The organism is Limnobacter sp., assembly GCF_964228395.1.
Taxonomy (GTDB): domain Bacteria; phylum Pseudomonadota; class Gammaproteobacteria; order Burkholderiales; family Burkholderiaceae_B; genus Limnobacter.
In genome coordinates, this window is record NZ_CAXQZX010000129.1 from 57,672 (window position 1) to 101,495 (window position 43,824).

At 56.0% G+C, this 43,824-nt stretch carries 41 protein-coding genes (1 of these 41 cut by a window edge); 19 read left to right on the forward strand and 22 right to left on the reverse strand.

Annotated features, from left to right (window positions below):
• From sctJ to ACEQU8_RS11160, 8 genes are all read right to left on the reverse strand, one after another.
• Positions 1–742 carry the 5' portion of a type III secretion system inner membrane ring lipoprotein SctJ gene (sctJ, locus tag ACEQU8_RS11125; protein WP_370263617.1) on the reverse strand. The gene continues 17 nt to the left of window position 1, outside the view, so 742 of the gene's 759 nt are visible here — the first part of the coding sequence; the start codon lies at positions 740–742; its stop codon lies off the left edge, out of view.
• 36 nt (positions 743–778) lie between these two features.
• Positions 779–1,204: a hypothetical protein gene (locus ACEQU8_RS11130; protein ID WP_370263619.1), complete on the reverse strand. Its 426-nt coding sequence runs from the start codon at positions 1,202–1,204 to the stop codon at positions 779–781.
• Positions 1,205–1,262: 58 nt separating this feature from the next.
• Positions 1,263–2,048 carry a flagellar motor protein MotB gene (locus ACEQU8_RS11135; RefSeq protein WP_370263621.1) on the reverse strand — a complete coding sequence of 262 codons (786 nt, stop codon included), beginning with the start codon at positions 2,046–2,048 and terminating at the stop codon, positions 1,263–1,265.
• A 2-nt stretch (positions 2,049–2,050) separates the two neighbouring features.
• Positions 2,051–3,058 (reverse strand): hypothetical protein, encoded by a 1,008-nt coding sequence (locus tag ACEQU8_RS11140; RefSeq protein WP_370263623.1) that lies wholly within the window; start codon positions 3,056–3,058, stop codon positions 2,051–2,053.
• Positions 3,059–3,242: 184 nt separating this feature from the next.
• Positions 3,243–4,703 (reverse strand): hypothetical protein, encoded by a 1,461-nt coding sequence (locus ACEQU8_RS11145; protein ID WP_370263625.1) that lies wholly within the window; start codon positions 4,701–4,703, stop codon positions 3,243–3,245.
• A 266-nt stretch (positions 4,704–4,969) separates the two neighbouring features.
• Positions 4,970–6,100, reverse strand: coding sequence for an acyl-CoA dehydrogenase family protein (locus ACEQU8_RS11150; protein ID WP_370263627.1), 1,131 nt, complete (start codon positions 6,098–6,100; stop codon positions 4,970–4,972).
• A gap of 78 nt (positions 6,101–6,178) precedes the next feature.
• Positions 6,179–8,203, reverse strand: coding sequence for a biotin carboxylase N-terminal domain-containing protein (locus ACEQU8_RS11155; protein WP_370263629.1), 2,025 nt, complete (start codon positions 8,201–8,203; stop codon positions 6,179–6,181).
• Positions 8,204–8,215: 12 nt separating this feature from the next.
• Positions 8,216–9,379 (reverse strand): acyl-CoA dehydrogenase family protein, encoded by a 1,164-nt coding sequence (locus ACEQU8_RS11160; protein WP_370263631.1) that lies wholly within the window; start codon positions 9,377–9,379, stop codon positions 8,216–8,218.
• A gap of 121 nt (positions 9,380–9,500) precedes the next feature.
• Between ACEQU8_RS11160 and ACEQU8_RS11165 the strand changes: the two genes are divergently transcribed.
• Positions 9,501–11,009 (forward strand): hypothetical protein, encoded by a 1,509-nt coding sequence (locus ACEQU8_RS11165; protein WP_370263633.1) that lies wholly within the window; start codon positions 9,501–9,503, stop codon positions 11,007–11,009.
• A 27-nt stretch (positions 11,010–11,036) separates the two neighbouring features.
• Here ACEQU8_RS11165 and ACEQU8_RS11170 read toward each other — a convergent pair whose 3' ends face one another.
• The gene (locus ACEQU8_RS11170) at positions 11,037–12,665 is read right to left on the reverse strand and encodes an acyl-CoA carboxylase subunit beta (protein ID WP_370263635.1); all 1,629 of its coding nucleotides are present in this window, start codon (positions 12,663–12,665) and stop codon (positions 11,037–11,039) included.
• An 8-nt stretch (positions 12,666–12,673) separates the two neighbouring features.
• A complete protein-coding gene (locus tag ACEQU8_RS11175) occupies positions 12,674–13,582 on the reverse strand; it encodes an SDR family oxidoreductase (protein WP_370263637.1) in 909 nt (302 codons plus the stop codon).
• Positions 13,583–13,674: 92 nt separating this feature from the next.
• Here ACEQU8_RS11175 and ACEQU8_RS11180 point away from each other — a divergent pair, with 92 nt between their 5' ends.
• On the forward strand, positions 13,675–15,474 hold the full coding sequence (locus ACEQU8_RS11180; RefSeq protein WP_370263639.1) for an acyclic terpene utilization AtuA family protein: 1,800 nt from the start codon (positions 13,675–13,677) through the stop codon (positions 15,472–15,474).
• A 139-nt stretch (positions 15,475–15,613) separates the two neighbouring features.
• On the forward strand, positions 15,614–16,363 hold the full coding sequence (locus ACEQU8_RS11185; RefSeq protein ID WP_370263641.1) for a hypothetical protein: 750 nt from the start codon (positions 15,614–15,616) through the stop codon (positions 16,361–16,363).
• Positions 16,364–16,420: 57 nt separating this feature from the next.
• Here ACEQU8_RS11185 and ACEQU8_RS11190 read toward each other — a convergent pair whose 3' ends face one another.
• From ACEQU8_RS11190 to ACEQU8_RS11210, 5 genes are all read right to left on the reverse strand, one after another.
• On the reverse strand, positions 16,421–17,011 hold the full coding sequence (locus ACEQU8_RS11190) for a TetR/AcrR family transcriptional regulator (RefSeq protein ID WP_370263643.1): 591 nt from the start codon (positions 17,009–17,011) through the stop codon (positions 16,421–16,423).
• A gap of 13 nt (positions 17,012–17,024) precedes the next feature.
• Positions 17,025–17,492: a GNAT family N-acetyltransferase gene (locus ACEQU8_RS11195; RefSeq protein WP_370263645.1), complete on the reverse strand. Its 468-nt coding sequence runs from the start codon at positions 17,490–17,492 to the stop codon at positions 17,025–17,027.
• Positions 17,458–17,670 carry a hypothetical protein gene (locus tag ACEQU8_RS11200; RefSeq protein ID WP_370263647.1) on the reverse strand — a complete coding sequence of 71 codons (213 nt, stop codon included), beginning with the start codon at positions 17,668–17,670 and terminating at the stop codon, positions 17,458–17,460. Before ACEQU8_RS11200 ends, ACEQU8_RS11195 begins: the two co-directional genes overlap by 35 nt.
• A 108-nt stretch (positions 17,671–17,778) precedes the next feature.
• The gene (locus tag ACEQU8_RS11205; protein ID WP_370263649.1) at positions 17,779–18,555 is read right to left on the reverse strand and encodes a hypothetical protein; all 777 of its coding nucleotides are present in this window, start codon (positions 18,553–18,555) and stop codon (positions 17,779–17,781) included.
• A 79-nt stretch (positions 18,556–18,634) separates the two neighbouring features.
• Entirely contained in the window at positions 18,635–19,102 is a 468-nt protein-coding gene (locus tag ACEQU8_RS11210) for a Spy/CpxP family protein refolding chaperone (RefSeq protein WP_370263651.1), read from the reverse strand.
• A 207-nt stretch (positions 19,103–19,309) separates the two neighbouring features.
• Here ACEQU8_RS11210 and ACEQU8_RS11215 point away from each other — a divergent pair, with 207 nt between their 5' ends.
• Positions 19,310–19,993, forward strand: a complete 684-nt coding sequence (locus ACEQU8_RS11215) for a response regulator transcription factor (protein WP_370263653.1) — start codon at positions 19,310–19,312, stop codon at positions 19,991–19,993.
• 31 nt (positions 19,994–20,024) lie between these two features.
• Entirely contained in the window at positions 20,025–21,452 is a 1,428-nt protein-coding gene (locus tag ACEQU8_RS11220; RefSeq protein WP_370263656.1) for an ATP-binding protein, read from the forward strand.
• On the opposite strand, the gene ACEQU8_RS11225 is transcribed toward ACEQU8_RS11220, so the two are convergent.
• Entirely contained in the window at positions 21,449–22,081 is a 633-nt protein-coding gene (locus ACEQU8_RS11225) for a hypothetical protein (RefSeq protein ID WP_370263658.1), read from the reverse strand. The genes ACEQU8_RS11220 and ACEQU8_RS11225 overlap by 4 nt on opposite strands.
• Positions 22,082–22,230: 149 nt before the next feature.
• Between ACEQU8_RS11225 and ACEQU8_RS11230 the strand changes: the two genes are divergently transcribed.
• A complete protein-coding gene (locus ACEQU8_RS11230; RefSeq protein ID WP_370263659.1) occupies positions 22,231–22,920 on the forward strand; it encodes an SDR family NAD(P)-dependent oxidoreductase in 690 nt (229 codons plus the stop codon).
• Here ACEQU8_RS11230 and ACEQU8_RS11235 read toward each other — a convergent pair.
• A complete protein-coding gene (locus tag ACEQU8_RS11235; protein WP_370263660.1) occupies positions 22,917–23,519 on the reverse strand; it encodes a TetR family transcriptional regulator in 603 nt (200 codons plus the stop codon). The two genes, ACEQU8_RS11230 and ACEQU8_RS11235, sit on opposite strands and share 4 nt — an antisense overlap.
• A 149-nt stretch (positions 23,520–23,668) precedes the next feature.
• Here ACEQU8_RS11235 and ACEQU8_RS11240 point away from each other — a divergent pair, with 149 nt between their 5' ends.
• The 3 genes from ACEQU8_RS11240 to ACEQU8_RS11250 are packed head-to-tail and all read left to right on the forward strand — an operon-like array spanning position 23,669 to position 29,534.
• On the forward strand, positions 23,669–24,919 hold the full coding sequence (locus ACEQU8_RS11240; protein ID WP_370263662.1) for an efflux RND transporter periplasmic adaptor subunit: 1,251 nt from the start codon (positions 23,669–23,671) through the stop codon (positions 24,917–24,919).
• A 12-nt stretch (positions 24,920–24,931) separates the two neighbouring features.
• Entirely contained in the window at positions 24,932–28,072 is a 3,141-nt protein-coding gene (locus ACEQU8_RS11245) for an efflux RND transporter permease subunit (protein ID WP_370263663.1), read from the forward strand.
• A gap of 10 nt (positions 28,073–28,082) precedes the next feature.
• On the forward strand, positions 28,083–29,534 hold the full coding sequence (locus ACEQU8_RS11250) for an efflux transporter outer membrane subunit (protein ID WP_370263665.1): 1,452 nt from the start codon (positions 28,083–28,085) through the stop codon (positions 29,532–29,534).
• A 53-nt stretch (positions 29,535–29,587) separates the two neighbouring features.
• Here the strand turns inward: ACEQU8_RS11250 and ACEQU8_RS11255 are convergent, their stop codons facing one another.
• Positions 29,588–31,093, reverse strand: coding sequence for a hypothetical protein (locus ACEQU8_RS11255; RefSeq protein ID WP_370263667.1), 1,506 nt, complete (start codon positions 31,091–31,093; stop codon positions 29,588–29,590).
• Positions 31,094–31,154: 61 nt separating this feature from the next.
• Here ACEQU8_RS11255 and ACEQU8_RS11260 point away from each other — a divergent pair, with 61 nt between their 5' ends.
• From ACEQU8_RS11260 to ACEQU8_RS11290, 7 genes are all read left to right on the forward strand, one after another.
• Positions 31,155–32,108 carry a metal-dependent hydrolase gene (locus ACEQU8_RS11260; protein ID WP_370263668.1) on the forward strand — a complete coding sequence of 318 codons (954 nt, stop codon included), beginning with the start codon at positions 31,155–31,157 and terminating at the stop codon, positions 32,106–32,108.
• Between the two features lie 119 nt (positions 32,109–32,227).
• Positions 32,228–32,593 (forward strand): hypothetical protein, encoded by a 366-nt coding sequence (locus ACEQU8_RS11265; protein ID WP_370263669.1) that lies wholly within the window; start codon positions 32,228–32,230, stop codon positions 32,591–32,593.
• 72 nt (positions 32,594–32,665) lie between these two features.
• Positions 32,666–32,965, forward strand: coding sequence for a hypothetical protein (locus ACEQU8_RS11270; protein WP_370263670.1), 300 nt, complete (start codon positions 32,666–32,668; stop codon positions 32,963–32,965).
• The gene (locus tag ACEQU8_RS11275) at positions 32,962–34,386 is read left to right on the forward strand and encodes a TolC family protein (RefSeq protein ID WP_370263672.1); all 1,425 of its coding nucleotides are present in this window, start codon (positions 32,962–32,964) and stop codon (positions 34,384–34,386) included. Before ACEQU8_RS11270 ends, ACEQU8_RS11275 begins: the two co-directional genes overlap by 4 nt.
• Positions 34,387–34,415: 29 nt before the next feature.
• Positions 34,416–35,828, forward strand: a complete 1,413-nt coding sequence (locus ACEQU8_RS11280) for a multicopper oxidase family protein (RefSeq protein WP_370263673.1) — start codon at positions 34,416–34,418, stop codon at positions 35,826–35,828.
• Positions 35,829–35,845: 17 nt separating this feature from the next.
• Positions 35,846–36,376, forward strand: a complete 531-nt coding sequence (locus ACEQU8_RS11285) for a plastocyanin/azurin family copper-binding protein (protein WP_370263674.1) — start codon at positions 35,846–35,848, stop codon at positions 36,374–36,376.
• Between the two features lie 20 nt (positions 36,377–36,396).
• Positions 36,397–36,762 carry a copper-binding protein gene (locus tag ACEQU8_RS11290; RefSeq protein ID WP_370263676.1) on the forward strand — a complete coding sequence of 122 codons (366 nt, stop codon included), beginning with the start codon at positions 36,397–36,399 and terminating at the stop codon, positions 36,760–36,762.
• Between the two features lie 12 nt (positions 36,763–36,774).
• On the opposite strand, the gene ACEQU8_RS11295 is transcribed toward ACEQU8_RS11290, so the two are convergent.
• Genes ACEQU8_RS11295 through ACEQU8_RS11305 form a run of 3 tightly spaced genes read right to left on the reverse strand, consistent with a single transcriptional unit; the run spans position 36,775 to position 39,845 of the window.
• Positions 36,775–37,539: a histidine phosphatase family protein gene (locus ACEQU8_RS11295; RefSeq protein WP_370263677.1), complete on the reverse strand. Its 765-nt coding sequence runs from the start codon at positions 37,537–37,539 to the stop codon at positions 36,775–36,777.
• A gap of 3 nt (positions 37,540–37,542) precedes the next feature.
• Positions 37,543–38,619: a phosphotransferase family protein gene (locus tag ACEQU8_RS11300; protein ID WP_370263680.1), complete on the reverse strand. Its 1,077-nt coding sequence runs from the start codon at positions 38,617–38,619 to the stop codon at positions 37,543–37,545.
• Complete coding sequence (locus ACEQU8_RS11305) at positions 38,616–39,845, reverse strand: acyl-CoA dehydrogenase family protein (RefSeq protein ID WP_370263681.1); 1,230 nt, start codon at positions 39,843–39,845, stop codon at positions 38,616–38,618. The genes ACEQU8_RS11300 and ACEQU8_RS11305 overlap by 4 nt, the downstream gene beginning before the upstream one ends.
• 82 nt (positions 39,846–39,927) lie before the next feature.
• On the opposite strand from ACEQU8_RS11305, the gene ACEQU8_RS11310 reads away from it, so the two are divergent.
• The 3 genes from ACEQU8_RS11310 to ACEQU8_RS11320 all read left to right on the forward strand — a co-directional run bounded on the left by ACEQU8_RS11310 (position 39,928) and on the right by ACEQU8_RS11320 (position 42,383).
• Positions 39,928–41,046: an SMP-30/gluconolactonase/LRE family protein gene (locus ACEQU8_RS11310; protein WP_370263682.1), complete on the forward strand. Its 1,119-nt coding sequence runs from the start codon at positions 39,928–39,930 to the stop codon at positions 41,044–41,046.
• A gap of 69 nt (positions 41,047–41,115) precedes the next feature.
• Positions 41,116–41,664 carry a sigma-70 family RNA polymerase sigma factor gene (locus tag ACEQU8_RS11315; protein WP_370263683.1) on the forward strand — a complete coding sequence of 183 codons (549 nt, stop codon included), beginning with the start codon at positions 41,116–41,118 and terminating at the stop codon, positions 41,662–41,664.
• Complete coding sequence (locus ACEQU8_RS11320) at positions 41,661–42,383, forward strand: anti-sigma factor domain-containing protein (protein ID WP_370263684.1); 723 nt, start codon at positions 41,661–41,663, stop codon at positions 42,381–42,383. The genes ACEQU8_RS11315 and ACEQU8_RS11320 overlap by 4 nt, the downstream gene beginning before the upstream one ends.
• A gap of 43 nt (positions 42,384–42,426) precedes the next feature.
• On the opposite strand, the gene ACEQU8_RS11325 is transcribed toward ACEQU8_RS11320, so the two are convergent.
• On the reverse strand, positions 42,427–43,824 hold a 1,398-nt coding region (locus tag ACEQU8_RS11325; RefSeq protein ID WP_370263685.1), incomplete at its 5' end, for a DUF4394 domain-containing protein.

Sequence of the window (43,824 nt, forward strand, 5' to 3'; positions counted from 1 at the left end):
TCGCATGTAGTTTCTTCAGCGTTTCGGGCCAGTCTTTGACGTCCCTGGCTTGCAACCAAACCATGGTGATCGACAGGCACCACAATCCAATGATCAGGTACATCACGGTTAAAAACACCCACCTGTCAGAGGGGTGTATGGCCACTGGGCCATACCAAAGCAAAGCGATGCAATTTTCTTGCAGGTTTTCTGCTGGAACCGCCGCCACAGAGACGGCGGTGTGTGCATCGCCTGAGAGCCCTGGAATGCTGTTGAACACAAGCTCACGAACACGAGGAATGTAAGCCTGAAACGACGTGCGCTGGTCGTATTTGACAAACACAGCGGCCGATGAGGGTGTGAGTGGTTCACCTGGGTTAGTACGCTCGGGTAGCACAATGTGCACTCGGGACGATATGACACCATCCATCCGCATCAGGGTTCTTTCTAATTCCTGGGACAGGGCATACAAGTAACGCGCGCGCTCTTCGAGTGGGGAGCTGATCATGCTCTCTTTTCGGAATACCTCGCCCATCGATGACTTTTTGTCCCTGGGAAGCCCCTTGGATTGCAGAATCTTCAGGGCCTCGGAGGACATGCTTCTTGGAACGGTAACTGTGACGCCTGTTTTGGTGGTCTCGCGTTCAGCCGGGATGCCAACCTCCAGAAGGGTGGAGTAAATTTGATTGGCTTCATCCTGCTCCAGCGCGCTAAAAAGGACAGTGTTGCTGCTGCAGGCATGCAGAAGGATCGCCAGGAGCATCCACCGAATAGATTTACAGGTTTTGCACATCGCGGTTCAGCCCCGTTTTTTGGTGATGGCTTGCACTTCTTCGCTGAGGCTGGAGAATCCACTTTCTGTACGCATCAAATTGGTGAAATATGCAGTGCTGGCATATTTCATGTGCATGATTTGCCCAGGCAAAAGGCCACTCATGGGCATGGCTTTGCCAAGCTGCTGGCCAGCTTTACGAATTTCCCAGCTGAGCTCTTCAAGCGCAATATCGGCTTTGTGAAGCCTGTTGCTGGTGTCTTCAAGTAAATTGCCTTGGGGCAGTGCCTCGGGTTTTTGCTGTTGAGATAAAACCGGGCTACTGTTTTGCAAAGAGTTTGTCATGCTGGTCAGCAAGGTACGAAACTGCTCAACCGACTCTGCCGGCGCATGGATGTGGGCTGGTTTTGTTGTGATGGCTGCAGTATTTACAGCAGGGTTTTGTACATTCATGCCAACCTCCGTTGAACTACTCAGGTGTGGTGACCGGTTGAGGGTTAAAGTTCCATTTCTAGGGCCGAAGCATGCAGCGCTCGCCAGACGAATCGTTGAACTTGGAGGCGTAGAACGGGTTTGGGGGTGGGGTTTCTCCAATCCCGTAAAACTGCAGTCGAAGTTCCACGCGTCGACTGGCGTCTTTTGAGTCACGAATATTGTTGAAAGAGACCCCTCCCGCCAAAAACAGTTGTTTGATCTGTTTGCGTTCCTCCGCAGTGAGGTCGATGGGATTTTTGCCGGCATGGCCAAGAATGAGGCACATGACCCATTCTGAGCGCTTCAAGCTGAGGTTCAGGTTGTAGAGATACGACCCGTCGGTGTCCGTGAAGCCTTCGACCACAACTTGTTTTAGCCATTTTTTTCCAAGGGGCGAGTTGGCTGTGGCCAATAACAATTCGAGTGTGTCTTGTAGGGCCTGCTGACCGATATCGCTTAAAGTATATTCATCGGTTTTGAAACGGCCCGCCTCTCCAAAGCTGATGCGTTGAAGTGAGCAATCAACTATCACATTGGGGTTGGTGGCGGCTGTTTGTTGGGATAGCTCTGAGCAAATGCCACCAATCTCCTGTTCGCGAATTGATATGTCAGTGGTCACTGGGCTAATGCTCTTCGGTGTTGTTTCTCGCTCGATGGGGGGAGAGATGAGTTCTTCCTGTGTTCGCGCCATTTGGCTTAAAGAAGTGACCATAACGACCAGAAACAGCACCATGAGTGCAGTCATTAAGTCTGCGTAGGAAATCCAGAAAGGGCGCTCCCCTTCGTCGCGATTGTTGCGTTGGGGTAAGTGTTGACCAAACATGATCAGGCCTCGCTGACGTTAGGCAGATGAATGTCGTTTTGCCTCGCCCTAATCACCTTGACAGCCATATCGTGGGCGTTGCCTGCCGAGGGCGAGCGTTCGTTCAGCTTTGACACCATCTCTTCAAGGGGGGTACGGATTTGGCGTAAAAGGGCTGTTTCGATTTGGGAGGCCAGTTTCCGGTTGGATTCGTTGAGGCTGTTTTCCAAGGCCTGGGTAAGCCCTGTGATCTGTTGGGTCTGAATGGATTCCAGTTGCCGGACCACGGGAACCATGGCCTGTATTAGCTCGTCTTTCATCAGACGAGCTTGGTTGCTTGTGGTGGTGGAATGCTCCACCAGCGTGGCGAGATACTCTTCGCCAACAGCGCCCTCAAAAAGCCCGTTGAGGCAGTCAACCAAGTGATCCAGTGCGGTGATGCAGCGCCCATAGAGCATCTTTTCCCAGTGGGTAATCACCATGGCCGCTGTGATGGCCGCAGCAGAGGCGTAGAAAGCATCTCGCACGCCAGCGAGCAGCACAGAAATGCTTTTGCTAATTGTTTCCGTGTTGGTGGCATCAAAATTGGATAGGCCGAATAACAAACCCGCAAATGTGCCAATGATGCCTATGCCAGTGAGTATTCCTGGCAGGTGTTTAAAGTACTCGACACTCAGTTGGCGGTCGACCACGGACGAGACAGAGAAAAAATGTGACGCGGGTACTGTGATTCTGCATTTGGTTCGCTTGAGTTGACCCTGGACATAGCTGGTTTGAGTGTGGAGCGTTTTGGCAAACTCCCGCCAAAGGGGATCAAATGGGGAATCTTGAAACACCCTTGCGACGCCGCTTTTGCGCATGCTTTCATCGCCGTCGCTCATCGAGCGTATTGTGGTTCCAATTTTTTCCAGGTTGCTACATAAACTTCGAGCGGGCACCACGTAGCGGGAGTAAAAAAAGTAGCAGGCGATCAACAAGATGATCGCAACCATGGTGGGCGGGATGAGCTGGAGAATACTGACTGCGGACATGGCTGCAAGCTCCCTTTTTTGATTGTGTGAATGCAATCGAGGTGCTTGCCCCGATGGAGAAAGGAAAATTCCCTACGGTCACTTGGTGGCTTGCAGGATTGAATGGTTCCAAAAGCAAAAAGGCACCCCGAAGGGTGCCTTTTTGCTTTGCTTGGGGGTCGGAGCCCCAAGCAATACAACAAAATTACACTGGAAGGTTGTCGGTTGGCAGTGCGCCAGTTACAGCATCCAGTGGGCTGCCGCTTGAAGAGATGGGCAGTGCAGAGAGGTCCAGCATGGAGGTCACTTGGTCCAGCGGCGTGCCTGTTTCGGGGAAACCTGGCAGGCCGGCGCTGCCGCCGCCACCACCGCTAACAGCGGCTTCCAGTGGGCCAAGCACCGCATCCAAAGGTGTGCCCGTTGGGCCTTCGGATCCACCACCGCTGTCACCGCCGGGCATTGGCAATTGGCCGAGCACCGCATCCAAAGGTGTGCCAGTTGGGCCTTCGGAGCCACCGCCGCTGTCACCGCCATCGCTTCCACCGCCTTCCAGGCCAGCGACGAGTTGGCTGGTCACTGGGGAGAGCGCATCAAACAGCTGGTCCATGCCGCCAGCCAGGGGTTCGCTGATTTGACGCAGTTGTGCCGTGCCAGAAATCAAACCGTCAAATACAGGAGCTGCACCGTCGGCCACTTGGGTGAGGCCGCCGTTGAGTGGGGTCAAAATGGGATCCAGCCCAGACACCACTTGGCTCAAGCCATCAGCAATTTGTGGGGTGGCCATGCTTAAGCCACCACCGAGCTGCTCACCCACCACGCGCAGGTTCACGGGCAGTGTGTCTGCAGCCGCGGTCACTTGGCCGTCTTCGTTACCGGCGATCACATCCACCAAGGGAGAAATGGCGGTTTCTACACCCTCGGTGATGGGGGTGACGTTGTTGTCCAGGGAGTCTGTCACCGGGCTCAGGCCGTCCAGTGCGCCGGTGCCCACGCCATTTACAGGGGTGAGTACGGGTTCAGCAGCGTCGGTCACCGGAGCGGTTTCATCGACCACGGGGGTGAGTGATTCTGTGACGGGGGCGAGTGCACCCACTGGGGCGTCCACTACGGTTGTTACGGGGCTCAAAGCGTCCACTGCGCCGTCAGCCGTGGGGGACGCGGGGCCAGCCACGCTGGTCACGGGTTGCAATGTGCCGGCGGCTGCTTCGCCAGATCCACCGTTGCCGCCGCCCGTGCTGCCGCTACCGTCATCGTCGCTGCTGCCCAGCACAAACGCTGCGCCTGCAACTGCGGCCAAGGGACCCGCCATACCACCTGCTGCAAGGCCCGCACCAAACAGACCAAACATGCCTCCAGAACCTGTGACGGCAACAGATTGGTTTTCGCCTTCAGACAACAGCTCGAAGTCGCCTTGAGCCACTTCAAACTCGGCGCCGGTTTCGCCGGTTTTGAGGGTGGCCACCGAATTGGCCTTCAAGATGCCTTCGGTTGGTGTTTTGCCCTCAGCGGCGGGGAATTCAATGTAGGCCGAGCCTTCGGCGCTGGTGGTGATGGTGTCGCCAGCCCCAATGATGTCGCCTTCTTTGAGTTGAACTTGTTCGCCGTCAGCGCGGGTCACGGTGACCTCGCCCAACACGCTTTTGATGATTCCAGTGATATCAGCCACAGTACATTCTCCGACAATGGTGTGTTCGTTTAAGAGATGGCAAAAAACTCGCCTTTGTGTGAGTTTTACTGAGAAGACCTGGAAAATGGATGCGAATTTTGACTAATATTTAACAATAGTTCACGTTATTTGTACGTGTAATGCTTACAAAATTCACCAAATCTCATCAGCACTTGCTGTTGGCGTATTGTGCTCGCCATTTGTGCAATAACTCCAGCGTCTAAGTGTAACTCTTTCGAGGGGTGTTATAGGGTGTTCGGGGTCAATCACCACGCCAGTTGTCGTATGGCCAGTTCTTTCATGATTTCTTCAGCCCCTCCGCCAATGCACATCACCTTCACTTCCCGGTAAATGCGCTCGGTGGATGAGCCGCGCATAAACCCCATGCCGCCCAGAATTTGCACAGCTTCATTGGCACAGTGCTGTAGGGTCTGGGTGGATTGGTTTTTAAGCAGGCAGATGTCGGCCACCAACTCTTGGTCGATGTTCCCCTGATCAATTTGCTCGATGGTGTTGTTGAACCACACCTCTGTGGCCCGTATTTTCGTACGCATATCAACCAGTTTGTGGGCAATCACTTGGTGCTCTATAAGCCGTTTGCCAAAGGTTTGGCGGTTTTGGGCCCAGTCGAGCGCTTCTTGCAAACACACCTTAGAAAACCCCACGCACGCCCCGGCCAGCATCAGCCTCTCGGTGTTGAAATTTTCCATGATGATGCGAAAGCCTTTGCCTTCTTTGCCAACCAGGTAATCGGCGGGCACCTCCACGTTGTCAAAGTGGATGCTGGCGGTGTCGCTCATCCACCAGCCGGTTTTTTTCAAGGGGGTGCGGGTGAGGCCTTTTGAATTCCCGGGCACCATGATCACAGAAATGCCACGCGCCCCGGGCTCGCCTGTGCGCACAGCCACGGTGAGCCAGTCAGCGCGAACCCCGCTGGTGATAAAGACTTTCTCGCCGTTGATTCGGTAATAGGCTTTGCCGTCTTTTTGAATAAGATCAGCCCGTGTTTTGAGGTTGGCCACATCTGAGCCGCCGCTGGGCTCGGTGATGGCCAGTGCGCTGATGGCTTCGCCCTTGAGCACTGCGGGCGCAATTAATTTGCACAGGTCTTCGCTGCCGTGGTTGAGCAAAGGGGGCAGGCCGATGTTGTGGCTAAAAAGCCCCGCCAACAATCCCCCCGAGCCAGCGGAGCAAACCAGGTTCGATAGCTTGAGGCGATCGGCCAGTGAACATTCAAAGCCGCCATATTCTTCGGGGTAGCCCAGACCGAGCAAGCCCAGTTCTCCGGCTTGTTGGTACAAGGCACGGGGAAACTCACCTGCTTCGTCCCATTCATTGATGTGGGGTTTGATTTGTTGGTTTACAAAACGCTCAACCGAGCGAAAAAAGTCGTCCATGGGTATGTCTCCTGCTCGCCCGTGTTTTAACCAGTGGTCCAGATCAATGGACTGTATCCATGTATTTGATCGATGCGCTTAGACCGTCGTTTGGCTACTTTCTGTTGTTGATGGCGCTGTGGCTTCTTTGAGAGTCAGCATCAACTGGTTTACATTCATTTGCTCGCCCACTTGAACCAGCACCTCTTCTACTTGTGCAGCATGCTTGACGGTGATGCGGTGTTCCATCTTCATGGCCTCAAGACACAGCAGCACAGTGCCCGGCTGTACCACGTCGCCGGGCTGAACCAGCACCTGGGTCACCTTGCCACTCATGGGGCTTTTTACTTTGGGCTGGAATGCGTTGTCTTGCCCGGCAGCGGCGCTTTGCAGACTTAGGTTGCTTGCACAAAGTGCTTGTGGGCTGGTGTTCAGCAAAAGCCATTGGTGCATGTCTTGTTGCCAATGTTGAAAGCGCACAGCTTGACCGTTGACCAAGGCTGATTGTGCAGGCGAGCCAGGCAGTTCAACCGCCACAGGCCCGTCAGGCAGGCCCTCCACCTGGTGGCGCTGGGGTGACAGGCTTTTAACCCGCAGCGCGTATTTTTTGTCCCCGTGCCCCAGCAGCACGGGGCGTTCCAGGGCCCCTGTGCTTGAAAATCCACTCATCCAGGCGGGCCACGCCCTGTGGCCGCTGGGAGGGCGTACAGCCAGCAACACAGCCAACATCGCTAAATGGGGCGTGGTGTTTTGTGGGGCCAGCAAAGCATCGGCATGTTGGGCCAAAAAACTGGTGCCAAAGTTGCCAGACTGAAAGACCGGGTGTTGTGCGATGCGCTGCAAATACAAGCCATTGTGCTCAAAGCCCACCAAGGTGGTGCGCCCCAGGGCATCGGCCAATTGTTGGCAGGCATCCAGACGATTTTTACCATGCACAATCACTTTGGCCAGCAGGCTGTCGTACCAGGGGCTAACCTCGCCGCCAACTTGCAACGCGTGGTCGGTGCGGGCGTTGGAAGCGGCTTGCCAGGCCAATACGGGGCCGGTTTGGGGCATGAAATCGCGGGCTGGGTCCTCGGCGCACAAACGGCCTTGTATGGCATGGCCAGTGAGGGCGATGTCTTTTTGTGCAAGAGAGAGAGGCTCCCCGGAGGCGATGCGCAGTTGCCATTGCACCAGGTCGATGCCGGTGATGGCCTCGGTCACCCCATGCTCCACCTGCAGGCGGGTGTTCATCTCGATGAAGTAAAAGTCACCGTTGGAGTCCAGCAAAAATTCGACCGTGCCCGCGCCCACATAGCCGGTGGCATGCACCAATTTAAGTGCGGCCTCGCCCATGCGGGCTCGAAGCGAATTGTCTACCGCCGGGCTGGGCGCCTCTTCCACAATTTTTTGGTGGCGACGCTGCACCGAGCAATCACGCTCGCCCAAATGGACGGCATGCCCGTGTGTGTCGGCGAGTACCTGAATTTCGATGTGACGGGGGTTGATGATGGCTTTCTCGAGCATCACCCGGTCATCGTTGAAGGCGCTTTTGGCTTCGAGCTGGGCGGAGTGCAGTTGCGATGCAAACTCGGATTCACTCATCACCAAGCGCATGCCACGCCCACCACCGCCTGCAAGGGCTTTGATCATCACGGGGTAACCAATGCGCTGCGCGGCGGCAAGCAGGTCGGCTGTGGTGGCTCCAGCCTCGCTGTAACCGGGTATGCAAGGCAAGCCAGCCTGCTGCGCGATTTGTTTGGCCCGTGCCTTGTCGGCCATGTCGGCGATGGCTTGCGGGCTGGGCCCCACCAGGGTGATGCCCGCATCCACGCAGGCTTGAGCAAAGGCCGGGTTTTCTGACACAAAACCATAGCCAGGGTGAATGGCGTCGGCCCCCGCTTCAAGCGCGGTTTCAATCAGTTTGTCAATTCGCAAATACGACTCAAGCGACGGGGCAGGGCCAATGCAATAAGCCTCATCGGCCTGCTGCACATGCAGGGCATGGGCGTCGGCCTCGGAGTATACGGCCACGGTTTGGATGCCCAAGGTGCGCGCAGCACGTTGAATTCGGCAGGCGATTTCGTTGCGGTTGGCGATGAGTAACTTGCGGATGCGTTGGGCATGTGCGGAGGCGTTCATGGGCACAATCGCTTAATTTGTTTTCTTCTTGCCAGGCAAAATGCCCATGAACTTGCAAATGATGCCCAGCATCACCTCGTCTGCGCCGCCACCAATTGAAATCAATCGACCGTCACGGTAAAGCTGTGAGGCGGGGTTTTCCCATGTAAAGCCCATGCCGCCCCAGAATTGCAGGCATTTGTCCGACACCTCTCGAACCAGGCGTCCACTTTTGAGCTTGCACATGCTCGCCAGTTCGGTCACGTCTTGCCCGTCAATGTAGGTTTCAGTGGCCTGCCACACCAAGGCGCGCAGGGCTTCAATTTCGGTTTTTAACTCAGCCAGCGTGTAGTGCACCACTTGTTGGTCGAGCACGGTGCTACCAAACAGTTGGCGTTGGCGGGTGTAGTCGATGGTTTCGTTCAGCACATGCATCATGCCTTCAATGCTGTTGGCCGCACCCCACAAGCGTTCCTCTTGGAACTGGATCATTTGATACATGAACCCGGCGCCTTCCATGCCAATCAGGTTGCGTTGCGGCACACGCACGTTGTCAAAGTGAATAAGACCGGTGTCGGATGCCCACATACCGATTTTATGGATTTTTTTCTCGATCGTGATGCCGGGCGTTTTCATCGGGACGATGATCAGTGATTTATTCTGGTGGGGCTTGCCTTCGCTGGTGTTGGCCAGCAGGCACATCCAGTCTGCCTGCAGGCTGTTGGTGATCCACATTTTGCTGCCATTGATCACATAGTCGCTGCCGTCTTTGCGGGCGGTGGTTTTTACGCCAGCTACGTCAGAACCCGCTCCGGGTTCTGATACGCCCACGCAAGCCACCATGTCGCCAGCAATGGCTGGGGCCAGAAATTCTTTGCGAAGCTCATCTGAGCCAAATTTGGCCAGGGCGGGTGTGGCCATGTCGGTTTGTACCCCAATGGCCATGGGTACACCGCCGCAGTGGATTTTCCCCAAAGCCTGAGCGGCCACCATCGAGTAGCTGTAGTCCAGCCCTGCGCCGCCGTACTCCTCGGGTTTGGTCAAGCCCAAGAGGCCCAAGTCGCCCATTTTTTTAAACACCTCGTGGGCTGGGAACATTTGCTCGCGCTCCCAAGTGGCCACATGGGGATTGATTTCTTTGTCGACAAAGCGCTCGATGGTGCGCTGCAGTTCTTTGTGTTCTTGGGTGAGCTTCACATCGCCTCCGGGTAATAAACCAAACGTTTGTTTGAAATAGTATCACTCAGTGAGCTAAATCGGAACCTTTAAATACATGGATTGAACTTAGTCTTACAGTGATCACTCGGTGAGTTTTTCTATGCCCATTCAAGTTAATTCAAGTACAGCGCAGTCCGCAGGTGCTGAAGGCGCATCTCTGTTCACCAAGGCAAGCCGAATGGTCGGTGAGAAGGTGGGTTCATTGTCGACTGCTGCCTCAAAGCTTGCAGGGCAATTAAAGCTTTGTATGCCCAACATCTTTCACAAACTGGTGGCTTGTGGATCGAAATCATCATCGGGTGGCGAGATCCTGAGAGCCCGCCTGGCGGAGATTGCACAGACTATTCGCCCAAATGGCGCCAATTCAAATGCACTCAGGAAAATTGACTCAAGCGAGCCTGTGACAAAAAGAATTACCGCACTCAGGGCTGAGTCTCATTTAAAGGGGTTGGAGAAACTTGCGGCTCGCTTGCCTTGGAGCAAATACGGCACGATTAACCAAAGCTACATTGAACATTTTTGTGGATTGCGTAAAGCGGCTGATCATGCTGTTCCAAATTATGACCCAAGCACCTCAGAGGGCAGTACACAACAATTAATGCATTTACACGATAGTACGCAGGGGATCATTCATAGTGAGATGTCGATCATAGAATCGATACTGAACGATATGAATGCAGTTGAAGACCCAAATATGGTCGACCCCAAGGTTAAATCAGGCTTAGAAAAGGCGCTGTCGACTTTAAAAAATACCCAAGATTTGATGAGCAAAATTAGTAGGCATGCAATTTTTGATGTTGGGGAGTCAGATCCATTTGCCATGGCAAAGGCGGCCAAGGGGCTTATGGATTCAGTAGATAAAGCCAAGGTTGGAGAGCAGTTAATCATCCCTCTTGTTTTTCATTGTTGTCGGCAAGGAGGGGCAGATTACAATGGCCACGCCACTTATCTGCTGGTCGAAAAAACCACTGAGCAAACAGTCAATATGCACATGATCAATCGCGGTCTTGGAAGCAATCAACACGCTCGCTTGTCGACAAAGCAGGATAACCTTCATGAAATGGGTATACAAAGGCCCCCCAAGGCCGAGTCAGCATTCTCAAAATGGGGGGTGAAGCTGAACCAGCCCTCAGGTTTGGACTTTTCTTTTATGCTCAATACGCTGCGTTTAACTCAGGATGGGCGTGATAGTAAATTCGCACCCGATTTCAGGCCCGAATATTCTGACAACTCGCTTAAGCAGCTTTCGAAGAACATTCGAGACTTTTACAGCAGCTTTAAGAAGCTTTCAGGGGGGCCGGCACCAGAGGGACATAAGCCCATATACCAACGTCCTCAAAAGGATGGTAACTGCATGTACTCTAATTTGAAGGCCGCGGTTAGGCATCTTTTGAATGATGAAAAAACTTACAACAAGATCGACTTATTCAAGACCGAAAAAGTGTCGGTTTTATCGATGAGCTATTTGAAAAATGCGCTGTTGAGTAACACTGGGTTAAGAACAGACAAGTTAAATCGGATGGCCTTTGATGGCGAGCAGGCGGCTCAGAAAATCATTGCGAAGCATCGTGAAGCGGAGCAGCGTGTTTTTGACGACTACAAAAGCTGATCATCTGGCGGACCACTCAAATCCATCTCAGGGCCTTGCCACCCCAAACTGCATAGGCTGCACACTGCGCTCTTGTTGAATGCAGGCAGCCAACGCCAGTGCCAACACATGACGTGTATCGCGGGGGTCGATCACCCCATCATCGAGCAGCAGGCCACTGGTGTAAAAAGCGCTGGTTTGTGATTCAAAGGTGTCGATGATTTGTTTTTTCATGTTCTCCAGCATGAATTCGGGCACCTCCATGCCCTTGCGGGCGGCGCTGGCCTGCATCACGGTGGCCATGGTGCCAGCGGCTTGCTCGGCGCCCATCACTGCGGTTGTGCTGTTGGGCCAGGCAAACACAAAGCGGGGGCCGAATGCGCGGCCGCACATGCCGTAATTGCCCGCACCAAAACTTGCGCCGCACAGCAAAGTGATTTGTGGCACGGTGGCATTGCTCACGGCTTGGATCATTTTGGAGCCATGTTTGATGATGCCCCCTTGTTCGGCGTCTTTGCCGACCATGTAACCCGTGGTGTTTTGCAGGTAAATGATGGGGGTTTTGGTTTGGCAGCAGCTTTGAATGAAATGCGTGGCCTTGGTGGCACCGGCTGTGTCGATGGGTCCCAAATTGCTGATGATGCCAATCGACATGCCCATGAGTTTGGCGTATCCGCACAAGGTGGCCGAGCCGTAGTTGGCCTTGAATTCCAGAAAGTCGGAGTCGTCCACAATGCGGGCAATGACCTCGCGCATGTCCACCGGGGTTTTGATATCTGCAGGCATGATGCCCAGCAATTCTTCGGCAGGGTAACGCGGCGCGGGTGCTTTGGGATCGGGCATCGGCAATGCGTGGCGATTGCTGTTGTTCCAATCTATTTTGGCCATCACATCGCGGGCGATTGAAATGGCGTGGCGATCGTCGTCGGCAATGTAGTCACCCAGGCCCGAGACTGAGCAATGCATGTCTGCTCCGCCCAACTCTTCATCGGTGGCAATTTCACCTGTGGCAGCCTTCAGCAGAGGTGGGCCCGCCAAAAACGCACGGGCGCGCTCGCGCACCATGATCACCACATCGCTTAAACCCGGGATATACGCCCCCCCCGCGGTTGAAGACCCATGGAGTACGTTGATGACTGGCAGTCCAGCGGCGCTGAGCTTGGCGAGGCGGTAGAAGTTACCGCCGCCCAAAATGAAGTGCTCCACTTTGTACTTGAGCAAATTGGCGCCAGCCGATTCGCCCAGGTTAATAAAAGGCAGTTTGTTTTCCAGCGCGATGTCTTGCGCTCTTTGCATTTTTTCGATGCCCATGGCTTGAAGCGCGCCCGCCTCAATGCCGGAGTCGCTGGCCACCACCATGCACAGGGTGTTGGACACATAGCCCAAACCGGCAATGATGCCGCCCCCCGGGATGCTTTTTTCGGGTTTCTGCCCGTCTTGCATGTAGCCTGCCAGGGTGCTGAGCTCTAAAAATGGCGACCCTGCATCAAGCAGCAAAGCCACGCGGTCGCGGGGCAAAAGCTGCCCGCGTTTGGCAAACGAGGGCGCTGCTTTGGAAGAGGCTTCCCGCGTGCGTTGCTCCAGCCCACGAAGGGTTTGAAGGTGTTGGCGCATGTGGGTGGCGTTGGTTTGGAACTCTGCTGAGTTGGCCTGAATGTTGGATTGCAGAATTGGCATGGTTGGGGTCACTTGCCTTTGGCCGCGCGCTCTGCGTCGCGCCGTTGAATGACCTCGGGCAGGCCTCCCAAATGGAAGCTGTTGAAGGCCGGGTTTTGTTTGCCGTTGCCCACCACCGGCCACACGCGCTTGGCGTTCACCGCTGCACCGTCAACCCGAATGCAACTGCCAGAGATGAAGGAGGCAGCTGGGCTGCACAGGAAGGTGAGCACCGCGGACACTTCCGCCTCCAGGCCCAAGCGTTGCAGGGGGATGGTTTTGTCCAATTGCATGATGGTTTGCTTCATGGGTTCGGGGTAGGTGTCCATGCCGCTGGAGGCGATGAATCCCGGGGCAACTGCGTTGACCCGCACGGGCGCCCATTCAAGCGCGGCTGTTTCCGAAAAATTCAACATGCCCGCGCGCGCAGCGCCCGAGTGCCCCATGCCGGGCATGCCATTCCACATGTCGGCGATGATGTTGGTGATCGACATGTCGGTTTTACCCAGGTTGCGAACCATGTGTTGGTTAAACACCTCCCGGGCCATTAAAAACCCCCCCGTGAGGTTGTTGCGCACCACGGTCTCCCAACCCTTGGCGCTGATTGCGCTCAATGGTGAGGGGAATTGCCCACCCGCGTTGTTGATGAGATGGTCGATTTTGCCATGGGCTTTGAGTATGTCTGCTACAGTGTCTTTCACCCGATCTTCTTCGCGGATGTCGCAACTGTGCAGGCTGATTTCGACTTTGCAGGTTTGAAGTATTTCGGCTTTGACCGCCTCTAGTTTTTCGATTTTTCGACCCACCAGTGCCAGGTTGGCGCCCAGGCTGGCCAGCTCGTGTGCGGTGCATCGGCCAATGCCAGAGCCGCCCCCGGTGACCACAATGGTTTGGCCCGAAAATAGACCAGGCTTAAAAACGGATTGGAAGCTGTTCAAAGTGGGCCTCAAAGATATTCAAGCGAACGTTTGATTGATAAGATAGGCAAATTGTCACCAACTACGGCGTACCTGTCAACGCCTGCCTGCGCATGAATCCTTCTTCTACAGCCATGCAAAAAACCATTCACATTGGGGGTGCCTGCGGTTTTTGGGGCGATAGCAGCTTGGGCACCGAGCAGTTGTTGCAAGTGCCGTGCCTGAACTACATCACGTACGATTACCTGGCCGAACTCACCTTGGCCATCATGGCGGGCATGCGCATGAAAAACCCAGAGCATGGCTATGCGCTGGACTTTGTGGAGTTGATGAAAAAAGCCCTGCCAACGGCCAAAGCCAAGGGCATACGCATTGTGGCCAACGCGGGTGGCCTGAACCCAAATGCTTGTGCCGCGGCTTTGCGCAAGGCGCTGGATGAGGTGGGGTGCCAGGCAAACATAGCGGTGGTGAGTGGTGATGACGCCACGGCCACCCTGGGGCGGTTGCGCAAAGAGGGTGTTGAGCTGAAAGACCCCCATTCAAACAAACCTGCACCCCCTTTCTTTTTAACAGCCAATGCCTATTTGGGCGCATTCCCGATAGCAGCGGCGCTGGACGCCGGCGCAGACATCGTGATTACTGGCCGCGTGGTGGACAGTGCCATGGTGTTGGGGGCTTTGATCCACGAATTTAAATGGACCCCAGGCGACCTGAATGCGTTGGCTCAAGGTAGCCTGGCTGGGCACATGGTGGAGTGCGGCGCACAGGCCACCGGTGGCCTGTTCACGGATTGGGAGCAAGTGCCCGATTGGGCCAACATTGGTTACCCTGTGGTGAGTGTGCAGGCCGATGGTGGCTTTGAGTTAAGCAAGCCAGAAGGCACCGGCGGTTTGGTGAATGTGGCGGTGGCCACTGAGCAAATGCTGTATGAAATTCACGACCCTGCCTGCTACGCACTGCCCGATGTGGTCTGCGACTTCACCACGGTGCGAATGACGCAAGTGGGCAAAGACCGAGTTCGCATCACCGGTGCGCGGGGCCGTGCGCCCAGCGATGTTTACAAGGTGTGTGCCACGTATCCAGAGGGCTTCCGCTGCATAGGGTTGTTGTCGGTGGTGGGTTTTGATGCGCACGCCAAAGCCCTTCGAACAGGCGAGGCCATTTTGGAGCGCACACGCACCATGTTCAAACGCCAAGGGTTGGCTGACTACACCTGTACCAACATTGAAATTGTGGGCAGCGAAACAGACTTGGGGCCTCACGCCCAGGCGCGGCTGGGGCATGAAGCACTGTTGCGAATTGCAGTGGTGCACCCTGATAAAAAAGGCGCATCGATTTTTTCACGAGAAATTGCGCCAGCCGGCACCAGCTATGCGCCGGGCACCAGTGGTAACTTTGGCATGGGGCGCCCAAACGTGACGCCCTTGGTGAAATTGTTTAGCTGCTTTGTGCCCAAAACCTTGCACCACCCAGTGGTGAGTATCAACAGTGAGGCACTGGCCTACAACGAGCCCGCTCACCCCTTGGCCGATGCTGGGGTGGAGGCCTGCAGCCATTTGGCGGTGCCTGAGCGCGGAGCAATCACGATACCCCCGGCCTTATTGGATCAGCCACTGCTTGCCATAGCTCACGGGCGCAGCGGCGACAAGGGCAACACCAGCAATGTGGGTTTGGTGGCCCGTGCGCCCGAATATTTTGATTTGCTTAAAACACTGGTTACTCCACAGCGGGTGAAGACCTACCTCGCCCATTTGGTGCAAGGGGATGTGCTGGTTTACGAATTGCCTCAAGTGTTGGCCTTGAATGTCGTTATGCAAGAAGCCTTGGACGGGGGTGGCATGGCTTCCATGCGCAACGACCCCTTGGGCAAAGGCATGGCGCAGCTGTTGCTCACCATGCCCATACGCCCATAGTGGGGTCCGCTCGATTGGAGGGGTACACCACGTTGGGCGGACCCCCGAGTTAGTTATCTTTTTCCTACACGATGTCTCCGTTGAATGAGATGTGAGGTGCTTCAGCGCACCTACAACACATCACACAGGAGAGATCATCATGAAATTCAATCAAATCGCCATCGTTGCCGCCATCACCACCGGTTTTGCCATGCCCGTTACTGCCCAAGCGTCTGACATCGTGACCTTGAACGGATGGGGTTCATTGTTTGCCGCAGCACATTCTGGCCAGCAGGCTTCTGCACAGGGCCAGGGCGAGTTGAAAGTGTCTGCATTCCAGCAACGCCAGGAAGCTCCAGCGGCTGAACCTGCTCCTGCTCCCGAGCAGCCCGCACCTGCCACACCCGCTCCCCAGCCAGGTGACGGCGCAGTGGCAGAGGCTCCAGAGGGCAGTGCTCCTGAAGGTGAAATGGCCAATGCAGACAACGCCACAGCCGAATCTTCTGACGCCGGCCAACAGCAAGCCAACACCGCAACTGCGAGCGTGGCTGCCAGTGTGAGCGCCAGTGTAAAAATGAGCGGCGATGGCAAAGACAAACTGGTCAAGGCTGTGGATGGTGCCTACCAAACTGCGGGTGCAGCCGTTGAAGGCGTGGTGGACGGCGCCATGGGCAATATGCAAACCATGGCCAGCCGTTCTTCAGGCAGCCGCAATGTCAATGTGAACACCAGCAAGAGTGGTTCTGTGGATGTGGCTGGTGTTGCTACCGCCAACGCCACTGGCACCGTGAGCGCAACGGCCAGCCTGGCAAATTCAGGCCAAATGGCTGCGATTGCTGCCATGACCAGCAGCCTGGTTCAGAACGTGATCGCCGCCCGCCCAGCCTCCTTGTCTGGCCTGCTGCGCTAAATATGCGTCACGCCCCTGGAAGAACCCTCGCATCGCGAGGGTTTTTTTTCGCCTGTTTTACGCTTGTTGCAAGAAGAACTCGACCACCTTATTGGTGAGCAAATCCAGGTTGTCCCCTCGGCGGGGCTTGTACCAGGTGACCATGAAGTTCATGGCACCCAGAACCATCAGGCGCGCAAACTTGGGGTCGCTCTTTAAGAAGCCCTCGGCATGTAGGGCTTGAATTGATTTTTGCCAAATCGCATCGTATTCGTCTTTGGTGGCAATCAGCCGGCGCTGATGCGCGTCATCCAGGCAGCGCCAGTTGTAGAGCATCACCGGGATGAAGTCATTGCCGTCTTCCAGAATAATGCTCAAGTGCACCCGAACCAAGGCCTTGAATTGTGCGTCTGCAGACAATGAGGGGTTGACCACAGCGCGGGTTTTTTCAAGGCCCTGTCGCAAGCCTTCTTCGACCACAGCCACAAGAATGTCTTGTTTGCTGGCGAAGTGGTAGAAGGGGCTGCCACATTGCATGCCCACCGCGTTGGCAATGGCGCGCATGCTGGCGCCATCGTAACCCTTGTCGCGGAATAGTTTGGCGGCTGCACGAACAATGTCGCCGCGCCGACCGTCGTCCGATTTTTGCTCTTTGAGTACTCTTGCCACTTCCCAGTCCTTTTTATTGTGTGTTGCAGCTTAATGGTTTGCGCATCCATTGATGCGCAATGCCCACTTCCATGTGGGGTGGGCCTAGCGCCTCAAACCCATGCCGGGCATAAAAAGGCATAGCATGTTTTTGGGCGCTCAATTTTACTTCTTGCAGCCCTTGGCGAAGGGCTTCCTGTAGCAATGCATTCAACATGGCGCTGCCGATGCCCTGGCCGCGCAAGTTCGGCAGCACAGCCATGCGACCAATCTTGCCGCTGTTGAGCAGTCGGGCTGTGCCCACGGCCTGGTGGTTTAACCATGCCACGGCATGCAGTGCGTTGGCGTCGTGCTCATCCCACTCTTCGTGTTCTGGAATACCTTGCTCTTGTACAAAAACACAACGGCGAATGGTTTTGGCCCATTCGCCGTTTGTTTGCCAGTTGTTGCAGGCGATGGTCAGCAAATCAGCCCAAAGCGGCCAGATCTGCGTCCACGGCATCCAGCATTTCCTGGGTGATCATGCCGCCCGAGAAGTTGGCCACCACAGCCAAGGGAAAGCCTTTGCCCATGCCAATTTGTGGGTGAGTAGAAATGCCGGGCATGTGCTTTTCGAGAATGGCCAGCGTTTGCTCGTTGTCCAGCAGGTCGCCCAGTTTGGATTGGGTAGAAAAAGCCATGAAACGTGTCTCCTAGAATAGATTGGAATTTAATTCAAACAAACGCTTGAATTATTACCCGATTCTAGACCAAGAACGCTCATGGCGTCATGTGTTTTTAGTGTTGCCTTATTCCACTTGGGTGACCAGGCTGAACGAAAACACGTCATCCGGGCTGGCGGTGCTTCGGCCACGGGTGTAACCAAACTGCAGCGCTGAGGTCTGGCTGAGCGAATACACGGCAGACATTGCCCGCTCGCGGCGTTTTTCGGTGTTCGCCAGCAACTTATCACGTTCTGAGGTGGTGAAGTTGATGTACAGGTCGTCACCGAACGGGAAGCCAAAGCCCAGGATGGAGTAATTGCCGTGCAACAGGCGAAGGGTGGGTGTGTCGCCATACAGGGTGCGGCCAAATACACCGGTGAGGGCAAAGTTGTTTTGGAAGCGGTAGGCCAGGTCGGCCTGAATGCCGTAGTCGGTTTTGCCGGTGCCCAGGCCATCGCGCTCATCCCCGGTGGCCAGCTTGGCCAAGCCAGTGACTGACGCAGCAAAGCCTTTGCTTTGCAAATCACCCACCACATCGCGGGTGTAGGTGGCCACCATGTCGCCCAAGCCTTTGGCCTTGCGGGTGGGGGCCCCGCCAGCGGGGGTCACGGTGCCGTTTACAACCGTGCCTGGCCCTTTCAGTGAGATATAGGGCACAAACAGCGATGCCCGGTAGGTTTCGCCCACCAGGGTGGCGCCAAGGGTGAAAGATTTTGCTTCGGTTTCCCGACTCTGGCCAAACTTGCCCGTGAGGGAGTCAAAGCTGTAGGTCATCAAGAGTGCGGGTGGTTGCGCCCATGCGGTTGAAAGGGTTGCGCCCAATGCGCAGCCAAGCAATGTGCGAATAAAAGTATGCCCCATGTACTGTCTCCTTTTTTGACACAGTATAGGGGCAAAACCGCTGTGGCTGGGATCCTTCAAATGGTGAGTAGAAAAGTACCTACTTTTTTGGGCGGTATTCCGCACGGAGCGTGCGTGCTTTTTCACGTTGTTCGGGTGTTAGCACTTTGTAAATGTCATGCTGGGTTTGCAGCATGTCCAGTTTTGCATCCAACTCACGGGCTTGTTGCTTTTTAATCAACGCGGCTGCCTTGGCGCGGTCAAATTCAGGGGCCTCAACCAGTGTGCGCACCTCTTCGCGGTGGGTGCGCCGCTCGCTCATGGCGTCTTTCATGGTGCCCCGTTGTTTGTCCAGTATGGCTTTTACTTGTGTTTTTTGCTCTTCGGTCAGGTCTAGTTGCTTCAACATGCCCATGCCGTGGTGATGCATTTTGCCGTGGTGCTCGGTGTGGTGGTCGTCGTGTGGACTGTGCGCTTGATCGGGCATGGCCTGGGCTGCCAATGGAATGGACATGGCCATGGCTGTGATGGCAATCATTTTGTGAATGGTGTGTCGACTTGAATTCATGGTTTACTCCTTTGATTAAAAAGCCCGAGGGCTTTGGTGCAGCTTCATGGTGCGCAAAAGCCGTGTTAACGGGGATTCAGGCAATGTAAAGATGGGTAAAGGAAGAACCTCCCGCTGCATGCATTTGGACTTGCCCATTAAGATAAACAGGCCGGTTAAAGGCAAAACCCGCTTGAATGCCGCCTGCCGACCACTGAAGGAGTGCGAATGGCCCGAATTCTTCACATTGATGATGACGTTGAACTGGGTGAAATGCTTTGCGAGTACCTGCAGGGCGAGGGCTTTGAGGCCGAGCACTGTGCTAACCCTCTGGAGGGTTTGAGCCGCCTGGCCGAAGGGGATATCCAATTGGTTGTGCTTGATGTGATGATGCCCCAACAAAGCGGCTTGGAGACCCTGAAACAGATCCGCAGCAAGCACTCGGTGCCCGTGCTGATGTTGACCGCACGGGGTGACAACATCGACCGCATTGTTGGCCTGGAGCTGGGTGCCGACGATTATGTGCCCAAGCCCTGCTTGCCCCGTGAAATTGTGGCTCGCATCCGGGCCATTTTGCGTCGCAGTGGCGAAGCCAGGCAGCCAGCCGGCCAGGCTGTGGTGCTGGGGCCTTTGCAGGTGTTGCCCAGCAAACGCAAGGTTTTTTGGCACGAGCAGGAGGTTGATTTGACCAGTGCGGAGTTTAATGTGCTGGAGGTGCTGGCTGCAAACGCCGGGCAAGTGGTGAGCAAAGCCACGCTGAGCGAACAGGGCCTTGGTCGACCTTTAGAACGCTTTGACCGCAGCATTGATGTGCACCTCAGCAACATTCGAAACAAATTGGGCTTGACCGGTGAGGCCGCCCTCACCTTGCACACCATACGTGGCAAGGGCTACCAATTGAGCTTGAATTAAGTGATGTTGAACTAAGCATTCGGCCGTTGCCATGGGCAAATTGTTCTGGAAGTTTTTTTTTGGTTTTTGGCTTTGTCTGCTGGTGGCTGCGCTGGCCACGGGCACGGCCTTGTACGTGCTGCGTCAAAAGCCCGGCAGCACAGACCTGGCCGAGGGGCCACGTGCCCAGTTCCTGCTGGAAACCATGCAAAACGTGCTGGAAGGCAAAGGCCCCAATGCCCTGAAGGACCTGCTGGAACGCAATCGCCTCAGAACAGGCACGGCCATCCCGGTGTTTGCGGTGCGGGAAGACGGGCAAGAATTACTCGGGCGCGAGGTGCCACAAAACATCGCGCCGCGCCTGGCCGATGTATTCACCAGCGACGGGCCAGCCGAGGCGGGCATGTTGTTGGTGAATGCTCAAGACGAATCGCGTTGGCTGTTGTTCATTCCCAGGCACCGTCGGCCCCCACCCCCCGCCAGCACCGAAGATGTGGTTGAGCCCCATGCAGAAGCTGCCTCGCAGGGTGCGGCGTTGCGCCGACAGCGCGAGGCCCTGGAGCCTCCTTTGCCCCCTTTTTCTGGCCCTGGGTTGGTGGCGGCTCTGCTGGCCAGCCTGCTGTTTGCCGGGGTGCTTGCTTACACATTCAGTCGCCCATTGAACAAACTGAAAAATGCCTTCCGCGAGGCGGCCAAGGGGCGCTTGGGGGTACGAATTTCAAAAGGGGGCAAACGCAAAGACGAAATCGGCGAACTGCTCAGCGGGTTTGATCAAATGGCCAAAGAAATTGAGTCGCGCATTCAACAACAAAAGGCCCTGTTGCATGATGTGTCCCATGAATTGCGCTCCCCATTGGCCCGCTTGAATTTGGCGGTGGGTTTGGCGCGTCAGCGCCCGGACCATTTGGAGACCAGTTTGTCTCGCATTGAAACCGAGGCCGAGCGTTTGGATTCGCTGATCGGTGAACTGTTGAATCTGTCAAGGTTGGAGTCAGAAGAGCTTGATGGCGCAGCTCAAGCTAACAATGCGTTGGAACTGTTGGCCGGTGTGGTGGACGATGCACGGTTTGAAGCCGAGCAACAAGGCAAACAGGTGCAGTGGGGGTGCCCCATGGACGCCCACTGGCTGCCCTGTGAGCCTGATGTACTGCAAAGGGCGTTTGACAATGTGATCCGCAATGCGCTGAAGCACAGCCCCGCTGGCGGCGTGGTGGAGGTGAGCTGTTCCCAGCGCGGGCCAGCCGGCTTGCAGGTGGATATTTTGGACCGAGGTCCTGGAGTTCCGCCAGAGCACATGAACAAATTATTCACCCCATTTTTTAAGCAAGGGGAAAAATCTGGTCATGGTTTGGGCCTGGCCATTGCCAAGCGCGCCATAGAGCGTCACCAGGGGCGCATCTCTGCCCACACGCGCCCGGGGGGTGGCATGGTGTTTCGCATTGAACTGCCGGGCGCTGGCGTAAAACCTCGAGGAAATTAGCGTGCGCTGGTCTCGGCCAAGGCAATCGTGGTGTCGCGTTTGCCAAGCATGTGGTTGGCAAAGGCCACACCCTCCAAGTTTAGGGCTCTGGCGCTGTCGTGTTCGGGGTCCCGTGATGAAAAGTCGGTGCGAATGGACTTCACACGGCGCAGCACAGGCTCAAACGCTTCGGGTGCCACTTTGGCCACATAAGCCAGGCCTACCAAATCGGCCAGTGTTTCTTCAAAGTGCACATTGTTTTTGAAGCTCAATCCCAGATGCTGCTCCAGGGCCTTGCGTGCACTGCTTCGTTTGCCGGGCTCAGACATGATGCAATGGGTCAACTCGTGCGCCGAGGTGAAGGCAAGAAAAGCGTAGTCCAGGTCGTTCTGCCCGGCATTCAAAAAGTGTGACCAAACGCGTTTGGCATCGGCATGGTGGTTCACATGCACCACACAGGTTTTAATTCCGCTGTTGGTCAGGAATGGCGAGGGGTTGTTCATGGTGGTTTCGCGCACATGGACCCGCTGTGTGTCGATATTGAAATGCTGGGCAAACAACTGCACTTCTTCGCGAACCACGGCCGTGTCGGGCAGGGACGATTGTGGCGTAAACAAGCTGACCAGCCCAAAAAACAATCCATTCCACATGACAGGCTCCGGTAAATTACAAGGTTCTGTGATGTAGATCGGCTTGTTTGGGCCGAAAAAAGATTGCCCCAATGCGTTGCCCACAAAGGGGGCACACAAAAGGGTTATGTCAAAATCGCGTCAAACAACATGGCAATCGAGGTGAAGCAATGAGCAATCCAGTGGTCATCGTGACCGGTGCTGCAGGGGTGTTGGGGCAGGCTGTGGCAAGCCATTTGGGGCAGGCGGGTTACAGGTTGCTGCTCGTGGATTTGAATCAGCCCGATTGGGAGGGTGACAGCGACGCCGTGTCCATCGGCAATGTGGATTTAACCCAGCCCGAGCATGCGCAAGAGGTGGTGAACCAGGCTTGGGAATACTTTGGCCAAATTGATGGCGTGGTGAACCTGGCCGGCGGCTTTGTGTGGGAGCCCCAGGCCGAAAGTAGCCTGGAAACCTGGGACAGGATGTACGCCATGAATGTGCAAACCACAGTCAACATGTGCCAGGCGGTGCTTGCTCAATTCCAGGACCAGCAAAGCGGGGCCATTGTGAACGTGGGCGCGGCCGCAGCCATTAAAGCCGGCGCTGGCATGGGGGCCTATGCGGCTTCAAAGTCGGCGGTGCTGCGCCTCACCGAGGCTTTGGCGGCAGAAAACAAGCAATTCGGCGTGCGGGTCAATGCCGTGCTGCCCAGCATTCTGGACACGCCGGCCAACCGGGCGAGCATGCCCGATGCCGACCCGGCAGATTGGGTTGCTCCAGCGTCACTGGCTGGCGTGATTGAATTTTTATTGTCTGACCTGGCCCGAGACATTCATGGGGCGGGTATCCCGGTGGTGGGGCGGGTGACCATTTAATTTGAGCGTCCCCGCTGGCGCAGGCCTTCCAGGTAATTGTCGATGGTAAATTCGGCCTGCGTCATCAAGTCAAACAAAGCCGGGCTTAGCACGTAGTTGGCAAACAGCCCGTCAATCAAGGCGTGTAAACCCACCGCCGCTTGGCGTATGTTGGTGTTTGCGCTCAGCTCGCCCTTGGCCACAGCTTGGGCAAAATCTTTCTCGATGGTTTGAATGCAGCCCTGGATGGCTTCAAGGTGGTGGTCTCGAATGGGTAGCATATCGTCCACCATCTCGGTTTTGTGCATCACGATGTCAAACACCCTCTGGGTGCGCAAATCGTTGGCCAGCGTACGCACCACGTGCATGGCCCGGTCCCGGAGGCGCGCCAGGGCCGTGTTGGCCAAATCTTGCTTGGGCGAGGCAATGTATTCGTCCATGGGCAAGATCACCCGCTGCAGCATGGCGTCAAACAAGTCCGCCTTGTTTTTGAAATGCCAGTAAATGGCGCCGCGCGTGAGGTTGGCTGCCTTGGCAATGTCGTTGAGCGTGGTGCGCGACACCCCCTTTTCTGAAAAAACAGCCTCAGCCGTGTCCAGGATCAGGTTGCGCGTCTCCAACGCCTCTTCTTTGGTTTTTCTTACCACAGTGGTTCTGTCACAAAATTAAAAAAATGTTTACATACACTCGTGCATGTATGTATTATCTGACCTCTCGGTCAGTAAATCAAGTTCATTCGCATCAAGCACGAACCCAAGCAGGGGCAAATATGCACACCAACGCCTTGAAAATCAAACAAAATCTTTCTCCATACGCCCGCGGCTTTGCAGGCGCAACCTTGTGGCCTGCCGTGCTGGTTACCCTGCTTTCAAGCGCGCTGTTGTTGGGCTGCGGCCAGCAAGGCAGCGCGCAGGCCCAGAGCGCACCGGGCGAGCAGCAGGCCGCACCCGTGCCTGTGGTCGAGGTTAAGCCCCAGGCCCTGCCTTTGGAGTTTGAGTACCCCGCCCAGGTGGCCGGGTTTCGCGAGGTACAAATTCGCGCCCGTGTGCAAGGCATTATTGAGCAGCGTTTGTTTGAAGAAGGTGGGCGGGTAAAAAAAGGTCAAAGCCTTTATCGCCTGGATGATGCACCCTATCAAACTGCACTGGCCAAGGCCTTGGCCGACGAAAATGCAGCCAAAGTGCGCGCCGCGCAAGCCGAACGCGACTTTAAACGCATTCAGCCTTTGGTGCAAAGCAAAGCGGTATCCCAGCAAGAGTTGGACAACGCCCAGTCGGCCTTTGAAGTGGCCAAAGCCGACGCCATGGTGGCCAGTGCAGCCGTGCGCCAAGCGCGTTTGAATTTGGAATATGCCCGTGTGGAGTCGCCGGTCAATGGCTTTGCCAGCCGGTCTTTGTATTCCGAAGGCAGTTTGGTCTCGGGCCCCTCCGAGCTTTTGACCACCGTGACGCAAATTGACCAGGTGTATGTGAACTTTGGCATTCCCGAAAAAGACCATGAACAACTTCGCAAAGGCTTGGCCAGCGGCGACGTAACGATGCCCAAGGGCGAGTTGTTGGTCGATGTTCTGGGTGCCGATGGCAAACCCACAGGCCTGCAGGCCAAGCTGGGGTTTCAGGATGTTCGCGTGAACCCAAGCACCGGCACTGTGGATGCCCGTGCGGTGATTAAAAACGACAAGGAAGTGCTCAGCCCGGGGCAATTTGTGCGTGTGCGGGTGAGTGGCGCTGTTCAAAACCAGGCCGTGTTGGTGCCCCAACGTGCTGTGCTTGAAAACCCTGCGGGCGGAAAAATTGTGATGACAGTGAGCCCAGAGCGCACGGTGGCGCCCCGGCCTGTACAGGTGGCGCAGTGGAGCGGCGACCAATGGTTGATTACCAACGGTTTAAAAGCTGGCGACCAAGTGATCACCGATGGTTTTATGAAAGCGCCACCGGGCACCCCCGTCACCCCCGTGCTGGAGGGCGATGCAGCATCGGCTGCAAAGCCGGATCAAGCCACAACCGCGGCCAAGCAGTAAGGGGGCCAGCACATGTTTTCAAAGTTTTTTATCGACAGGCCCGTGTTTGCTGCGGTGCTGTCCATATTTATTATGCTGGCTGGCCTGGCCGCCATGCGGGGCTTGCCGATTGCGCAGTACCCAGAAATAGCGCCACCTGTGGTGCAGGTGCGGGCGATTTACCCCGGCGCATCGGCCCAGGTGATTGAAAGCACCGTGGCTGCCCCCATTGAAAATGCCATCAATGGCGTGGAAGACATGATGTACATGAGCTCCACCTCGGCCTCCAGCGGCGTGGTGGAAATTGCCGTCACCTTTGAAATAGGCACCGACCCCGACCAAGCGGCCTTGAACGTGAACAACCGTGTGAAGCAGGTTGAAAACATTCTGCCGCAAGAGGTTCGCCGGCAAGGTGTGACGGTGAACAAGGGGTCGTCGTCGTTCTTGCAAGTGCTGGCTTTTTACTCGGAAGACGGCCGGTTTGACGACTTTTACACCTCCAACTATGTGACCCTGAATGTGCTGGATCGAATCAAGCGCATTCCCGGTACCACCAATGTGCAAATTTTTGGCGCCAAAGATTACGCGATGCGCATCTGGATCAAGCCCGACCGCATGGCGCAATTAAAGCTGACTGCACGCGACATCGTGGCAGCGCTCAACGAGCAAAACGCCCAGTTTGCAGCGGGCAAAGTGGGGCAGGCCCCCAACAACAACGGGCAAGAACTGGTTTACACCATCACCGCTCAGGGTCGCCTGCAAAATGTGGAGGAGTTCGAGAGCATCTTGCTGCGGGTCAATCCCGATGGGTCTTCGCTGCGCTTGAAAGATGTGGCTCGGGTAGAACTGGGCTCCAAAGATTACGACTTCATCGGGCGAATCAATGGCAAGCCTGCCACCCTGGTGGGCGTGTTTCTGCAACCGGGGGCCAATGCCTTGGCTGTGGCCGATGCGGTGCAAAGCACGGTTGATGAACTGGCCAAAGATTTTCCTGAAGGCCTGGACTACGCCACCCCCTACGACACCACAAGGTTTGTTGAGGTGTCCATTCGTGAGGTGGTTAAAACCCTGGTGGAGGCCATGATTTTGGTGTTCATCGTGGTGTACGTGTTTTTGCAAAACTGGCGCGCAACGCTCATCCCCATTTTGGCCGTGCCGGTGTCTTTGCTGGGTGCGTTTGCAGGCCTGTATGTGCTGGGTTACTCCATCAACACGCTCACCTTGTTTGGCATGGTGTTGGCCATTGGCATTGTGGTGGACGATGCCATTGTGGTGCTGGAAAACGTTGAACGCATCATGCACGAAGAGGGCTTGAGCGCCCGCAAGGCAGCCATCAAGGCCATGCAAGAGGTCACCGGGCCTGTGATTGCCATTGTGCTGGTGCTCTCGGCGGTGTTTATTCCAATTGCATTTTTGGGTGGGCTCACCGGGGAGTTGTATCGCCAGTTTGCCATCACCATCTCGATTGCTGTGATCGTCTCTGGCGTGGTGGCGCTTACGCTAACACCCTCGCTGTGCGTGTTGTTGCTCAAGCACGAGCACAAAAAGCCAGGCAAGTTTTTTACATGGTTTAACGACTGGTTTGGCCGCGTTACAGGGCGTTACGTCAGCGGCGTGAAGTTCATCAGCCTGCGACCAGCCATCGGCCTTGGTTTGTTTGCTGTGATGCTGATTGTGACCGCGGGCTTGTTCAAGGCCACGCCGGGCTCGCTGGTGCCCGATGAGGACCAGGGCTACTTTATTGCAGCTGTGTTTTTGCCCGACGGTGCCACACTGCAGCGCACAGACAAGGTGGTGGCTGAGGTGGTCGATGCCGTGGCCGCCAACCCGGCCAACGAATACTCGGTGGCGTTCACAGGCTTTGACTTTTTGGGTGGCAGCTTTAAAAACAGCGCTGCGACCATGTTCATCACCCAGCGCCATTGGGATGAACGCGAGGCCGTGACCCAGGATTTGGTGGGTGAACTGTTTGGCCGCACCGCTGGTGTGCAAGAGGGCTTGGTTTTGGCTTTTGCACCCCCTCCCATTTTTGGCTTGGGCAATGCTGGGGGCTTTGAGTTTTACATTCAAAACCGCGGCGAAGGTGGACCTGCCAAACTGGCCAAAGTGATGAACGAGTTCATGGCCAAGGCCAACAAGGACCCACGCTTGGCTGGTGTGCAAACGCTGTGGCGCCCGGGCACCCCCCAACTGTATGTGGATGTGGACCGTGAGCGTGCGCGTGCCATGGGGGTGAATGTGAACGATGTGTTCGATACCCTGTCTGCCACTTTGGGGTCGTACTATGTGAACGATTTCAACAAATTTGGGCGCACCTGGCAGGTCTTGATGTCGGCCGATGCGCAATACCGCAAAAGCCCCGCCGACATTGGCAATATGTATGTGCGTTCCAGTTCGGGCCAGATGATTCCAATCTCGGCCCTGGCCAAAGTGGAGTACTCTCAGGGGCCAGAGACGCTGGAACGTTTCAACAACTTGCCTGCCGTGAAGTTGTTGGGCAGCGGTGCGCCGGGCATTAGCTCAGGCGAGGCCATTGCTGCCATTGAAGACATTGCCGCCCAAGTGTTGCCAGACGACTTTAGTTACGAGTTTTCGGGGGCCTCTTTCCAGGAAAAACGCTCTGCCGGGTCATCAAGCTTCGCCTTGGTGCTGGGGGCTTTGATGGTGTTTTTGATTCTGGCAGCGCAGTATGAAAAATGGACCCTTCCCTTCTCGGTGTTGCTGGCCATGCCTTTTGGCTTGTTTGGTGCCTTGCTGGCAGTGTGGATGCGCGACATGACCAATGACGTGTATTTCCAGATTGGCTTGGTGACCTTGTTGGGCTTGGCGGCCAAAAACGCGATTTTGATTGTGGAGTTTGCCGTGCTCAAGCGCGAGGAGGGCATGGGGGCTTTGGAGGCCTCGCTTGAGGCGGCACGTTTGCGCTTCCGTCCCATCTTGATGACCTCGTTTGCGTTTATTCTCGGGGTGGTTCCGCTGGCGTTTTCAAGCGGTGCAGGCGCAGGTGCTCGCACGGCGGTGGGCACCGGCGTAATGGGTGGCATGACCGCGGCCACTCTGTTGGCGATTTTCTTTGTGCCTCTGTTTTATCGGTTGATTGACCGCAGCAAAACTGGAGGCAGACACCATGGCGATGAAGAGGAAGCATATGATTCATCCAACAAAAACCACTAAGGGGGCCACCATGAGCCGCTCCCTCCCCAAACGATTGGCCTCGGTCAGCGTGTTGTGTCTCGCGCTCACAGGTTGCGCCTCGCAAATCCCGCTGCTGGACCGCTTTGTGCCCCAGCCCGATGCCGCCCGCGTGGCGGTGCAGGCCCCCGAGAACACCCGTGGCGTGGACATGAGCCAGGTCAAAGACGAGGCTTGGTGGCTGTTGCTGAACGACCCAGCCCTGAGCGCCACCATCGAAATGGCCTTAAAAAACAACACCGATGTGCGGCTGGCCAATGAGCGCTTGAATGAGGCAGGCGCGCAACTGGGCATTGCCAAATCGCAGCGCTGGCCCTCTGTGTTTGGGCAAATGACGAGCGGCAGAAACCGCCCAACGCAAGCGGGCAATGTGCCGGTGTTTGGTGGCCAAAATGTGTACGAAAGCACCCGCCTGGGCGCAGGCGCCAGTTGGGAGCTTGATCTGTGGGGTCGCGTGGGTGACCTCACTGATGCTGCCCGTGCCGGTTTTATGCAGCAAGGCTACAACTTGCGTGGCGCTCGCTTGAGTGTGGCGGCCACTGCAGCCAGCCTGTATACGCAGGTGCGTGTGCTTGGCTTGCAAGTGAAGGTGTTGGAGCAAACCCTGGTGAGCCGCGAGGCCGCCTATGCCTTGGCCAAACAACGCTACGACGTGGGCCTGAGCAATGAATTGCAGCTTCGCCAAACCGAGGCGGAGTATGAATCGGTGCGGGCCCAGTTGCCAGACACGCGCGAGGCCCTGGCCCGGGCGCAAAATGCCTTGGCAGTGATTGTGGGCGGTAATCCGCCAGAAGCCCCAGCCCTGGCGGTTGATCAACTGCAGCTCACCAAACTGTTCATATTGCCGGCCGACACCCCCTCGGAACTGCTGTTGCGCCGGCCTGACCTGGCTGCTGCTGAGCAACAATTGCTGGCGGGTGAGGCTAATCTGGAGGCCGCACGCAAAGCGTTTTTCCCGTCGATTTCCTTGAGTGGATTTGCAGGCCGCGAGAGTGCGATGCTGGATAATTTGTTTACCGGGCCTGCGAAGATCTGGAATTTCCAGGCGCAAATTACGCAGCCAATTTTCCAGGCTGGTCGACTGTTTGACGAGCGCGATGCGGCAGTGGCACGCCGCAATCAGGCGGTGCTGCAATACGAAGCCAGCGTGCGCACGGCCTTTCAAGAGGTGTACGACGCCATCGTGGCCCAGCGCGAGGCCCGCGAACGGTTGGAAGCTCGCCAAAAGCAAGTACAAACCTTGCAAGAGGTGGTGCGCCTGGCCCAATTGCGGGTGGACAACGGTGTGTCCAACCAACTGGAACTGCTGGACGCCCAGCGCAACTTGTTGGCAGCGCAGCTAAGCTGGGCCTCGGCTTGGCAAAGCCAGCAAGGGGCGAGCCTGGCAATGATTCGTGCCTTGGGTGGTGGGTTTGATGCCACCAAAGTGGCCAGCATCGATTGATGCTTGGGGGCTTGCCCAAAAAGGCAAGCCCGGAATACAAGCTCGTGGACGGCTTATGGTTTTCCCCCCAATAAATTTGGGAACCAACCCGTAACCTTGTGCAAGCCCTCAAACCATCCCCACTGAGGGTATTCGCCTTTGTTGTTGTAGCCTCCAGATCTCCCTGGATTCATACCGTCTTTCTCGTGGCCGTCGTTGTCATTCAAGGAAGTCATGTGCACTGCATTGGCGAGGTCGCGATTCCCGAACAATATGGCGTGTAAGTTGTTGTGTTCGTTGGTGCCCCAAATTTTGGTGAGTTCGGTGTCGGTCAAGCCAAAGTCCAGCCCACCTTCGCGTTTTAGCAAGTTGCGAATACCGTCTGCATCATTGTTCATGGCCATCAGTTTAAGCTGCCCATAGGTGAGGCCTGCCTCCGTTTCGTTGCCAAATTGACCAGGTGGCATCATGGCGATTTTCAAGACCAGGTTGGCAGCCAAGTACGCGCCGATGGTTTTTTGTTCTGTGTTTTGCCCTTTGTTGTAGGCGCCGATTCCTTCTAGTATTTTGGTGACGTAAGTAATGACTTCCTCGGGAGGTTTGCCGAACGCTTTGCTGAAAGCTGAGTTGTGCGCATCGGCATCCAAAAGGAAACCATGCCCATGTTTACCCACATGGTCGTAGTGGTGGCTGCTGCCCTTGCCAGCCGGAATCTCGCCGGTCATGGGCCCGCCGGCTGAGTATCCGAAAAATGGTGGATGTTGACCTACATTGCTTTCACAGGCAGCAACATGGTTTTGGGGTTCTTGTTCCGTTTCGCTGAAGTTACTTCGCTCCTCTGGTTGATCGTCGCCACCATGGGAGCCGCCGCTGCCGTGATGCTCTTCTAGATGATGTGTTTGTTCACTATCTTGGTAGCCTGTCGCCTCGCAATCGTCGCTAATATTGCCCAAGGCGTGATCAGGGTTCTCTGGGTCGCCTGTTTCATAGTGGTTGACCGCTTTTTGTAGATCGCCATCGTAATGATCGACTAATTGCCTCAAATGCTGGACCCCCGCCCGAATACCCATGGCCGGGTTGTTGAGAAGATCATCTTCGTTAAGTGGCTCGCCATTATCATCGACTAGACCATGTTGCCCTGGGGCGGCCCACTGCCCGTCTTCAAGTAAACCGCTGTGCACTAGCATTGGACCGTAAAGTTTGCCACCCGAACCGTCCAAAGCCGGTTCACAACCGCTGAAATTCGCTGGCCCTTTGCTTTCGATTAACGCCACCACCAAATGCCCCGGAAGGCCATGGGCTTCGGCAACCCTGAAGGCGTAATTTAACCAATCTGCTTCATCGGCGTTTGCCGCGGGTGGCGTCGGTAGAGTGACTTTTTTAGGTTCGGTTTGATTGGGTTTGATATGGCCTGAGTGGGCAGATGGTCTGCACGTTTCAACACACATGTTCCAATGCTCGTCATTTAAAGTGATTCTAGTCTTTGAGTGGATAACTTGTTGAAGTAGTTCGTAGCCCGTGCGTGGCAGGCCGGGGTCACGGTTGCGAATTGAATAATGTGGCCACTGGAATGTTGACATTGTTCAATGTAACATTCAGTGAAAACCTGAATGTCGATCAATCCGCCCTCGGAGACTCCACGTGAAAAGCGTTAATAAAGCAGCCCAGCGCCCCGCATCCAACACCGATGTGCCACTCAAACAGCGCAATGTGAAATTCGATTGGTCGAACACGCCCCTGGACTGGATTCCCAACGAGCCCTATGCGAGTTATTTCATCAACGAAATCAACTTGATTTTGCCCGCTGGAGAGTTTTGGTTTTGCCGCCTCTACAACAAGGCCTTGCCACTGGTGACCGACCCCAAGCTGCGGGAAGATGTGCGCGGTTTTATCAAGCAAGAGGCCATGCATGCCCGTGGGCACAGCTCGGCCATTGAAGAATATCTGGCCGCGCGGGGCATCAAAACCGAGCGCAACCAGCGATTGATGAAATGGTTGTTCGAGGTGGTGCTGGATGATCAACCCTTCGGGCGAAAAATGCCGGTCTGGATGGAAAAGCGCTGGCTGTTGTTGCGTTTGGGCTTGGTCGCCACCATTGAGCACATGACCTGTGTGTTGGGCATGTACGCATTACAGAACCGCAAATGGGATGAACTGAATGCCGATGAGGTACTGCTGGATCTGATTCGTTGGCACGGGGCAGAAGAAGTAGAGCACCGCTGCGTGGCCTTCGATCTGTACAAGCACTTGGGGGGAGATTACCTGTCCCGCTACTATTTGGCGGCGGTGGTGGTGCCCATGATCATCGGCCTGTGGGTGGATGGTGCGGCTCACATTGCGGGCCAAGACCCCCGCTTTGCATCCAAAAAGCCCGCCGTGTACAAACCTTGGGTGTGGGTACAGTGGTTCAAGGCATCGCGCAAACAATTGTTGCCCAACCCGCTGTGGTTGGTGGCTCAGCAATTGCCCTACTTTAGCCCCTGGTATGACCCTTCCAAGGAGGGGTCCACCCAGCTCGCGCAGGATTACCTCAAGCAGTCCCCAGCGGCCATGGCGGCCAGCGCCATTCAAGCCAAAATGAGGGCTGCAGCGTAAAGGCAGCTTATAAGCCGAAGGCAGCATGGATTGGAACTTTCCCCAGCTTGCGCTGTCTTAATAGGGCTGATAACGTGCCAACTATGCGAAAAATTGTCCGATTCCTGTTGATGTGCTTCATGCTGGTCGCGCTGCCTATTCAGGGCATGGCGCAGGCCAGCATGTTTGCTTGCCATCTTCAAGACTCCGGCAAGGCTTCGTTTACCGAGCACCACCAGCATGGTGAGGCAGGGCAAGAGCATCACGCCCACACCGAGCATCACGCACACGGCGAGCCGTCAAGCGACGATTCTTCACCCATCGTCAAAGCCATGCATGGGTGCTGCCACTGCGCGCCTTCGTGTGCAGCCGTGGTGGTTCCCAACACCTTGACCAAAATCAACGAGCCTTTGCCAAACGGCCCCGTGCTCGCCATGGCTCAAACTCCCCCCCACTCCGCTGATTCGCGTCGCTTGGAGCGACCCCCCAAGTCACTCTCTGTTTGATCAATCGCCAACAGGCATCGCATGCATGGTCATGCGGGGCCTGTTCGTTCTGTTCAACCATTGAGGGGACTCATGAAGTTCAAATCCTTGAAAGCATTGCCGTTGATGGCATTGACCATGCCTTTATCGGCCATGGCCAGCGCTGAAAATGTGCTTGGGTATAGTTCGGTGTTCGAGACTTACCAGGCCTATTCCGAGCCCGAGTTGCAAAACTGGCCCAAAGTAAACGACACCGTTGGTGACATTGGTGGTTGGCGCGTCTACGCCCGCGAGCCTTATGAGACAGGTGCCACAGAGCAAAGTCCACCAGCCGATGGGGGCAAAGGGCATGCCCAAGATGCGCCCCACCACCACGCGGGGGGCAAGCCATGATGATTCAACCACGCCTTAAAAAAACAGCTTTGGCGCTTGCTTTGGTGGTGCTCAGCGGTTGCGCCACGGTGAACATTGACGAATCGCTGAACACCAGCAACCAATCGCTGGCGGGTTTTAAGCAAAGCCAAGCCACGCTAATCCAGACCGATGAGCAACGCCAGGCCATGCAGGCCAAGGCTGACGATATTTTGAAGTCCCCGTTGACCCAGCAAGCCGCGGTGGACCTGATGTTGACCTACAGCCCGCAGTTTCAAACGGTGCTGGCCGAGAACTGGGCTTCCGCTACACAGGCTGCCCAAATTGGGCGCGTGCACAACCCGGTGTTTGCCTTTGAACGGGTTCGCATCAAAGATGAGCTTGAGTTGGGTCGATTGTTGAGTTTTGGTTTGCTGGATTTACTCACCCTGCCAGCCAGGCAAGGCATTGCCCAACGCGAGGTGGATCGGGCGCAGTTGCAATTGACCAGCAGTGTGGTCGAACAAGTGACGCAGGTGCGCCAGGCCTGGGTGGATGCCGTGGCCGCTCAGCAGGCTTTGCACTATGCGCAGCAGGTGTTTGAAAGCGCCCAAACCAGCGCCGAACTGGCTCGCCGTATGCAAGAGGTGGGCAACTTTACGCGTTTGCAGCGAGTCCGCCAGCAAAGTTTTTATGCCGATGCAGCCTTAAACCTGGCCGCGAGCCGGCACAAAGCCACCGCCACCCGCGAGGCCTTGGTTCGCATGCTGGGCTTGAACACCGAGCAGGCGGCTGCACTGAAGTTGCCGGAGCGTTTGCCCGATTTGCCGCAAAGCCCCAAAGCACCTGGCGATGTGGCCAAACAGGCTGAAAACCGGCTGGACATTCGCATGGCCCGGCTGGGGTTTGAAAGCAGTGCCAAAGCCCAAGGTTTGGGCAATGTGGCAAGCTTTTTGGACGTAGAAGCCGGGGTGCGCTATGACACCATTTTTGAAAATGACACCGGTGAACGCAACAACAAAAAAGGTTGGGAGCTGGAACTGGCCCTGCCCATTTTTGATTGGGGTGGCTTAAAGCGCGACGCCTTGAATGCCAGAACGCTGGCAGCCGCCAACCGGCTGGAATCCACCTTGCGCAATGCACAGTCGACCCTGCGCGAGAGCTACTCGGCCTACCGCACCACTTACGACATTGCACGCCATTATCGCGATGAAATTCTTCCGTTAAAGCAAACCATCGCTGATGAAAACCTGCTGCGTTACAACGGCATGTTCATCGGTGTGTTTGAGTTGATGGCCGACAGTCGGGACCAGGTGAACACAGTGCTGAAAGCCATCGATGCCCAAGCGGAATTCTGGCGAGCCGATGCCGCCCTGCAGTCCACCGTGGTGGGCAAGCCTGTGGTGGTGGCTGTGAGTGGTTCGTCACCTGCTGCAGGTGGCGATGCAGGCGCGGGCCACTGATGCGTGGCACAAACAAAAGGATTTTAAATATGACTTCCAGACGAGAATTTTTTAAGGCTGCTGCGCTCACAGGCGGCGCTGTGGCTGCAGCCAGTGTGAGCAAGGTGGCCATGGCCGCCCTGCCGGAGCCTGTGATTCAAACTTCCGCAGAGACCATGCCTCCGCTGGTGCCCAACACAGGCCGCCCCTACAACCCAGTGGTGACCTTGAACAGTTGGACCCTGCCTTGGCGCATGAACAAGGGGGTGAAAGAGTTTCACTTGGTGGCCGAACCCGTGGTGCGTGAAATGGCCCCCGGCATGGTGGCCCACCTGTGGGGTTACAACGGCCAAAGCCCCGGCCCCACCATTGAGGTGGTTGAAGGCGACCGGGTGCGCATCTTTGTGACCAACAAACTGCCCGAGCACACCAGCATCCACTGGCACGGCCAGCGTCTGCCCAATGGCATGGACGGCGTGGCGGGGCTGAACCAGCCGGCCATTCCATCGGGCAAAACCTTTGTGTACGAGTTTGAGGCCAAGCGGCCTGGTACGTTTATGTACCATCCGCACGCCGACGAAATGGTGCAAATGGCCATGGGCATGATGGGGTTCTGGGTAACTCACCCCAAGAACAAACACCCTTTGATCAGCGAAGTGGATCGCGACTATTGCTTCTTGCTCAATGCCTACGACATTGATCCAGGCGCTTACACACCCAAAATCATGACCATGCTCGATTTCAACTTGTGGACATGGAACAGTCGCTTGTTTCCGGGCATCTCCCCCCTGGTGGCCCGCAAAAACGACCGCGTGCGCATACGTGTGGGCAACCTCACGATGACCAACCACCCCATACACATTCACGGGCACGAGTTTGAGGTGACAGGTACAGATGGCGGCCCTACGCCCAAAGGGAGCCGCTGGCCAGAAGTCACTGTAGATATTGCGGTGGGGCAAATGCGGCAGATGGAGTTCATCGCCAACGAGGAGGGTGATTGGGCTTTCCATTGCCACAAGAGCCACCACACCATGAACGCCATGGGCCACGATGTGCCCACCATGATTGGCGTGGACCACCGGGGCATGACCAAAAAGATCACCAACCTGATCCCAGACTACATGGTGATGGGCGAGCGTGGCATGGCAGACATGGCTGAAATGCAGATGCCTCTGCCCGACAACACCGTGCCCATGATGACTGGCGATGGACCGTTTGGCTCAGTGGAGATGGGCGGTATGTTCAGCATGCTCAAGGTGCGCAAAGACCAAAAGCCCGGGGATTATTCAGACCCGGGCTGGTTCAAGCACCCCCCGGGTACTGTGGCCTATGAGTTCACTGGCGAGCTGGGCAAGCCAACCCGCAGCAGCCACGCTGGGCAGCCGAGCATGGCGTCTACCCAGAAGGGGCAGGCCACCATCGAGTTGCAGGTGCGTAAACCGACCGGCCACGCTGGGCATTAATACAAGGAGCATTAAAAATGAGCAATGGATACACCATGATGCTTAAAGCGGGTTTGCTCTTGCTTGCAGCGGTCTCGTTTGCTTTATTCACCAGCGCCTCGGTGCTGGCGCATGGCAGCAAGCCACACGGCAGCAAAGCCGATGACGCGGGGCCGGTGGTCAAAGAACAAACCCTCTGGGGCATTGCCGGCGATGCGGCAGACGTGGTCAGAACTGTAGACGTCACCATGGGCGATGACATGCGCTTTCAGCCTGCCTCATTGCGTGTTAAGCAAGGTGAAACCATTCGATTTCGGGTGAAAAATACCGGCGTACTGTTACACGAGTTTGTGATTGGTACTCCCGAAGAAAACGCCAAACACGCCGAGTTGATGTTGAAGTTTCCCGGCATGGAACACGATGAACCCTACATGGCCCACGTGGATCCGGGTGAGGTGGGCGAAATTGTGTGGACCTTCAACCGTGAAGGGACGTTTGAGTTTGCCTGCCTGATTGCAGGTCATTTCCAGGCAGGCATGGTGGGCAACATCACCGTGGCTGCTCAATAAGTTTTGTAAGGAGTAAAACCATGAAAAAAACCATTCAACTGAGCATTACAACCTTGGCTTTGTTAACCGGCGGGGTGGCCTTTGCAGGCAACCACGCGGGTGGCCACTCGCACGACCACGGCGCCGCCGGCGCTAAGGCTGCTGACGCCAAACCCGCGAGTGCAGAACTGGCCGACGCCGAGGTTCGCAAAATTAACAAATCCACTGGCAAAATCACTTTGAAACATGGTGAAATCAAAAGCGTAGCCATGCCCCCCATGACCATGGTGTTTGCTGTGGAAGACAAAGCCATGCTGGAAGGTTTGAAAGAAGGCGACAAGGTGAAGTTTGATGTGAAACAAGAAGGCACCAACTACACCGTCACCACCTTGCAAAAGGCCCAGTAAACGCCTTTGCCTTTAGCGGTAAGAGAGCATGCCGTTGGGCTTGGCGGCGTAAGCCTCCAAGCCCTGTGCTTGCTCTGGCAAAACACCAGCAATTTCCCCTTCAAAATGGGCTTGCTCATTGAAGCTGGCCAGCTTGGGCCCTTGCGCGCCCACCAAAATTTTACTCACGCTGCAGTTGGTGATCACCCAATTCAGGGCAAAAGCCTGTGGGTCTGCAATGCCCAGCAGCTGCTGCACCATCACGCTGATGGGGCCGCCCGATGTAAACACCGCCACATTGGCTTTGCCGCTGGCCTGTTTCAGTTGCATGGCTTGAGCGCACACGGTGCCCAGGCCCGCCATGGTTCGGGTTTTAAAGGCAGGCCAACTCTCTGGGTAGTCAGCGTCGTGTTTTCCGGCCACCCATCGGGCCATGGCCTGTTCAAACATCAATTGGAAGGCACGGCGCGGATCAGCGTTTTGCATCACTTCTTTGTCAAACACGTCGGGGTCGCTGTATTGACCAACGAAGGCCTGCAAGATGGCTTCATGGTCATACTCGTTCAAGCCCTCATGCTCCACGGGGTCCAGGTTGATGCCGTAGCTGCTGGTGAAAGCCTGTGCCGTTTGCCGGTGCCGTTTCATGGTGCCGCTGAACAAACCATGAAGGCGAATTTTTCTGGCCTTGAACCATGCGCCCAACTGGGCGGCTTGGGTGTGGCCCAAGGGAGATAACTCATCGTAATTGGCGCTGTCAAAGCTCGCCTGCCCGTGTCGTATTAGGTAGATCACTGCCATGCCTCACACCCCCGATTGTTTGATGAGTTGTTTGCAGCGCCAGTCAAAGTAATTCACCATAATCCAAAAATTTTTAAACGCCGGGTTTCGGGTCTGTTTGTGGTGGTATCGGTAATAAATTTGCTGGGCAATCACGGCCAGGCGAAACAGGCCAAACACCTCATAGAAAGCCCAGTTGTTGGTGCTCAAGCCAGTGCTTTTTAAGTAATGCTCAACAATTTCACGGCGGGTCATCATGCCCGGCAGGCTTGATGGCTGGCGTTGCAGCATTTTCATCAAAAAATTGTCGTCTGCCTGCACCCAATAGGCCAGTGCGCTGCCAAGGTCCATCAAGGGGTCGCCCACCGTGGCCAACTCCCAGTCCAGCACGCCGATCACCTCGGTGGGCATGTTGGGGTTTAGCACCACGTTATCAAGCCGCCAATCGTTGTGGATCATGCAAAGCTTCACATCTCCGGGGCAGTGCGCGTTGAGCCATCGGCGCACCTTTTTGAAGGAGCTGACATTCCATGTGCGGGCCTTGTCGAAGCGCTGGCTCCAGCCATCCAACTGGCGGCGGGTGTAGCCCTCGCCCTTGCTTAAAGCCTCCAAGCCGCTGCTGTGGATGTCCACTTGGTGGAGCTCTATAAGCTTGTTCCAGACGTTGGTACACAAGGTTCGGGTTTGCCGCGCATCCAGAGCCAGCCCTCGGGGCATGTGTTTGCGCAGAATGATCCCCTCAATGCGATGCATCACATAGAATTCGCTGCCAATCAATGATTCGTCGCTGCAGTGACCCACCATGGTCGGTACACCGGGGTAAATCGGTTTTAGCATGGATTGGATGCGGTGTTCGCGCCCCATGTCGTGCGCCCCTTTGGCCTTGGTGCCCTTGGGTGGGCGGCGCAAAATGAGGTCAGCTTGCGGGTATTTCAGGCGATAGGTCCAGTTGGAAGCACCGCCTGAAAATTGAGTCACCTCCACCGTATCGTCCACCTCGACACCTTGCGTGCGAAGCCATCCGGTGACGGCTCCAACATTCAATTCTTCGCCGGGTCGAACCGCTCCACCTTGATCAATCACGCTTTGGCTTGCGCTCATTTAAAACCCCGCTTCATCAATTCAATGCGGGCAATCAAACCTTTGTGCACTTCATCCGGTCCATCGGCCAGGCGCAAACTGCGCGCTTGAATGTAAAAGCCAGACAGGGGCGTGTCGCGGCTAACACCAGCGCCCCCGTGCATTTGTATGGCCATGTCCACCACTTGCTCCAGCACATTAGGGGCCACCACTTTGATGGCCGCAATTTCGGTCATGGCACCCAGTGCGCCCAATTGGTCCAATTTCCAGGCGGCGTATAGGGTGAGCAGGCGGGCTTGGTCGATGGCCACACGGGCTTCTGCCACCCGTTCGCGGTTGCCGCCCAGGTTGATGATCGGCTTGCCAAAGGCCACGCGGCCCATTCCGCGTTTGATCATGAGGTCCAGCGATTCTTCTGCAGCGCCAATGCAGCGCATGCAGTGGTGAATGCGCCCTGGTCCCAGTCGGCCCTGTGCAATTTCAAAGCCCTTGCCCAGCCCGGCAATCACATTGCTCGCAGGTACCCGCACGTTGTTGAATTCCACCTCGCCATGGCCGTGCGGCTCGTCATAGGTGCCAAACACGGGCAGCATGCGTTTGATGGTCACCCCTGGGGTATTGAGCGGCACCAGCACCATGGTGTGTTGGTGGTGGCGATCCAGGTCCGGGTTGTTGGTGCGCGCCATCACAATGGCGATTTTGGCGCGCGGGTCGCCAATGCCACTGCTCCACCACTTGGTGCCGTTGATCACCACTTCCTCACCGTCCAGTGTGGCAGTGGCCTGCATGTTGGTGGCATCGCTGCTGGCCACATCGGGTTCGGTCATGCAAAAGACCGATCGTATTTCACCGGCGAGCAGAGGCTCTAGCCATTCTTTTTTTTGTGCGTCGCTGCCGTATTTCCACAGCACTTCCATGTTGCCGGTGTCTGGTGCGTTGCAGTTAAACACCTCAGGGGCCATCAGGCTGCGGCCCGTTTCTTCGGCCACCAATGCGTATTCCATGGTGCTCAAGCCTGCGCCCAGTTTTTCGTCGGGCAAAAACATATTCCACAGTCCGGCCTCGCGGGCTTTGGATTTGAGGGCTTCCATTTCAGGTGGAATGCGCCAGTTGACCCATTCACGGCCATTGCATTGGGCTTCAATTTTGTCCCAGTAGGCCGCTTCCAAGGGGGCGATTTCAGTGCGCATAAAATCGCGCACGCGTTTCACAAAGTCTTTGGCTTTTGCGCTGGGCTCAAAATTCACACCGTGTCTCCTTGTTGTTTGTGTTCGGGGTGTTGTCCTCCGATATGATGCATGCTAAATCAAAAACTGGAGGCTCAACAGCATGCGTGTTTTGGTCAACGTGTTTGCGGCCTTGCTTTTGCTCGTGATTGCCTTGGTGTTGCTGCTGTTTTTGCTGCCCTCGCCCATCCAGGCGGTGGCTTGGCAAGCGCCCGCGGCCCCTGGGATGGACGATGGGCCATACGCGCGCAACGCCTTGCTTGGCGATGCCACCGTGCATGGCAGGGCCAATGTGTTGCATGCCGAATCGTTTGCTATTGGTCCCGATGGAGCCGCCTACACGGGCTTAAGCAATGGCGACGTGGTTCGCGTTGAACGTGAGGCCCTGGCCGTGCCGCAAGCAGCGCAGCAGTTACCCATGAAGCGGGTGGGCAACACCGGTGGGCGACCATTGGGTCTGGTGTTTCATCCCGATGGCTACCTGGTGGTGGCCGATGGCGTGCGCGGTTTGCTTAAATTAAGCTTGCAGGGTGAAGTGGCTGTTCTTAGTACAGCATCTGAAGGATTGCCCTTTGCATTTGTAGACGATGTGGATGTGAGCGCCGATGGGCGCTACGCCTACTTTTCTGATGCATCCAGCAAGTTTGGTTTAAGCCACTACACGCTGGACATTTTGGAACATGCAGGCAACGGTCGCTTGTTGCAATACGATTTTGAGACTGGCCAAACCACCACCTTGTTGCACGGTTTGCAATTTGCCAATGGCGTGGTGTTGTCTCACGATGGGCGCTATGTGCTAGTCAACGAAACTGCGGCATACCGCATTACCCGTTATTGGTTAAAAGGCGAACGCGCTGGGCAGGCCGAATCGTTTGTCCAAAATTTACCTGGTTTTCCAGACAACATTCGACGGGGGGCCGATGGGCATTATTGGGTTGCCATGCCCTCGCTGCGCGATCCGTTGGTGGACAAACTTGCAACGTACCCCGCAGTGCGCAATGGTTTGGCCACGCTTCTGCAGCATATTGAATTCCCCGTAAAGCCCCACGCCATGGCTTTGGCTTTTAATGCGGAAGGAAATGTGGCGGCCAATTTGCAGGCGCCCAAGGCGGGCGGTTACTATTACTACATTACTCAGGTAACGCCATGGGGCGATCAGTTGTTGATGGGGTCGGTGCACATCACTGGCCTGGCTGTGGCCCCCAATCCATTGGCGAAATAATGTTTTGGCCCTCATCCAACGGCGGGTGAGGTTTTGCATCCAGCAGGCCGCCTTTGGCGTAGTAAATACGTGAACGAACCACTTCAACCGGACCCCAGTGACTTTGATTACGAGGCCGCCCTGTTGGCTTGTGCCCGGGGCGAAAAGTTTGCATTGCAGGCCATTTATGCGCGAGACAGCCGATGGCTGTTTTCAGTGGCCTACCGCATTGTGAAGCGCCGTGAATTGGCTGAAGAAGTACTTCACGACGCCATGCTCAAGGTGTGGAACCGGTCCAGGTTATACTCCCCGGCCTTGGGTTCTGCCCGCGGGTGGGTGTACACCGTGGTGCGCAACCAGGCGTTGAATGCGGTGCGAAAAAAATCGCTGGAGGTGTCTTCTGAGGAACATGAAGTGCCCGACCTGCCCGGGCGGGACAATCTTGAATTGGCGCAAGACGCCCAAAAATTAAGTGCATGTTTGGCCAAACTGGATGACACCAAACGAAATGCCATTGTGCTGGCGTTTGTGGATGGCTATACGCACGAGCAAATTGCGAGCAAACTGGAATCACCCTTGGGCAGTGTGAAGTCGTGGATACGCCGAGGGTTGCTGAAATTGAAGGAGTGTTTGTCATGACCGAGTCGCAAGCAGACGCCAAGGTGGTCGAGGCTGGCGAATATGTGCTCGGCGTGATGTCAGACGCCGAGCGCCAAGAATTTGAACGTCGCATGGCCCAAGACCCCGAGCTGGCGGCCGAGGTGCGTCAGTGGACCGAGCATTTTGCTGCCATGTCCCGCAAGTTGGAGCAACAGCCAGTTAGCCCCACGGTGTGGCAGCGGGTAAGCCAGTCTCTGGATCGCCAAAGCCCGCCGCCTAACCATTCAAGCAGCCAAGGTACCTGGGCATGGTTGTGGAAAGGTTGGGCCGTGGCCGCCAGTGCAGCGGTGTTGGTGTTGGCCATGCAGGTGGGGCAGCAAGCCGCCACCGAGCAGGCGGGTCCACGCTACGTGGCAGTGATGAAAAGCCCCGATAAATCCAGCGAGTGGCTGGTGGAAGCCCGCCCCAAAGGGATGCTGCGTGTGTACCAAATTGGCGGTTTGCCCATTGAGGGCGACCCAAGCGCCATGGGCAAATCCTTGCAGTTTTGGACCAAGGCGCCGGGCGATGCCACCCCCACATCCCTGGGTTTTGTCAAGTTGGGCGAGCCCCTGGAATTGCCAGCCGACGTGTTGCACAAGTTGGTGGACCAGCAGTTGTTTGAGGTCACGCTTGAACCTGAGCAAGGCTCGCCTTATGGAAACCGTCCTTCGGGGCCTGTGATGTTTATTGGCAGTGCGGTGGCTTTGGCAAAATAAAAAAAGCCCAGCTAAAAGACTGGGCTTTTTAAGACTACAAATTTTAGAATCGAACTGAAAGGGCACGGACATCCGTGCTGACCACACTGCCGCTGCCAATCTCGTTGGTGCCGCTTGCAACAGCGGCTGCACTCACCGCGCCAGTGCTCAAATCGATGTTGAACAAACTGAAGGCGCCTGTGGTGCCGCTCCGCCCGGCAATTAAGCGCATGCCGTTGTCACCGCCAGACACGTCAAAACCACCATAATCGTTGAAGGTTTGGCCTGTTGAACCAATCACGGTTTGTGTGCCGTTGTTGGGTGGGTTTTGCTGCAACAAACGGTTGTTGTCTGCATCGATATTGAACATGCGGGTGGATGTGGGCTGCGGGTTGGCAAAACTGTTGGTGTATGCAATTTGTGCAATGCCAAAACCCGTGCCTGATCCGCTCAGGGTCAAATCTGTGTCTGTGGTTGTGGCGCCTGTGCTCTCTAGGTTGGCACCAGGCACACGGTAGTTCTTGGACACATTGTCACCATCGCCCGAACTGACAATTCGCAACGCATCGGCCACTGGGTTGAAGTCGATGGCGTAGTTTTTACCCGCGGCCACGCCGTTGACAATTTCGGTGGCCACACTCAGCGTGGAGCCCAAAGTGGCTGCGCCAGTGTCAGGGTTGATGGTAAAAATTTTCCCCGCGTTGCTTAGACCGTACAAGCGACCATTGCTGGGCCGGAAGTCAATCGACAACAAGCGCTCGCCACTGGGCAAGCCCGTGATGGTGGACGCTGTGGCCGTGTTGGGTGTGCGTATGCCAAATCGGAGCAGCCGCTGGCTGCCCGCTGTGTCGCCATCCAATGCCACGGCTTGTGGGGCGGTTTCTAGGGCCAAGGTCATGCCCACCACGCCTTGAATATTGATGGCGCCCACTGCAGTGGCCGCAGGCCCAGCAACAGGCAAGGTGGCCGTGGAGTCGGGGATGGCGATGGAGTAAAAGATGGTGGAGCTGCCCACGGTGAGCAGGGCAAACCCCCGGTTGTTGCTGGCGTCAATGTCAAACCCAGTGGTGCCAGTGATGGCTGTGGCCGATCCAAACAAAGGAGCTGCCACCGCGGTTGCACCACCATTGGGGTTGGTTTGTTGAATCAAATTTCCATTGGTGATGTCCAGGTTGAACATTCGGGTGCTGGTGGTGCCATCAAAGGAATTGGTGTAGGCGGTCGCTGTGTCGGCAAATGGCGTTGCAGATGCGTCAGTTCGAGCCAGGTTGCCGTCCAAAAAGGTCGAGCCCAGCACATTGCCCCCGCCGGCGTTCATCACAATGCGCAGGTTTTGCCCGGTGTTGCTGATGACACGCAATGCATCGGCGGCCGGGTTGAAGTCCACCCCAAAGGATGTGGCCGCGCCGTCGATGCTGGTGTACATCGAACCTACTGCCGCGGTCAGCGTGGCCACGGCTGT

Bases quoted from the DNA above. Each gene is read 5' to 3' on its own strand.
- ACEQU8_RS11290 (WP_370263676.1), top strand. From the start codon at position 36,397: ATGAAAAAAACCATTCAACTGAGCATTACAACCTTGGCTTTGTTAACC.
- ACEQU8_RS11310 (WP_370263682.1), top strand. From the start codon at position 39,928: ATGCGTGTTTTGGTCAACGTGTTTGCGGCCTTGCTTTTGCTCGTGATT.
- ACEQU8_RS11255 (WP_370263667.1), bottom strand. From the start codon at position 31,093: ATGTCAACATTCCAGTGGCCACATTATTCAATTCGCAACCGTGACCCC.
- ACEQU8_RS11240 (WP_370263662.1), top strand. From the start codon at position 23,669: ATGCACACCAACGCCTTGAAAATCAAACAAAATCTTTCTCCATACGCC.
- ACEQU8_RS11170 (WP_370263635.1), bottom strand. From the start codon at position 12,665: ATGCCAATTCTGCAATCCAACATTCAGGCCAACTCAGCAGAGTTCCAA.
- ACEQU8_RS11300 (WP_370263680.1), bottom strand. From the start codon at position 38,619: ATGAGCGCAAGCCAAAGCGTGATTGATCAAGGTGGAGCGGTTCGACCC.
- ACEQU8_RS11245 (WP_370263663.1), top strand. From the start codon at position 24,932: ATGTTTTCAAAGTTTTTTATCGACAGGCCCGTGTTTGCTGCGGTGCTG.
- ACEQU8_RS11140 (WP_370263623.1), bottom strand. From the start codon at position 3,058: ATGTCCGCAGTCAGTATTCTCCAGCTCATCCCGCCCACCATGGTTGCG.
- ACEQU8_RS11155 (WP_370263629.1), bottom strand. From the start codon at position 8,203: ATGAACGCCTCCGCACATGCCCAACGCATCCGCAAGTTACTCATCGCC.
- ACEQU8_RS11295 (WP_370263677.1), bottom strand. From the start codon at position 37,539: ATGGCAGTGATCTACCTAATACGACACGGGCAGGCGAGCTTTGACAGC.
- ACEQU8_RS11200 (WP_370263647.1), bottom strand. From the start codon at position 17,670: ATGGCTTTTTCTACCCAATCCAAACTGGGCGACCTGCTGGACAACGAG.
- ACEQU8_RS11195 (WP_370263645.1), bottom strand. From the start codon at position 17,492: ATGCCGTGGACGCAGATCTGGCCGCTTTGGGCTGATTTGCTGACCATC.
- ACEQU8_RS11210 (WP_370263651.1), bottom strand. From the start codon at position 19,102: ATGAATTCAAGTCGACACACCATTCACAAAATGATTGCCATCACAGCC.
- ACEQU8_RS11150 (WP_370263627.1), bottom strand. From the start codon at position 6,100: ATGGACGACTTTTTTCGCTCGGTTGAGCGTTTTGTAAACCAACAAATC.
- ACEQU8_RS11265 (WP_370263669.1), top strand. From the start codon at position 32,228: ATGCTGGTCGCGCTGCCTATTCAGGGCATGGCGCAGGCCAGCATGTTT.
- ACEQU8_RS11165 (WP_370263633.1), top strand. From the start codon at position 9,501: ATGCCCATTCAAGTTAATTCAAGTACAGCGCAGTCCGCAGGTGCTGAA.
- ACEQU8_RS11230 (WP_370263659.1), top strand. From the start codon at position 22,231: ATGAGCAATCCAGTGGTCATCGTGACCGGTGCTGCAGGGGTGTTGGGG.
- ACEQU8_RS11275 (WP_370263672.1), top strand. From the start codon at position 32,962: ATGATGATTCAACCACGCCTTAAAAAAACAGCTTTGGCGCTTGCTTTG.
- ACEQU8_RS11205 (WP_370263649.1), bottom strand. From the start codon at position 18,555: ATGGGGCATACTTTTATTCGCACATTGCTTGGCTGCGCATTGGGCGCA.
- ACEQU8_RS11250 (WP_370263665.1), top strand. From the start codon at position 28,083: ATGAGCCGCTCCCTCCCCAAACGATTGGCCTCGGTCAGCGTGTTGTGT.
- ACEQU8_RS11225 (WP_370263658.1), bottom strand. From the start codon at position 22,081: ATGTGGAATGGATTGTTTTTTGGGCTGGTCAGCTTGTTTACGCCACAA.
- ACEQU8_RS11320 (WP_370263684.1), top strand. From the start codon at position 41,661: ATGACCGAGTCGCAAGCAGACGCCAAGGTGGTCGAGGCTGGCGAATAT.
- ACEQU8_RS11135 (WP_370263621.1), bottom strand. From the start codon at position 2,048: ATGTTTGGTCAACACTTACCCCAACGCAACAATCGCGACGAAGGGGAG.
- ACEQU8_RS11130 (WP_370263619.1), bottom strand. From the start codon at position 1,204: ATGAATGTACAAAACCCTGCTGTAAATACTGCAGCCATCACAACAAAA.
- ACEQU8_RS11180 (WP_370263639.1), top strand. From the start codon at position 13,675: ATGAATCCTTCTTCTACAGCCATGCAAAAAACCATTCACATTGGGGGT.
- ACEQU8_RS11280 (WP_370263673.1), top strand. From the start codon at position 34,416: ATGACTTCCAGACGAGAATTTTTTAAGGCTGCTGCGCTCACAGGCGGC.
- ACEQU8_RS11285 (WP_370263674.1), top strand. From the start codon at position 35,846: ATGAGCAATGGATACACCATGATGCTTAAAGCGGGTTTGCTCTTGCTT.
- ACEQU8_RS11270 (WP_370263670.1), top strand. From the start codon at position 32,666: ATGAAGTTCAAATCCTTGAAAGCATTGCCGTTGATGGCATTGACCATG.
- ACEQU8_RS11220 (WP_370263656.1), top strand. From the start codon at position 20,025: ATGGGCAAATTGTTCTGGAAGTTTTTTTTTGGTTTTTGGCTTTGTCTG.
- ACEQU8_RS11185 (WP_370263641.1), top strand. From the start codon at position 15,614: ATGAAATTCAATCAAATCGCCATCGTTGCCGCCATCACCACCGGTTTT.
- ACEQU8_RS11215 (WP_370263653.1), top strand. From the start codon at position 19,310: ATGGCCCGAATTCTTCACATTGATGATGACGTTGAACTGGGTGAAATG.